The sequence below is a fragment of the Pseudomonas oryzicola genome (assembly GCF_014269185.2).
In the GTDB taxonomy this organism is placed as follows: domain Bacteria; phylum Pseudomonadota; class Gammaproteobacteria; order Pseudomonadales; family Pseudomonadaceae; genus Aquipseudomonas; species Aquipseudomonas oryzicola.
Genome location: NZ_JABWRZ020000001.1, coordinates 1,218,169 through 1,274,601, shown reverse-complemented (window position 1 = coordinate 1,274,601; position 56,433 = coordinate 1,218,169). Strand labels below are relative to the sequence as shown.

General features: G+C 63.3%; 53 protein-coding genes and 1 pseudogene (2 of these 54 cut by a window edge). 24 read left to right on the top strand and 30 right to left on the bottom strand.

The features are described 5' to 3' along the window. Positions 1-64 carry the 3' end of a hypothetical protein gene (locus HU760_RS05795; RefSeq protein WP_186677529.1) on the top strand. It extends 263 nt beyond the left edge of the window, so 64 of the gene's 327 nt are visible here — the last part of the coding sequence; the start codon falls outside the window, past its left edge; it ends in the stop codon at positions 62-64. Between the two features lie 119 nt (positions 65-183). After that, positions 184-789, top strand: coding sequence for a flavin reductase family protein (locus HU760_RS05790; RefSeq protein WP_186677527.1), 606 nt, complete (start codon positions 184-186; stop codon positions 787-789). Here the strand turns inward: HU760_RS05790 and HU760_RS05785 are convergent, their stop codons facing one another. After that, entirely contained in the window at positions 790-1,023 is a 234-nt protein-coding gene (locus HU760_RS05785; RefSeq protein ID WP_186677525.1) for a hypothetical protein, read from the bottom strand. It lies immediately after the preceding gene. A gap of 101 nt (positions 1,024-1,124) precedes the next feature. Further along, positions 1,125-1,418 carry a putative quinol monooxygenase gene (locus tag HU760_RS05780; RefSeq protein ID WP_186677522.1) on the bottom strand — a complete coding sequence of 98 codons (294 nt, stop codon included), beginning with the start codon at positions 1,416-1,418 and terminating at the stop codon, positions 1,125-1,127. A 202-nt stretch (positions 1,419-1,620) separates the two neighbouring features. On the opposite strand from HU760_RS05780, the gene HU760_RS05775 reads away from it, so the two are divergent. Further along, positions 1,621-2,541, top strand: coding sequence for an AraC family transcriptional regulator (locus HU760_RS05775; protein WP_186677520.1), 921 nt, complete (start codon positions 1,621-1,623; stop codon positions 2,539-2,541). Between the two features lie 118 nt (positions 2,542-2,659). Here the strand turns inward: HU760_RS05775 and HU760_RS05770 are convergent, their stop codons facing one another. Next, positions 2,660-4,297, bottom strand: a complete 1,638-nt coding sequence (locus HU760_RS05770; protein WP_186677518.1) for a 5-guanidino-2-oxopentanoate decarboxylase — start codon at positions 4,295-4,297, stop codon at positions 2,660-2,662. Between the two features lie 114 nt (positions 4,298-4,411). On the opposite strand from HU760_RS05770, the gene HU760_RS05765 reads away from it, so the two are divergent. Continuing rightward, positions 4,412-5,287 (top strand): LysR substrate-binding domain-containing protein, encoded by an 876-nt coding sequence (locus tag HU760_RS05765; RefSeq protein ID WP_186677516.1) that lies wholly within the window; start codon positions 4,412-4,414, stop codon positions 5,285-5,287. Between the two features lie 97 nt (positions 5,288-5,384). On the opposite strand, the gene HU760_RS05760 is transcribed toward HU760_RS05765, so the two are convergent. Beyond that, positions 5,385-5,996: an NAD(P)-dependent oxidoreductase gene (locus HU760_RS05760; RefSeq protein WP_186677514.1), complete on the bottom strand. Its 612-nt coding sequence runs from the start codon at positions 5,994-5,996 to the stop codon at positions 5,385-5,387. Between the two features lie 25 nt (positions 5,997-6,021). Continuing rightward, complete coding sequence (locus HU760_RS05755; protein ID WP_186677513.1) at positions 6,022-6,897, bottom strand: MBL fold metallo-hydrolase; 876 nt, start codon at positions 6,895-6,897, stop codon at positions 6,022-6,024. Positions 6,898-6,999: 102 nt separating this feature from the next. On the opposite strand from HU760_RS05755, the gene HU760_RS05750 reads away from it, so the two are divergent. Then, positions 7,000-7,905: a LysR family transcriptional regulator gene (locus HU760_RS05750; protein WP_186677512.1), complete on the top strand. Its 906-nt coding sequence runs from the start codon at positions 7,000-7,002 to the stop codon at positions 7,903-7,905. A 23-nt stretch (positions 7,906-7,928) separates the two neighbouring features. Here HU760_RS05750 and HU760_RS05745 read toward each other — a convergent pair whose 3' ends face one another. After that, entirely contained in the window at positions 7,929-8,798 is an 870-nt protein-coding gene (locus tag HU760_RS05745; protein ID WP_186677511.1) for an isocitrate lyase/PEP mutase family protein, read from the bottom strand. 392 nt (positions 8,799-9,190) lie between these two features. On the opposite strand from HU760_RS05745, the gene HU760_RS05740 reads away from it, so the two are divergent. After that, entirely contained in the window at positions 9,191-10,642 is a 1,452-nt protein-coding gene (locus HU760_RS05740; protein ID WP_186677510.1) for an MDR family MFS transporter, read from the top strand. 68 nt (positions 10,643-10,710) lie between these two features. Here HU760_RS05740 and ttgR read toward each other — a convergent pair whose 3' ends face one another. Further along, positions 10,711-11,343: an efflux transport transcriptional regulator TtgR gene (ttgR, locus tag HU760_RS05735; RefSeq protein WP_186677509.1), complete on the bottom strand. Its 633-nt coding sequence runs from the start codon at positions 11,341-11,343 to the stop codon at positions 10,711-10,713. A gap of 258 nt (positions 11,344-11,601) precedes the next feature. Here ttgR and ttgA point away from each other — a divergent pair, with 258 nt between their 5' ends. The 5 genes from ttgA to HU760_RS05710 all read left to right on the top strand — a co-directional run bounded on the left by ttgA (position 11,602) and on the right by HU760_RS05710 (position 19,642). Then, positions 11,602-12,756, top strand: coding sequence for a toluene efflux RND transporter periplasmic adaptor subunit TtgA (ttgA, locus tag HU760_RS05730; protein ID WP_186677496.1), 1,155 nt, complete (start codon positions 11,602-11,604; stop codon positions 12,754-12,756). A gap of 3 nt (positions 12,757-12,759) precedes the next feature. Further along, positions 12,760-15,912, top strand: a complete 3,153-nt coding sequence (ttgB, locus tag HU760_RS05725; RefSeq protein WP_186677488.1) for a multidrug efflux RND transporter permease subunit TtgB — start codon at positions 12,760-12,762, stop codon at positions 15,910-15,912. Further along, the gene (locus HU760_RS05720) at positions 15,909-17,366 is read left to right on the top strand and encodes an AdeC/AdeK/OprM family multidrug efflux complex outer membrane factor (RefSeq protein WP_186677482.1); all 1,458 of its coding nucleotides are present in this window, start codon (positions 15,909-15,911) and stop codon (positions 17,364-17,366) included. Before ttgB ends, HU760_RS05720 begins: the two co-directional genes overlap by 4 nt. A gap of 360 nt (positions 17,367-17,726) precedes the next feature. Further along, a complete protein-coding gene (locus HU760_RS05715) occupies positions 17,727-18,980 on the top strand; it encodes an OprD family porin (RefSeq protein ID WP_186675071.1) in 1,254 nt (417 codons plus the stop codon). 149 nt (positions 18,981-19,129) lie between these two features. Further along, complete coding sequence (locus tag HU760_RS05710) at positions 19,130-19,642, top strand: Mpo1 family 2-hydroxy fatty acid dioxygenase (protein ID WP_186675072.1); 513 nt, start codon at positions 19,130-19,132, stop codon at positions 19,640-19,642. A 49-nt stretch (positions 19,643-19,691) separates the two neighbouring features. Here HU760_RS05710 and pcaC read toward each other — a convergent pair whose 3' ends face one another. The 9 genes from pcaC to pcaR form a co-directional block, all read right to left on the bottom strand. Beyond that, positions 19,692-20,084, bottom strand: a complete 393-nt coding sequence (gene pcaC / locus HU760_RS05705; protein WP_186675073.1) for a 4-carboxymuconolactone decarboxylase — start codon at positions 20,082-20,084, stop codon at positions 19,692-19,694. Positions 20,085-20,094: 10 nt separating this feature from the next. Continuing rightward, entirely contained in the window at positions 20,095-20,886 is a 792-nt protein-coding gene (gene pcaD / locus HU760_RS05700) for a 3-oxoadipate enol-lactonase (protein ID WP_186675074.1), read from the bottom strand. Positions 20,887-20,897: 11 nt separating this feature from the next. Continuing rightward, on the bottom strand, positions 20,898-22,250 hold the full coding sequence (locus tag HU760_RS05695; protein WP_186675075.1) for a 3-carboxy-cis,cis-muconate cycloisomerase: 1,353 nt from the start codon (positions 22,248-22,250) through the stop codon (positions 20,898-20,900). A gap of 9 nt (positions 22,251-22,259) precedes the next feature. Then, complete coding sequence (locus HU760_RS05690) at positions 22,260-23,549, bottom strand: MFS family transporter (protein ID WP_186675076.1); 1,290 nt, start codon at positions 23,547-23,549, stop codon at positions 22,260-22,262. A gap of 174 nt (positions 23,550-23,723) precedes the next feature. Further along, the gene (gene pcaF, locus HU760_RS05685; RefSeq protein WP_186675338.1) at positions 23,724-24,929 is read right to left on the bottom strand and encodes a 3-oxoadipyl-CoA thiolase; all 1,206 of its coding nucleotides are present in this window, start codon (positions 24,927-24,929) and stop codon (positions 23,724-23,726) included. Then, the gene (locus tag HU760_RS05680; protein ID WP_186675077.1) at positions 24,926-25,705 is read right to left on the bottom strand and encodes a CoA-transferase subunit beta; all 780 of its coding nucleotides are present in this window, start codon (positions 25,703-25,705) and stop codon (positions 24,926-24,928) included. Before HU760_RS05680 ends, pcaF begins: the two co-directional genes overlap by 4 nt. After that, entirely contained in the window at positions 25,702-26,562 is an 861-nt protein-coding gene (locus tag HU760_RS05675) for a CoA transferase subunit A (RefSeq protein WP_186675078.1), read from the bottom strand. Before HU760_RS05675 ends, HU760_RS05680 begins: the two co-directional genes overlap by 4 nt. 235 nt (positions 26,563-26,797) lie before the next feature. Next, positions 26,798-28,144 (bottom strand): 4-hydroxybenzoate transporter PcaK, encoded by a 1,347-nt coding sequence (gene pcaK, locus HU760_RS05670; RefSeq protein ID WP_186675079.1) that lies wholly within the window; start codon positions 28,142-28,144, stop codon positions 26,798-26,800. A gap of 327 nt (positions 28,145-28,471) precedes the next feature. Further along, on the bottom strand, positions 28,472-29,362 hold the full coding sequence (pcaR, locus tag HU760_RS05665; RefSeq protein ID WP_225931900.1) for a pca regulon transcriptional regulator PcaR: 891 nt from the start codon (positions 29,360-29,362) through the stop codon (positions 28,472-28,474). Positions 29,363-29,849: 487 nt separating this feature from the next. Between pcaR and HU760_RS05660 the strand changes: the two genes are divergently transcribed. Both HU760_RS05660 and HU760_RS05655 read left to right on the top strand, forming a co-directional pair. Further along, a complete protein-coding gene (locus tag HU760_RS05660; RefSeq protein ID WP_186675080.1) occupies positions 29,850-30,050 on the top strand; it encodes a hypothetical protein in 201 nt (66 codons plus the stop codon). Positions 30,051-30,363: 313 nt separating this feature from the next. Further along, complete coding sequence (locus HU760_RS05655; RefSeq protein ID WP_170032247.1) at positions 30,364-31,836, top strand: inorganic phosphate transporter; 1,473 nt, start codon at positions 30,364-30,366, stop codon at positions 31,834-31,836. A 70-nt stretch (positions 31,837-31,906) separates the two neighbouring features. Here the strand turns inward: HU760_RS05655 and HU760_RS05650 are convergent, their stop codons facing one another. Beyond that, positions 31,907-33,382: a helicase HerA-like domain-containing protein gene (locus tag HU760_RS05650; protein ID WP_186675081.1), complete on the bottom strand. Its 1,476-nt coding sequence runs from the start codon at positions 33,380-33,382 to the stop codon at positions 31,907-31,909. A 167-nt stretch (positions 33,383-33,549) separates the two neighbouring features. Between HU760_RS05650 and HU760_RS24665 the strand changes: the two are divergent. The 5 genes and pseudogenes from HU760_RS24665 to gpgF form a co-directional block, all read left to right on the top strand. Further along, a pseudogene (locus HU760_RS24665) lies at positions 33,550-34,566 on the top strand (HAMP domain-containing protein); the annotation flags it as partial. A gap of 93 nt (positions 34,567-34,659) precedes the next feature. Next, positions 34,660-35,424: a methyl-accepting chemotaxis protein gene (locus HU760_RS24660; RefSeq protein WP_372241584.1), complete on the top strand. Its 765-nt coding sequence runs from the start codon at positions 34,660-34,662 to the stop codon at positions 35,422-35,424. A gap of 177 nt (positions 35,425-35,601) precedes the next feature. Continuing rightward, the gene (gene gpgS, locus HU760_RS05640) at positions 35,602-36,723 is read left to right on the top strand and encodes an N-acetylglucosaminyl phosphatidylglycerol synthase (protein WP_186675083.1); all 1,122 of its coding nucleotides are present in this window, start codon (positions 35,602-35,604) and stop codon (positions 36,721-36,723) included. Continuing rightward, the gene (gene gpgD / locus HU760_RS05635) at positions 36,716-37,480 is read left to right on the top strand and encodes an N-acetylglucosaminyl phosphatidylglycerol deacetylase (RefSeq protein ID WP_186675084.1); all 765 of its coding nucleotides are present in this window, start codon (positions 36,716-36,718) and stop codon (positions 37,478-37,480) included. The genes gpgS and gpgD overlap by 8 nt, the downstream gene beginning before the upstream one ends. Next, positions 37,477-38,472, top strand: a complete 996-nt coding sequence (gene gpgF / locus HU760_RS05630; protein ID WP_186675085.1) for a glucosaminyl phosphatidylglycerol flippase — start codon at positions 37,477-37,479, stop codon at positions 38,470-38,472. Before gpgD ends, gpgF begins: the two co-directional genes overlap by 4 nt. A 208-nt stretch (positions 38,473-38,680) precedes the next feature. Here gpgF and purU read toward each other — a convergent pair whose 3' ends face one another. Continuing rightward, positions 38,681-39,532 carry a formyltetrahydrofolate deformylase gene (gene purU, locus HU760_RS05625; RefSeq protein ID WP_186675086.1) on the bottom strand — a complete coding sequence of 284 codons (852 nt, stop codon included), beginning with the start codon at positions 39,530-39,532 and terminating at the stop codon, positions 38,681-38,683. A 282-nt stretch (positions 39,533-39,814) separates the two neighbouring features. Here purU and mvaT point away from each other — a divergent pair, with 282 nt between their 5' ends. After that, positions 39,815-40,192: a histone-like nucleoid-structuring protein MvaT gene (mvaT, locus tag HU760_RS05620; protein ID WP_186675087.1), complete on the top strand. Its 378-nt coding sequence runs from the start codon at positions 39,815-39,817 to the stop codon at positions 40,190-40,192. Between the two features lie 83 nt (positions 40,193-40,275). On the opposite strand, the gene sbcB is transcribed toward mvaT, so the two are convergent. The 3 genes from sbcB to HU760_RS05605 all read right to left on the bottom strand — a co-directional run bounded on the left by sbcB (position 40,276) and on the right by HU760_RS05605 (position 42,617). Next, positions 40,276-41,709, bottom strand: a complete 1,434-nt coding sequence (gene sbcB / locus HU760_RS05615) for an exodeoxyribonuclease I (protein WP_186675088.1) — start codon at positions 41,707-41,709, stop codon at positions 40,276-40,278. 41 nt (positions 41,710-41,750) lie between these two features. Continuing rightward, on the bottom strand, positions 41,751-42,110 hold the full coding sequence (locus HU760_RS05610; protein WP_186675089.1) for a PilZ domain-containing protein: 360 nt from the start codon (positions 42,108-42,110) through the stop codon (positions 41,751-41,753). A 123-nt stretch (positions 42,111-42,233) separates the two neighbouring features. Then, positions 42,234-42,617, bottom strand: a complete 384-nt coding sequence (locus tag HU760_RS05605) for a tol-pal system YbgF family protein (protein ID WP_186675090.1) — start codon at positions 42,615-42,617, stop codon at positions 42,234-42,236. Between the two features lie 215 nt (positions 42,618-42,832). Between HU760_RS05605 and pyk the strand changes: the two genes are divergently transcribed. Then, positions 42,833-44,287, top strand: a complete 1,455-nt coding sequence (gene pyk / locus HU760_RS05600) for a pyruvate kinase (RefSeq protein WP_186675091.1) — start codon at positions 42,833-42,835, stop codon at positions 44,285-44,287. Between the two features lie 138 nt (positions 44,288-44,425). Here pyk and HU760_RS05595 read toward each other — a convergent pair whose 3' ends face one another. After that, positions 44,426-45,346 carry an iron-sulfur-binding ferredoxin reductase gene (locus HU760_RS05595; RefSeq protein ID WP_186675092.1) on the bottom strand — a complete coding sequence of 307 codons (921 nt, stop codon included), beginning with the start codon at positions 45,344-45,346 and terminating at the stop codon, positions 44,426-44,428. Positions 45,347-45,537: 191 nt separating this feature from the next. On the opposite strand from HU760_RS05595, the gene HU760_RS05590 reads away from it, so the two are divergent. Further along, positions 45,538-46,803 (top strand): hypothetical protein, encoded by a 1,266-nt coding sequence (locus HU760_RS05590; RefSeq protein ID WP_186675093.1) that lies wholly within the window; start codon positions 45,538-45,540, stop codon positions 46,801-46,803. A 310-nt stretch (positions 46,804-47,113) separates the two neighbouring features. Continuing rightward, on the top strand, positions 47,114-48,637 hold the full coding sequence (locus HU760_RS05585; protein ID WP_186675094.1) for a fumarate hydratase: 1,524 nt from the start codon (positions 47,114-47,116) through the stop codon (positions 48,635-48,637). Positions 48,638-48,697: 60 nt separating this feature from the next. Here HU760_RS05585 and HU760_RS05580 read toward each other — a convergent pair whose 3' ends face one another. Next, positions 48,698-49,570, bottom strand: coding sequence for a carbon-nitrogen hydrolase family protein (locus HU760_RS05580; RefSeq protein ID WP_186675095.1), 873 nt, complete (start codon positions 49,568-49,570; stop codon positions 48,698-48,700). Then, positions 49,567-50,157, bottom strand: a complete 591-nt coding sequence (locus tag HU760_RS05575; protein ID WP_186675096.1) for a GNAT family N-acetyltransferase — start codon at positions 50,155-50,157, stop codon at positions 49,567-49,569. The genes HU760_RS05580 and HU760_RS05575 overlap by 4 nt, the downstream gene beginning before the upstream one ends. Positions 50,158-50,272: 115 nt before the next feature. On the opposite strand from HU760_RS05575, the gene HU760_RS05570 reads away from it, so the two are divergent. After that, positions 50,273-50,671, top strand: a complete 399-nt coding sequence (locus HU760_RS05570) for a nuclear transport factor 2 family protein (protein WP_186675097.1) — start codon at positions 50,273-50,275, stop codon at positions 50,669-50,671. 118 nt (positions 50,672-50,789) lie between these two features. Here the strand turns inward: HU760_RS05570 and HU760_RS05565 are convergent, their stop codons facing one another. From HU760_RS05565 to HU760_RS05540, 6 genes are all read right to left on the bottom strand, one after another. Continuing rightward, on the bottom strand, positions 50,790-51,368 hold the full coding sequence (locus HU760_RS05565; RefSeq protein ID WP_186675098.1) for a DJ-1/PfpI family protein: 579 nt from the start codon (positions 51,366-51,368) through the stop codon (positions 50,790-50,792). 51 nt (positions 51,369-51,419) lie between these two features. Beyond that, entirely contained in the window at positions 51,420-52,577 is a 1,158-nt protein-coding gene (locus tag HU760_RS05560) for a phospholipase D-like domain-containing protein (protein WP_186675099.1), read from the bottom strand. Between the two features lies 1 nt (position 52,578). Beyond that, on the bottom strand, positions 52,579-53,160 hold the full coding sequence (locus tag HU760_RS05555) for a YceI family protein (RefSeq protein ID WP_186675100.1): 582 nt from the start codon (positions 53,158-53,160) through the stop codon (positions 52,579-52,581). A 44-nt stretch (positions 53,161-53,204) separates the two neighbouring features. Continuing rightward, positions 53,205-53,501 (bottom strand): amidase, encoded by a 297-nt coding sequence (locus HU760_RS05550; RefSeq protein WP_186675101.1) that lies wholly within the window; start codon positions 53,499-53,501, stop codon positions 53,205-53,207. Then, positions 53,498-54,577 (bottom strand): serine hydrolase domain-containing protein, encoded by a 1,080-nt coding sequence (locus HU760_RS05545; RefSeq protein WP_186675102.1) that lies wholly within the window; start codon positions 54,575-54,577, stop codon positions 53,498-53,500. The genes HU760_RS05550 and HU760_RS05545 overlap by 4 nt, the downstream gene beginning before the upstream one ends. Before the next feature lie 70 nt (positions 54,578-54,647). Continuing rightward, positions 54,648-55,535, bottom strand: coding sequence for an acyl-CoA dehydrogenase middle domain-containing protein (locus tag HU760_RS05540; RefSeq protein ID WP_186675103.1), 888 nt, complete (start codon positions 55,533-55,535; stop codon positions 54,648-54,650). Between the two features lie 156 nt (positions 55,536-55,691). Between HU760_RS05540 and olsB the strand changes: the two genes are divergently transcribed. Then, positions 55,692-56,433, top strand: partial view of an L-ornithine N(alpha)-acyltransferase gene (olsB, locus tag HU760_RS05535; protein WP_186675104.1) — the 5' portion only. It continues 14 nt past the right edge of the window; only the first 742 of its 756 coding nucleotides appear in the window; it begins with the start codon at positions 55,692-55,694; the stop codon falls past the right edge of the window.

Genomic DNA, 56,433 nt, shown 5'->3' with positions numbered 1-56,433 from the left:
TACTGGCGGCCAGCGCTTCGCCGAAGATGGTTTCGACCGCACCGACGCCCACCGCATCAGCTGATCCACTGATGCGCGCTACCAGCCCGGCTTCGGCCGGGCTTGATCATTTGCAGGCGGACACAGGCTTGGCACACTAGGCGTCTTGTCCACCAGGAGGTAGGGCCAGCAAGCCCAGCACAGATGTACTACTACGAACCCGCCAAAGGCCACGGCCTGCCCCACGACCCGTTCAACGCCATCGTCGGCCCCCGCCCTATCGGCTGGATTTCCTCACAGGACCGCGAAGGCCGCCTGAACCTGGCGCCCTACAGCTTTTTCAACGCCTTCAACTACATTCCACCGATCATCGGCTTCTGCAGCGTCGGGCGCAAAGACAGCCTGAACAACATCGAGCAGACTGGCGAATTCGTCTGGAACCTGGCCACCCGCCCATTGGCCGTGCAGATGAACCAGAGCTGTGCGCCGGTTGCCGCCGAGGTCAACGAATTCGAATTGAGCGGCCTCACCGCCACGCCGTCGCGCATCGTCAGCGTGCCACGGGTCGGCGAAACGCCGGTGGCCTTCGAGTGCAAGGTCAGCCAGATCGTCCAGCTCAAGCGGGCCGACCAGGAACTGGTGCCCAGCTGGTTGATCCTCGGTGAAGTGGTGGCGGTGCACATTGCCGAGCACCTGTTGAACAACGGCATCTACGATACCGCTGCCGCCGAACCGATCCTGCGTGGCGGTGGCCCGGCGGACTATTTCGAACTGGGCAACCTGTTCAAGATGGCCCGGCCACCGGCCTGATCACCAGATCAGTTCGCCTTCATCGCTGACGCCCTGCAGGCGTTGCAGCTCGGCCGTGGCCGCTTCGTCGGCGGCCACGGCGCCCTTGAACACCTGGCCGTCGAGCACCTTGTGAAAGCGCGGCGCGCCGCCCATGCCCAGGGCCTTGACCGCAATGGCAGCGTTGTAACCGCCGCCTTCCACCGGGACCATCGCCGAAACCGCTTCGAAATGCGGGAATTCTCTACGTGCCATGTTGCTATCCGACTGGTTTATCGAGGGCCGGCATTCTACCTTATTCGCTTGTACGGCCCCATCGCCGGCAAGCCGGCAATAGGGCCAGTACAAGCGACACCTCAATCAAAGGTATGCAGGTCAAGGCTGCTGACTACCTGAGCCTGTACCAGCTCACCAAACACCTCCAGCGTCGGCGAAGCAAAGTACCCGCTCATTGCCTGCTGGTCCTGCCAGCTCCCACTGAGCAGCCACAGGTCGGTATCGGCCTGCGACCGCTGTACGGTGAAACTCAGGCAACCCGGTGCCCGCAGCGAGGGTTCGAGCAGGTCACGCAGGCGTGCGCCCAGTTCTGCCGAGCGCCCGCTGCTGGCACGGATGAAAGCAAGGTGGGTGACCGGTCGTGTCGGGGTCATTGCACAATCTCCTTGAAGCAGGCGGACGGAAAAGCCAGGCTGCCAAGGTTAGGGGCTGCCCCACGCGACGCGTTAGGCCAATACTGCCTGGCGATTGCCTGATCCTGCAGCGCGGCAGGATCAGGCAATCGGCGTGCAGCTTTCGACTAGCGCCCGCCATTGCCCAAACCTATGCTGCGTCGGTCAGCAGAGGAAAGCCATCATGACCATCGCCACGTCCATCGATCCCACCCTGGAACTGCAACGCCAGGAGCTGGCCGAGCTGATCCGCCGCCACGCCGGCGAGCCCTACGGCCCGGCCTCGGCCATCGATGACCTGTACCTGGTGCGCTATACCGAGAATGTCCGCTCGGTGCCAACCCTGGCGCAACCCGCCCTGTGCATCCTTGCCCAAGGTAGCAAGAGCTTGTTCCTCGGGGATGAACAGTACGCCTACGACCCGCTGCACTACATGGTGGTTTCAGTGACCTTGCCGCTGAGCGGCGTGCGCCTCGATGCCAGCCCCGAGCACCCCAGCCTGGGCTTGCGCCTGGACCTGGACCCGGCCGAGATCAGCCAGCTGATTGCCGAAAGCGGACCGATGCTGGTGCCCAACCGGCCCTCGGGGCGTGGCTTGTACGTGGAAAGAACCGACGCCGCCTTGCTTGACGCCCTGCTGCGGCTGATTCGCCTGCTGGACACTCCGCGCGACATCGCCATGCTCGCGCCGCTGTTTCGCCGGGAGATTCTCTACCGCCTGTTGCGAGGCCCGCAGGGCTACCGGTTGTATGAAATCGCCCTGGCCAACAGCCAGACCCACCGGGTTTGCCAGGCCATTACCTGGCTCAACCAGAACTACCAGTTGCCGTTGCGCATCGAAGACCTGGCGCGGGTGGTCAACCTCAGCACCTCGACCTTGCACCACCGGTTCAAGGCCGTGACCTCAATGAGCCCGTTGCAATACCAGAAGCAACTGCGCTTGCAGGAGGCACGGCGGTTGATGCTGAACGACGGGCTCGAGGCGGCGGTGGCGGCCTATCGGGTGGGCTACGAAAGCCCGTCGCAATTCAGCCGGGAATACAGCCGGCTGTATGGCGCGCCACCGATTCGGGACGTGGCGCGGTTGCGAGCCACGGCCGGCTGAGTGCGGTGTTACCTCTACCAGCCTGCCCCACAGGCACCGCACAACCTTCAGCCTTTGTGCAAAAACCTGTGGCAGCGGGTTCACCCAGGAACAGGCCGGTACAGGCGACAGCGCTGCTTTACCCCAGCACAGCCGCCTGCCACTGGTTCTGATCGACCTGGATCAGAGTCGGCACCTTGCGCTCCACCGCCAGCATCAGCGCCGCCTGCAGCTGTGCCACATCGGCCACATGTTCCGCCGCGGCCCCCAGTGCCCGGGCCACGCCAAGGAAATCCGGGGTATGGATATCCACCCCGACCGGCTCGATGGCACGGTTGACCATGTACTTCTTGATTTCTTCGTACCCCTGGTTATTCCACAGCAGCACGATCAGCGGCACCTGCGCCTCCACTGCACTGGCCAGCTCCGGCAAGGTGAACTGCAAACCACCATCCCCGATCAGGCACACCGCAGGCGCACGCTCGCCAAGCTGCTCGGCGCTGCCCAACCAGGCGCCCATGGCCGCCGGCAGGGCATACCCCAAGGTGCCGTAGCCGGTCGAGGCATTGAACCAGCGGCGTGGCTGCTCCATGTCCAGGGTCAGGTTGCCGGTGTACACCGGCTGGGTCGAATCGCCCACCAGAACGGCATTCGGCAAACATTCGAGGATCGCTTGCAACAGGCGCGTCTGGCTCAAGGTAGGCTGGTCCCAACCGGCCGCCAGCGCCTGGCGCAGATTGGCCACGCGGGCAGCCCCCCAGGTGCTTTCGCACACGGGCTGCGGTTGCGCCTGCAAGGCGCCGAGCAACGCCTCGGCCGCCAGTTCGGCATCAGCCACCAGCGCCAGCTCGGGCAGGTAGTTACGCACGGTCTGGTCCGGGTCGATGTCGACGCGCAGCAGGCTGCCCGGGATCGCGAAGCCACCCTTGAAGGTCACGTCATAGTCGGTTTCGGCCAGCTCGGTGCCGATTGCCAACACCACGTCGGCCTCGGCTACCAGTGCCCGCGTGGCTGGCAGTGACTGGGTCGAGCCGATTTGCAGCGGGTGGCGGGACGGCAGCAAGCCCTTGGCATTGATGGTCAGTGCCACCGGGGCCTGCAAGTGTTCAGCCAGGCGTGCCAGCGCAGCACCCGCAGCCAGTGCCCCGCCCCCGGCCAGGATCAGTGGCCGCCGTGCATTGGCCAGGCGCTCGGCCATCTGCACCACCGCCTGCGGCGCTGCCCCTGCCCGGCTGCCACGCACCGGACGCCCGGGCAGCAAGTGCTCGGCCGGTTCGACCAGCACATCGAGCGGGATCTCGATATGCACCGGCCGCGGCCGGGCCCCTTCGAACACGGCGAAGGCCCGCGCCAGCACCTGGGGCAGGTCGTCGGCGCTCATCAAGGTATGGGAAAACGCCGCTACCCCCGCCACCAGCGCCGCCTGGTCCGGCAACTCGTGCAGCTTGCCGCGGCCACCGCCCAGTTGATTGCGGGACTGCACGCTGGAAATGACCAGCATCGGGATCGAGTCGGCATAGGCCTGGCCCATGGCGGTGGTGATGTTGGTCATGCCCGGGCCAGTGATGATGAAGCACACCCCGGGCTTGCCACGGGTGCGTGCATAGCCATCAGCCATGAACCCAGCACCCTGCTCATGGCGCGGAGTGATATGGCGGATGGACGACCCCGCGAGGCCGCGGTACAGCTCCACGGTATGTACGCCGGGGATGCCGAAGACATGGTCCACGCCATAGCCTTCAAGGAGTTTGACCAATACTTCGCCGCAGGTTGCCATTGGGGTCCACCGTCAATCTTGTTGGGTTATGGCCTTATTGGACCCAAGCCACGGCTACTCCCACAATGCAAAAAAACGCATACTAGCCATGTCCTGGGATCATGGCCAAGCACAATGAAACGCCTTCCGCCGCTGCCCGCGCTGCACACCTTTCTGGTCACCGCCCAGCACTGCAATTTCACCCGCGCCGGGCAGCAGTTGCACATTACCCAAGGTGCTGTCAGCCGGCAGATCGCAGCCCTCGAGCAACACCTGGGTTATGCCCTGTTCCAGCGCCAGGCCCGCGGCCTGAGCCTGACGCGCGAGGGCCAGGACTGGTTGCCACGGGTGCAGCAGGTATTCTCTCTGATCGAACAAGGGGTGCGCGAGGTGGGGGGGCGCAGCGCCACCTTGCAGCTCAAGGCGCCCACCTGCGTGATGCGCTGGCTGCTACCGCGCCTGATGGAATGGCAGGCGCTACGCCCAGATGTGCCGGTAGAACTGACCACTACGGTACAGCATGGGGTGGACTTGCGCCGCGAGGGCTTCGATGCGGCGGTGGTCTATGGCGATGCACCGAACCATGGGCTGCGTGTGCGCAAGCTGTTCGACGAGCAGCTGACACCGGTCTGTGCACCTTCGCTGCGCCAGGGGCCGCTGCCGCTGCAGCAGGTTGAAGACCTGGCCCGGCACATGCTGCTGCACCCGTCGCGGGATGAGCATGACTGGCGCCTGTGGTTGCAGGCGGCCGGGGTGACGCTGGCCAGTCAGGGGCCAAAACAGCATTTCGAGACCCTGGACATGGCGATGGCCATGGCCGCGCAGGGGACCGGTGTGGCCATCGGCGACTGGTCGCTGATCGGCGATGACTTGCGCGGGGGGCGGCTGTGCATGCCTTTTGCGCTCAAGGTGATGACCGGCAAGGGGTATTACCTGGTGAGCCAGGCCAAGGGCTTGCCACCGGGGTTGGTGGAGTTGCTGGATTGGCTGGAGGGCCAGGCCGGCCTGTGATGGCCCATGCGCGGGCAAACCCGCTCCTGCAAGGGTTGCGCAGGTTTAAAGACCTGTGTGTACCTGTGGGAGCGGGTTTACCCGCGAAAGGGACCACTCAATGGCCGACTGTGAAGCGCTGCCGCGAATGCTGCGGCTTTTCCAGCTCGTCGAGCATGGCAATTGCGTAATCGGCAAAGCTGATCCAGCTCCTGCCGTCCGCACCGATCAGCAGATGGTCCTTGCCCAGCGTGTAATGCCCGCTGCGCTCACCCTCGACGAATTCCGCCGAAGGCGACAGGAAGGTCCAGTCCAGGTTCGGCTCCCGTTGCAACACCTGCAGAAAATGCGCCCCGGCCGAGGCCTCGGCCTTGTACGCCTCCGGGAAGTCCGCGCTGTCGATCACCCGGTGCCCCGAGGGCAGCAACAGGCTACCGGCCCCGCCCACCACCAGCAGGCGCCTGACCCCGGCCCGCTTGACTGGCTCGATGATGGCGTGCGGCTCGATGGTCGCAAAGTGCGCCGCGCTCAATACTGCATCCACACCAGCTACCGCCACTTGCAAGGCTGCGCTGTCCTTGACGTCAAGCGCCTTGACGGTCACCCGGTCACGCCCCTGCAAGCGCGAGGGGTCACGGGCGATGGCCAGCACGCTGTGGCCACGGCGCAAAGCTTCTTCCAGCAACTGGCTGCCAGCGCGGCCAGTGGCACCAATAATCGCGATCTTCATGGGATACTCTCCATCCGCTACGGAATTACCACTTCATCTCACCCTTGGCGACCTTGGCCCCCAACACCAGCGAGCTCTCATCGGCCAGGCCTGGGTAACGTTGCTTCATCGCCTCGATCAACGCACCGGCATCTTTCGCCTTGGCGGTCTCGGCATCGAAATCACCAATGTAGTTCGCCGTGAAACGCACGGCCTCCAGCGACCGGCTGCTGTCCCCAAGGTAGTGCCCAGGGATGACCGTGCGCGGCGCCAGCGCTTCGATATGCGCCAGGGTGGCGAGCCAGTCAGCGTGCGACTTGGCCGATGCGGTATCGGCCATCCACACATGGATGTGCTCGGACACCACCACGCCACCGACCACCGCCTTGATCGACGGGATCCATACAAAACTGCGGTCAGGCTGCGGACCGTCCAGGCCAACCACCTCGAGGGCCTGCCCCTCCAGCATCAGGCGGTCGCCTTCGAGCACCTGCGGCAGCACCAGCCGCGCCGGCTTGTCCGCGCCCATCTGCGGCCCCCAGTAGGCCAGTTTGGCCGCCATGGTCTGGCGGATATGGGCAACTGTGGCAGCCGAGGCCAGCACCTTGGCGTCGGGGAAGGCCCGAGTCAGGGTATCCAGGCCAAAGTAGTAGTCCGGGTCACCATGGCTGATGTAGATGGTGGTCAGGTGCTTGCCGCCAGCTCGCAAACGTTGCACCAACTGCTCGGCCTGGGCCTTGCCGAACTGGGCATCGACCAGCACGGCGTCGTGTTCGCCACTGACGATTACCGAGCTGACCGGGAAAATCGCGGCATGGCCGGGGTTGTATACCTCCAGTTGCAGGGGCTCGGCAGCCAGCACCGGGCCGGCCAGGGTAACGCAGGCCAGTAGCAGGCCACGCAAGGCAGTGAAAAGAGGCATCGAAAACGCTCGTCGGATGAACAATGCCAACAGCTTAGTTGCCCGATCCATGCCAAAAAATGCGATCCTCGCACATAGTTTGTTTCTGAAATCGGGCAGATCATGGACCGCCTCAACGCCATGCGTGTTTTCGTCACCGTCGTCGACCTTGGCAGCCAGTCGGCGGCGGCGGATCATCTGCAGCTTTCCCGGCCAGTGGTGTCGCGCTACCTGGCAGAGCTGGAAGACTGGGTTGGCGCGCGGCTGATGCAGCGCACCACACGCAGGCTCAGCCTCACCGCCGCCGGCCAGGAAACCCTGCCCCGCTGCCGGCAACTGCTGGAGCTGGCTGGCGACCTGCAGGCCGCAGTGCAGCAGCCGGACGACGCACCGAAAGGCGCGCTGCGCATCAGCGTGAGCACCTCATTCGGCCAGGCCCAGCTGGTGGATGCGGTCGCTGCCTACGTTCGACGCTACCCGGGAGTGAAGGTAGAACTGCAGATGCTCGATCGCACGGTCAACCTAGTGGACGAACGCATCGACCTGGCGATCCGCACCAGCAACGACCTGGACCCCAACCTGATCGCCCGGCGCCTGAGCGTGTGCCGCTCGGCAGTGTGCGCCGCACCGGCCTACCTGCGCGAGCACGGCACGCCGCAACGGGTCGAGGAACTGAGCCAACATAATTGCCTGACTCATGCCTATTTCGGCCACAGCCTGTGGCATTTCGAGGTGGGCGGCCAGCAGGTTGCCGTGCCGGTGGCGGGGAACATCAGCGCCAACGAGGCAATGACCCTGCAAAAGGCGGCACTGGCCGGCGCTGGCATCGCCATGCTGCCGACCTATCAGGCCGCCGAGGCCCTGCGCCGGGGCGAGCTGGTGCGCCTGCTGCCCGAGGCAAAGCCGCGCGAGCTGAACCTGAATGCGGTGTACACCTCGCGCAAGCATATGCCGGCGACCTTGCGCAGCATGCTGGACTTTCTGGTCCAGCGGTTCAGCGACGAGCCGGAATGGGACAGGGACCTGTAACGCTCCCTACAGGGTGAGCGCGGTCACTCCTCGACGCTCATGTATTCCTTGGCCCAGCGGATGTAGTCCTCAGGCTGGGTGTAGGTGTGCGACAGTTCGGTGGCGCTGAGGTTTTCCGACTTGTTCTGCTGGCCACGCTGCAGGCGCAGGCAATCGTAGGTGGCCTTGATCGCGGCAAAGTAGGCGGCGTGGCCATCGACCACGATGCGTACCCCAAGGCGCGCCAGGCGCTCGTCGTCGCGCAGGTTCGGGTTGCCATAGCTGACCAGCATCAACGGTACCGTCAGGTGCTCGGCAATCTGCTCAAGCTGCTCGAAGTCCTTGACACCTACCATGCAGATACCGTCGGCACCGGCCTTCTGGTAGCTCTGGGTACGCACGATGATCTCTTCGGTGGAAAGCACGCCAGCATTGGTCCGGGCAATGATCGACAGCGAGGAGTCGACCCGCGCCTCCAGTGCCGCGCGGATCTTGCCGACGCCCTCTTCGACCGGGATCAGGTCGGTGGACTTGCGCCCGAATTGCGCTGGCAGCAGGGTGTCCTCGATGGTCAGTGCGGCCACGCCGGCACGTTCCAGTTCAATGACCGTGCGCATGACATTCAGCGCGTTACCGTAGCCGTGGTCAGCGTCAGCCAGCACCGGCAGTTGCGCCACCCGGCCAATACGGGTGGCCTGTTCGACGAATTCGCTGAGGGTGATCAGGGCGAAGTCCGGCGCAGCCAGTACCTGCAGCGAAGCGACGGAACCACCGAGGATGCCGACCTCGAAGCCCAGGTCTGCGGCAATGCGTGCCGACATCGGGTCGAACACCGATGCAGTGTGGTAACAGGCACCTGAAGCGAGCAGCTCGCGGAAGGCAAAACGCAGATCTTGATGGGAAGCCTTGGGCATGATCACTCCGCAAAATAAGGTGAAATTCGAACGGTAACTACCGACCCCTGTATCGGGTCTACCTGACCTGTTCCAACCGTCGCCATCTGGGCGGTCATGCTCGACATGCAGGCAGAGGAATAAAAGGTGTGGGAGACAAAGGCACGAAACAGCTGCGGCAAAATGTTGCACCAAGCTGGTGCAGGCCGCGGTTTTCAGCCTTTGTGGCATACCAACGATATCACGCAGCCATGCCGCACTGGATGAATGCGCCAATGCCGATCTTGCATAGGGGATGCAGATAGTACATAGGAAGCTACCTAACTCAGGTTACAATCCGTGGGCGTTTTCGCAGGAAGACCCGCTCCCACAGATACGGCGCAAAGTCCGCCACACACAGACAAGGTATTTCCGTGACCGCCGCCCTGCCCCCCACCACCCTGCGCAATGTGCTCACCGCCCTGATGCTGGCGATCTTCCTCGGCGCGCTGGACCAGAGCATTGTCGCCGTCTCGCTGCCTGCGATCTCGGCGCAGTTCAACGATGTCGGCCTGCTCGCCTGGATCATCTCCGGTTACATGGTGGCGATGACCGTGGCCGTGCCGATCTACGGCAAACTGGGTGACCTGTATGGGCGGCGACGGATGATCCTTACCGGCATCAGCCTGTTCACCCTGGCCTCCATCGCCTGCGCCCTGGCCCAGGACATGCCGCAACTGGTGCTGGCCCGAGTACTGCAAGGCATTGGCGCGGGTGGCATGGTTTCGGTGAGCCAGGCGATCATCGGTGACTTCGTACCACCGCGCGAGCGCGGCCGTTACCAGGGCTATTTCAGCAGCATGTACGCCGTGGCGAGCGTCGCCGGGCCGGTGCTCGGTGGCTGGCTGACTGCGTATTTGTCGTGGCGCTGGGTGTTCTGGATCAACCTGCCACTGGGGCTGGTCGCGCTATGGGCAATTCGCCGCGCCCTTGGCGGCATGCCGGCGCAACGCCGCGAGGCGCAGGTGGACTACCTCGGCGCCGTACTATTGATTCTCGGCCTGGGCAGTCTGTTGCTGGGCATCACCCTGGTCGGCCAAGGCCATGCCTGGGCCGACCCGGCCGTACTGGCCCTGTTTGCCTGCGCCGGGCTGGGCCTGCTGCTGTTCATCGCCCATGAGCGCCGCTGCCCGGAGCCGCTGCTCCCGCTCAGCCTGTTCGGCAACCGCGTGGCAGTGCTGTGCTGGGGCGTCATTTTCTTCGCCAGCTTCCAGTCGATCTCGCTGACCATGCTGATGCCGTTGCGCTTCCAGGGCATCACCGGCGCTGGTGCCGACAGCGCTGCCCTGCATCTGCTACCGCTGGTGATGGGCTTGCCCGTGGGTGCCTTTTCTGGCGGCCGCCTGACCAGCCGGACCGGGCGCTACAAGCCACAGATCCTGGCCGGTGCGCTGCTGATGCCAGTGGTCATTTTCGCCATGGCGCTGACCCCGCCACAATCGGGCGGGCTCAGCGCGCTGTTCATGCTGCTGACCGGTATAGCCTGCGGGCTGCAATTCCCGACCTCGCTGGTGGGCACGCAAAGCGCGGTGGCCAGCGAAGACATCGGTGTCGCCACCAGTACCACCAACCTGTTCCGCTCGCTGGGCGGGGCCATGGGCGTGGCATGCATGTCCAGCCTGCTGCTGGCCCTGCTGCAGCAAGGCGGGTTCGAGTCGCCGGGCAATCCCTTGCTGGGCAGTTTGAAGGCCGGTGAGGTGGACCTGGTGACGCAGGGGCGCTTGCTGGAAACGTTCCGGCAGCTGTTGATGGGGAGTGCCGGGGTGGCTGTGCTGGGACTGTTTGCAGCATTGGCATTGCCAGACCGGCAGCTGCGAGGCCGCTGAAGGGGCCGCAGCATTAATCTCCTCTTAATACAAAGAGGAAACACTCCCTAACAATCCTTAACAAAGTGTCATTTGCGCAGCGCCGGGCTCAAGCGCAGCATATCCAGCCCGGTGTCGACCCATTTCTCGACATCTTTCAACAGGTCGAAACTGTCAGGCAGCAACAGCCAGCGCCCGATCAGGCCATCGGCATAGGCAAACATGGCCACCGCCGCGCGCTCGACATCCAGCTCGCCTGGCAACTGCCCGCGGCGCACGGCATTGGCCAACGCCAGGGTGATGCCCTTGTGGCAATCCAGCACCGCAGCCTGGCGCTGCTGGCGAATTTCACACATGTCATCGGTGAACTCGCACTTGTGATGCAGGATTTCATTGATACGCCGGGTTCGGGCATCCAGCACCAACTCGTTGAACACTTGCAGCAACAGCTTGCGCATGCAGCCAAGCGGGTCCACTTCGTCCTCGCTTTCGCTCGCTCGCGCCAGGTGATCATGGGTTTCGTGCACGCTGTCGAGCAACGCCTGCACCAGCTCGGCCTTGTTATTGAAGTGCCAGTAAATGGCCCCGCGCGTCACACCCGCCTGTTCGGCGATATCGGCCAGGGTGGTTCGCGCAACCCCGCGCTTGTAGAAGGCCCTTTCCGCCGCCTCGATGATCTGGGCGCGGGTTTCCTGGGCTTCCTCTTTGGTTCGACGGACCATGGCAGTACCAACCTCGTCTGGCCCGAACGCTTGGCGCGCACGGGTAAATGTTCCGGAGCACCTCTGCAGGGTGCACCTCGGATGAGCTAATCAAGGGCTGTGGCAGTACCCGAGTACAACCCAGCGGTATTTACAAACAACCATGAATGTAAGTATATTCCTTAGCAAGCTATTTATCCACCGGATAGCAATTTTTCCAGATCAATACACTTCCACTACTCTTGAGCGTCTCCCAGCTCCAGCGCCCCGAGGATCCTCATGCAATTCAAGCCAGCCGTTACCGCTCTGGTTTCCGCCGTCGCCCTGGCCTCCCTGCTCAGTGGCTGCAAGAAAGAAGAAGCAGCGCCTGTGGCGCAGGCTCCTCTGGTCGGCGTCGTGACCATCCAGCCGCAAGCCTTCACCCTGACCTCGGAACTGCCTGGGCGCACCAGTGCCTACCGCGTCGCCGAAGTGCGCCCGCAGGTCAATGGCATCATTCTCAAGCGCCTGTTCAAGGAAGGCAGCGAAGTCAAGGAAGGCCAGCAGCTGTACCAGATCGACCCTGCCGTGTACGAAGCCAACCTGGCCAATGCCCAGGCCAACCTGCAGGCCACCCGCTCGCTGGCCGAACGCTACAAGCAGCTGATCGACGAGCAGGCTGTGTCCAAACAGGAATACGACGACGCCAATGCCAAACGATTGCAGGCCGAGGCTTCGCTGAAGAGCGCGCAGATCGACCTGCGCTACACCAAGGTGCTGGCACCGATCAGCGGCCGTATCGGCCGTTCGGCGTTCACCGAGGGTGCGCTGGTGAGCAATGGCCAGGCCAACGCCATGGCGACCATCCAGCAGCTCGACCCGATCTACGTCGACGTCACCCAGTCCACGGCCGAGCTGCTCAAGCTGCGCCGTGACCTGGAAAGCGGCCAGTTGCAGAAGGCCGGTGACAACGCCGCCTCGGTGCAACTGGTGCTGGAAGACGGCAGCCTGTTCAAGCAGGAAGGCCGCCTGGAGTTCTCCGAAGTGGCGGTCGATGAAACCACCGGCTCGGTCACCCTGCGCGCGCTGTTCCCCAACCCCGACCACACCCTGCTGCCTGGCATGTTCGTGCACGCGCGGCTCAAGGCCGGGGTCAACGCCAACGCCATCCTGGCACCGCAACAGGGCGTCACCCGCGACCTGAAGGGCGCGCCGACCGCGCTGGTGGTCAACCAGCAGAACAAGGTCGAACTGCGCCAGCTCAAGGCCAACCGTACCCTGGGCAGCGACTGGCTGATCGAGGAAGGCCTGAACCCAGGTGACCGCCTGATCACCGAAGGGCTGCAGTACGTGCGCCCGGGGGTTGAAGTCAAGGTCGCCGAAGCCACCAACGTCAAGAAGCCCGCCGGCCCTGCTCAGGCCAACGCGGCGAAAGCAGACGCCAAAGCGGAGTAAACCATGTCGAAGTTCTTTATCGATCGCCCGATCTTCGCCTGGGTGATCGCCTTGGTGATCATGCTGGTCGGCGCCTTGTCGATCCTGAAGCTGCCGATCAACCAGTACCCCAGCATCGCGCCGCCGGCCATCGCCATCGCCGTGACCTACCCGGGCGCCTCGGCGCAAACCGTGCAGGACACCGTGGTGCAGGTGATCGAGCAACAGCTCAACGGTATCGACCACCTGCGTTATGTGTCGTCGGAAAGCAACTCCGACGGCAGCATGACCATCACCGCCACCTTCGAGCAGGGCACCAACCCCGACACCGCACAGGTGCAGGTACAGAACAAGCTGAACCTGGCCACCCCGCTGCTGCCGCAGGAAGTGCAGCAGCAAGGTATCCGCGTCACCAAGGCAGTGAAGAACTTCCTGCTGGTGATCGGCCTGGTGTCCGAAGACGGCAGCATGTCCAAGGACGACCTGGCCAACTACATCGTCTCCAACATGCAGGACCCGATCTCGCGTACCGCTGGTGTGGGTGACTTCCAGGTGTTCGGTGCACAGTACGCCATGCGTATCTGGCTCGATCCGGCCAAGTTGAACAAGTTCCAGCTGACCCCGGTCGACGTCAAGACCGCGGTGGCCGCGCAGAACGTGCAGGTATCCTCCGGCCAGCTCGGCGGCCTGCCTGCAACGCCAGGTACCCAGCTGAACGCCACCATCATCGGCAAGACCCGCCTGCAGACTGCCGAGCAGTTCGAGAAGATCCTGCTCAAGGTCAACAGCGACGGCTCGCAGGTGCGCCTGGGTGACGTCGCCCAGGTTGGCCTGGGGGGTGAAAACTATGCAGTCAGCGCCCAGTTCAACGGCAAGCCGGCCTCCGGCCTTGCGGTAAAGCTGGCCACCGGCGCCAACGCCCTGGACACCGCCAAGGCCCTGCGCAAGACCATCGCCGACCTGGAACCGTTCTTCCCGCCTGGAGTGAAAGCGGTATTCCCGTATGACACCACCCCGGTGGTCACCGAGTCGATCAGCGGCGTGATCCACACCCTGATCGAAGCTGTGGTCCTGGTGTTCCTGGTGATGTACCTGTTCCTGCAGAACTTCCGCGCCACCATCATCACCACCATGACCGTTCCGGTGGTATTGCTGGGCACCTTCGGCATCCTGGCCGCAGCGGGTTTCAGCATCAACACCCTGACCATGTTCGCCATGGTCCTGGCCATCGGCCTGCTGGTGGACGACGCCATCGTCGTGGTGGAAAACGTCGAGCGGGTGATGTCCGAGGAAGGCTTGCCGCCCAAGGAAGCGACCAAACGCTCGATGGAGCAGATCCAGGGCGCCCTGGTGGGTATCGCCCTTGTGCTGTCGGCAGTACTGCTGCCCATGGCATTCTTCGGCGGTTCCACCGGTGTGATCTACCGGCAGTTCTCCATCACCATCGTCTCGGCCATGGGCCTGTCGGTGCTGGTGGCGCTGATTTTCACCCCGGCCCTGTGCGCCACCATGCTCAAGCCGCTGAAGAAGGGCGAGCACCATGTGGCCAAGCGCGGCTTCTTTGGCTGGTTCAACCGCAACTTCGACCGCAGCGTTACCGGCTACGAGCGTAGCGTGGGTGCCATCCTGCGCAACAAGGCGCCGTTCCTGCTGGCCTATGCACTGATCGTGGTCGGCATGATCTGGCTGTTCGCCCGCATCCCGACCGCGTTCCTGCCGGAAGAAGACCAGGGCGTACTGTTCGCCCAGGTGCAGACCCCGGCTGGCTCCAGTGCCGAGCGCACCCAGGTGGTGGTCGACCAGATGCGTGAATACCTGCTGACGAAGGAAGCCGACACCGTAGCGTCGGTGTTCACCGTCAACGGTTTCAACTTCGCAGGCCGTGGCCAGAGTTCGGGCATGGCATTCATCATGCTCAAGCCGTGGGACGAGCGCTCCAAGGAAAACAGCGTGTTCGCCCTGGCCCAGCGTGCCCAGCAGCATTTCTTCACCTTCCGCGATGCGATGGTGTTCGCCTTCGCCCCGCCTGCGGTGCTGGAGCTGGGTAACGCCACCGGCTTCGACGTATTCCTGCAGGACCGTGGCGGTGTCGGCCATGCCAAGCTGATGGAAGCACGCAACCAGTTCCTGGCCAAGGCCGCGCAGAGCAAGGTCCTCAGCGCCGTGCGCCCGAACGGCCTGAACGACGAGCCGCAGTACCAGCTGACCATCGATGACGAACGTGCCAGCGCCCTGGGCGTGACCATCGCCGACATCAACAACACCTTGTCGATCGCCTTGGGTGCCAGCTACGTCAATGACTTCATCGACCGTGGCCGAGTCAAGAAGGTGTACATCCAGGGTGAACCGAACGCCCGGATGAGCCCGGAAGACCTGCAGAAGTGGTACGTGCGCAATGGCGCAGGCGAGATGGTGCCGTTCTCCTCCTTCGCCAAGGGTGAATGGACCTACGGCTCGCCCAAGCTGTCGCGTTACAACGGCGTCGAAGCGATGGAAATCCTGGGTGCACCGGCACCTGGCTACAGTACCGGTGAAGCCATGGCCGAAGTCGAGCGCATCGCCGGCGAACTGCCTGGCGGTATCGGCTACTCCTGGACCGGCATGTCCTACGAGGAAAAACTCTCCGGTTCGCAGATGCCGGCACTGTTCGCCCTCTCGGTACTGTTCGTGTTCCTGTGCCTGGCAGCCCTGTACGAAAGCTGGTCGATCCCGATCGCCGTGGTGCTGGTAGTACCGTTGGGTATCATCGGTGCCCTGATCGCCACCAGCCTGCGCGGGTTGTCGAATGACGTGTACTTCCTGGTCGGCCTGTTGACCACCATCGGCCTGGCGGCGAAAAACGCCATTCTGATCGTCGAGTTCGCCAAGGAATTGCACGAGCAGGGCCGCAGCCTGTACGACGCCGCGATCGAGGCATGCCGCATGCGTCTGCGCCCGATCATCATGACCTCGCTGGCGTTCATCCTCGGCGTGGTACCGTTGACCATCGCCAGTGGCGCCGGCGCCGGCAGCCAGCACGCCATCGGCACCGGCGTGATCGGCGGCATGATCAGCGCAACCGTACTGGCTATCTTCTGGGTACCGCTGTTCTTCGTCGCAGTGTCGTCGCTGTTCGGCAGCAAACAGCCGGAACAGGACGCCTCCCCTGAAACTCCACGTTATGAGGCTGGGCAATGACCAAGTCTTTGTTGTCCCTGGCGGTAACCGCTTTCATTCTCGGCGGCTGCTCGCTGATCCCTGACTACCAGACCCCGGAATCGCCGGTGGCCGCGCAGTGGCCGCAAGGCCCTGCCTACTCGCCGACCCAGTCGGCGGACGTTGCCGCCGCGGAACAGGGCTGGCGCCAGTTCTTCCACGACCCGGCGCTGCAACAGCTGATCCAGACCGCGCTGGTGAATAACCGCGACCTGCGCGTGGCGGCGCTGAACATCGATGCCTATCGCGCACAGTACCGCATCCAGCGGGCCGACCTGTTCCCGGCGGTTTCCGCCAACGGCAGCGGCAGCCGCCAACGGGTGCCAGCGAACATGTCGCAGACCGGTGAAGCCGGCATCAGCAGCCAGTACTCGGCCACCCTGGGCGTGAGTGCCTATGAGCTGGACCTGTTCGGCCGCGTACGCAGCCTGACCGAGCAGGCCCTGGAAACCTACCTGTCCAGTGAACAGGCACGTCGCTCCACGCAGATCAGCCTGGTGGCCAGCGTGGCCAACGCCTACTACACCTGGCAAGCCGACCAGGCGCTGTTCAAGCTGACCGAAGAAACGCTGAAGACCTACGAGGAAAGCTACAACCTCACCCGTCGCAGCAATGAAGTCGGCGTGGCCTCGGCACTCGACGTCAGCCAGGCGCGCACCGCCGTGGAAGGCGCCCGGGTCAAGTATTCGCAATACCAGCGCCTGGTCGCCCAGGACGTCAACAGCCTGACCGTGCTGCTGGGCACCGGCATTCCCGCCGACCTGCCCAAGCCGCTGGAGCTCAATGCCGACCAGCTGGCCGAAGTACCGGCCGGGCTGCCGTCGGACATCCTCCAGCGTCGCCCGGACATCCAGGAAGCCGAGCACCTGCTCAAGGCCGCCAACGCCAACATCGGCGCGGCCCGTGCGGCGTTCTTCCCGAGCATCAGCCTGACCGCCAATGCCGGCAGCCTGAGCCCCGACATGGGTCACCTGTTCTCCGGCGGCCAGGGTACCTGGCTGTTCCAGCCGCAGATCAACCTGCCGATCTTCAACGCCGGCAGCCTGAAGGCCAGCCTGGACTACTCGAAGATCCAGAAGGACATCAACGTCGCCAAGTACGAGAAAACCATCCAGACGGCCTTCCAGGAAGTCTCCGATGGCCTGGCGGCGCGCAAGACCTTCGAAGAGCAGCTGCAGGCGCAACGCGACCTGGTGCAGGCGAACCAGGATTACTACCGCCTGGCCGAACGCCGCTACCGTATCGGTATCGACAGCAACCTGACCTTCCTCGACGCCCAGCGCAACCTGTTCAGCGCCCAGCAGGCACTGATCGGCGACCGCCTTTCGCAGCTGACCAGCGAGGTCAACCTGTACAAGGCGCTTGGCGGTGGCTGGTACGAGCAGACCGGGCAGGCCAACAACCAGCAGGCAGCGGTGGAAGCACCGAAGAGCTGATTGAAGCTGTCAAAGCATCAAGCCCACCCTCGCGGTGGGCTTTTTGTTTTGTGTTGCCTGAACCGGCCTCTTCGCGGGCTCGCCCGCTCCCACGGGGCCACCACAGTTTCCGAGGTTGTGATGATCCTGTGGGAGCGGGCGAGCCCGCGAAGAGGCCAGCACAGGAAAAATAATTAACCAGCCGGAACATTCCGTTCGATTATCGCCCGCTTCCGCTTGTGGCGAATTGCCTCGCCCCCGCCCCACCCCGCACCATCCTCCCCACGCAACGTTGCCCCGGTTCATCCCCCAAGACCCGCACCTGCAGGCCGCACTCTGCAGCACACCGGCTCGCCCATAAAAACAAGAGATCGACGACAGATGAGCACTTTGCAACCCGCACGCCAGCTGCTGCCCGGCCTGTTGGCCATGTCCTGCGCCTTCCCGCTGCTCGCCGCCGAGGGTGGCTTCATGGAGGACGCCAAGGCCACCCTCAACCTGCGCAACTTCTACATCAACCGCAACTTCGTCGACCCGGCCCACCCGCAGGCCAAGGCCGAGGAATGGACGCAAAGCTTCATCCTTGACGCCCGCTCCGGCTTCACCCAGGGCACCATCGGTTTCGGCATGGACGTACTGGGCCTGTACTCGGTCAAGCTCGACGGCGGCAAAGGCACCACCAACACCCAGCTGCTGCCGGTGCACGACGATGGCCGCCCCGCCGATGACTTCGGCCGCCTGGGCGTGGCGCTGAAAGCCAAGCTGTCCGAAACCGAGCTGAAAGTCGGCGAATGGATGCCGGTACTGCCGATCCTGCGCTCGGACGACGGCCGCTCGCTGCCACAGACCTTCCGCGGTGGCCAGCTGACTTCGAAGGAAATCACCGGCCTGACCCTGTACGCCGGCCAGTTCCGCGGCAACAGCCCGCGCAACGACGCCAGCATGGAAGACATGTCGCTGAACGGCAAGGCGGCGTTCACCTCTGACCGCTTCAACTTTGCCGGCGGTGAGTACACCTTCAACGACAAGCGCACCATGATCGGCTTGTGGGATGCGCAGCTCAAGGATATCTACCGCCAGCAGTACCTCAACCTGGTGCACAGCCAGCCGCTGGGCGACTGGACCCTGGGCGCCAACCTGGGCTACTTCACTGGCAAGGAAGACGGCGCCGAACGCGCTGGCGAACTGGATAACCGCACCGCCTCGGCCCTGCTTTCGGCACGCTATCAGGGCCACACCTTCTATGTCGGCCTGCAGAAGGTCAGCGGCGACAACGCCTGGATGCGGGTCAACGGCACCAGCGGCGGCACCTTGGCCAACGACAGCTACAACTCCAGCTTCGACAATGCCAAGGAGCGCTCCTGGCAGGTGCGCTACGACTTCAACTTCGCCACCGTCGGCGTACCCGGCCTGACCCTGATGAACCGCTACATCAAGGGTGACAATGTCAGCGCTGGTGGGGTGGACGACGGCAAGGAGTGGGCGCGGGAAACCGAGCTGGCCTACGTGGTGCAGTCAGGCAGCTTCAAGGACCTGTCGCTGAAGTGGCGCAACTCCACCATGCGTCGCGATTTCAGCACCAACACGTTCGATGAGAACCGGTTGATCGTGAGTTACCCGCTGAACCTGCTTTGAACAGGCCGGATATGGCAGCGCGGGCCGCTGCCATTCGCCTGGCTGATGATGGTGGTGACGGCGGTCTATCCTGAGCTATATCGGTTGCAGCACCGGCCTCTTGCGGGTGCTGGCAACACAACCGATCCGGCAAACCAGGGAGGCACAACATGAAGAACCTCGTCGACCACCTGAGCCAATATGCCAGCTACCATCGCGACCCACGCAACATCGCCAGCCACTTCGTCGGTATCCCATTGATCGTGCTGGCGGTGACCATCCTGCTGTCACGCCCGGGCTGGGATGTGGCAGGCATGTGGCTATCGCCGGCAATGTTGGCAGCGGCGGCCTCGGTATGGTTCTACTTGCGTCTGGACCTACGCTTCGGGCTGGTGATGGGCTTGTTGCTGGGGCTCTGCCTGTGGGTCGGCCAGGTGCTGGCGATGCAGTCCACCGCGCTGTGGCTCGGCAGCGGCCTGGTGGCGTTCGTGCTGGGCTGGATCATCCAGTTCGTCGGCCACTACTACGAAGGCCGCAAGCCGGCGTTTGTCGACGACATCAGCGGCTTGATCATCGGGCCGCTGTTCGTGGTGGCGGAAGCAGCGTTCATGCTAGGCCTGTGCCCGGCCCTGAAGCAGGCCGTGGAGCGCAACGCAGGCCCGGTTGCAGGGCGCTCGTTGTAGGAACGGCCTTGTGTCGCGATGGGCCGCTCCTATAGAAACCGCGCAGCGATCAGCTCCGGGATTCGACACCCAGTTCATCCCACACCGACTCCGCCAGGTGGAAGGTGGCGTTGGCCGCCGGAATGCCGCAATAGATCGCGCTCTGCATCAGCACTTCCTTGATTTCGTCGCGGGTCACGCCGTTGTTGACTGCCGCACGCAGGTGCAGCTTCAGCTCGTCGTTGCGGTTCATGCCGATCAGCATGGCGATGGTGATCAGGCTGCGCGTGTGGCGCGGCAGGCCCGGGCGGGTCCAGATGTCACCCCAGGCGTGGCGGGTGATCATTTCCTGGAACTCGCCATTGAAGTCGTTGAGCTTGTCCAGGCTGCGGTCCACATGGGCATCGCCAAGCACTGCGCGGCGTACCTGCATGCCAGCGTCGTAACGTTGTTTCTCGTCCATGCCGATATCCTCAGTGAGCCAGCAGGAAGTCGAGCACGCGGCGGCTGAACGCCTCGCCGACCTCGACGTTGGACAGGTGTGCCGCCGGAAAGTCGATGTACTCGGCAGCTTCGATCGCGGCCTGCATGAAGCGGCCATGTTCAGGGGTGGTCACCACGTCTTCGGTACCGGCCACGATCAGCGTCGGCACCTGGATACGGCCCAGTTGCTCGCGGTAGTCGGCATCGCGCACCGCCGCGCAGTTGCTGGCATACCCTTGCGGGCTGGTCTGCGCGAGCATCTGGCAGATGCGCTGGGCCTGGGCTGGCTGGGCCTGGGCGAACCCCGGGGTGAACCAGCGGGCGATGGAGGCGTCGCGCAGGTCGACCATGGCCTGCTGGCCGCCCTTGAGCACGGTGTCGATCCGGCTGTTCCACACCTCGTCATTGGCAATCCTGGCGGCGGTGTTGCACAACGTCAGGCTGTGCAGGCGCTGGCCGGCATTGATGCCCAGCCACTGGCCGATCAGGCCGCCCATCGACAGGCCGACGAAGTGCGCCTTGGCGATGTCGAGGCCGTCGAGCAAAGCCAGTACGTCACGACCCAGCTGTTCGATGGTGTATGGGCCTTCAGTGACCAGCGATGCGCCGTGGCCACGGGTGTCGTAGCGCAGCACCCGCAGGTGCTGGCTCCACAGCGGGATCTGCGTGTCCCACATGCCCAGGTCGGTGCCCAACGAGTTGGACAGGACCAGCACCGGGGCGTTTGCCGGGCCATCGATCTGGTAGTTCAAAACGCCATCGGCCAATTGCAAGTGCGCCACAGCGGTCTCCTTCAGGCAATAAAACGTTGATGTTCAGATACGGCGCGTGCCACCCAGACACGGGCCTGGCCCAGGTAATGGGCAGGGTCGAGCAGGCGATCGAGTTCTTCGCCAGACAGTTCGGCACTGACCTGCGGTTCGTCGCCCAGCACCGCGCGCAAGTGACGCCGCTCGGCCACGGCGCGCTGGCAGCACTGCTCCAGCAGGTGATGGGCGCGGTCGCGGCCCACCCGCTGGGCGAGGACGATGCTCACCGCCTCGGCCAATACCAGCCCCTGGGTCAGGTCGAGGTTGGCGCGCATGCGCGCGGCATCCACTTCCATGCCCTCGGCAATCACCTGGGCCTGGCGCAAGGCACCGGATACCAGGCAGCAGATATCCGGCAGGGTTTCCCATTCGGCATGCCACAGGCCAAGGCTGCGCTCGTGCTCCTGGGGCATGGCGGCAAACAGCGTCGAGACCAGGCCCGGGACACGCGTCGCCGCGCCGATCAGTACAGCCGCACCCACCGGGTTGCGCTTGTGCGGCATGGTCGAGGAGCCGCCCTTGCCTGGCGCGGAAGGCTCGAACAGCTCCCCCGCCTCGGTTTGCATCAGCAAGCTGACATCGCGGCCAAACTTGCCTAGGCTGCCGGCGACCAGGCCCAGCACCGAGGCGAACTCCACCAGGCGGTCGCGCTGGGTGTGCCAGGGTTGCTCGGGCAAGCTCAGCTTGAGCTGAGCGGCCAAGGCTTCGGCCACCGGCATTGCCTTGCTGCCGAGGGCTGCCAGGCTACCCGAGGCCCCACCGAACTGCAGCACCAGCAGGCGTGGGCGCAGTTCCTGCAGGCGTTGCCGGTGGCGGGTCAAGGCGCCCAGCACACCCGCCAGTTTCATGCCCAGGGTCACCGGGGTGGCGTGCTGCAGCCAGGTGCGCCCCACCAGCGGCGTATCGGCATGCTGCAAGGCCTGGCGGGACAGGGTATCGGCCAGCCTGGCAAGGTCGGCCTCGATCAGGTCGAGGGCTGCCCGCAGTTGCAGGACCAGGCCGGTATCCATGGCATCCTGGCTGGTGGCACCGAGGTGCACGTAGCGCTCGGCCTCGGGCACGCCACTGGCAATCACCTTGCCCAACGCCTTCACCAGCGGGATTGCCGAGTTGCCCGCAGTGGCAATCGCGTCGGCCAGCGCACGGACGTCGTAGCGCTCGGCGCGACAGGCCGCCTCGATAGCCGCGACGGCGCTGTGCGGGACCAGCCCGGCTGCAGCTTCGGCACGGGCCAGCGCCGCTTCGAAATCGAGCATGCCTTGCAGCCGGCCGCGGTCGGAAAATATCTCGCGCATGGCCGGCGCGGTGAAGTAGGCGTCGAACAGTTGGTTGGTCATGCCACGTCCTTAAATCTCGTGGTGCAGGTATGCCGCCTGCTTCGGCAGGCGCAGGCTGAACAGGAAGGCTATCGCCATCATCGCCGTCACGTACCAGTAGAAAGTGTTTTCCATGCCCAGGGTCTTCAAGCCCAGGGCCACGTATTCGGCCGAACCGCCGAACGCCGCGTTGGCCACCGCATAGGCCAGGCCCACACCCAACGCGCGCACCTGCGGTGGAAACATCTCGGCCTTCACCAGGCCGCTGATCGAGGTGTAGAAACTGACAATGCACAGCGCCAGGGTAATCAGCACGAAGGCCATGAACGGGCTGGTCACGGTTTTCAACGCCATCAGCAACGGCACCGTGAACAGTGTCCCCAGGGCGCCGAACAGCAGCATCGAATTGCGTCGGCCGATGCGGTCGGAGAGCATGCCGAAGAACGGCTGCAGCACCATGAACAGGAACAACGCACCGGTCATCACGTAGCTGGCGTTTTTCGCCGTCATACCGGCGGTGTTGACCAGGTATTTCTGCATGTAGGTGGTGAAGGTGTAAAAGATCAGCGAACCACCGGCGGTATAGCCGAGCACGGTGACAAAGGCCGCCGCATGGTTGCGGAACAGGCCCTTGATGGTGCCGGCCTCCTCGCTCTGGCGGATTTCGGCACTGCTGGTCTCGTGCAGCGAGCGGCGCAACATCAGCGAGATCAGCGCGGCGATGGCGCCGACCACGAACGGTATGCGCCAGCCCCAGGCCCGCAGCTCATCTTCAGTGAGCAGTTGCTGCAGGATCACCACCACCAGCACCGCCAGCAACTGGCCGCCGATCAGGGTGACGTACTGGAACGAAGCGAAGAAGCCGCGCTGGCCGCGCAGGGCCACTTCGCTCATGTAGGTGGCGGTAGTGCCGTACTCACCGCCTACCGACAGGCCCTGGATCAGGCGGGCCAGCAACAGCAATGCCGGGGCCCAGGTGCCGATGCTGGCATAGGTTGGCAGGCAGGCGATCATCAGCGAGCCGAAGCACATCATCAGCACCGAGATCATCAGGGAATTCTTGCGACCATGACGGTCAGCGAGGCGGCCGAATATCCAGCCACCAATGGGGCGCATCAGAAAGCCTGCGGCAAACACACCCGCCGTGTTCAGCAACTGCACCGTGGGGTCGTCGGAAGGAAAGAAAGCCGGGGCGAAGTAGATGGCGCAGAAGGCATAGACATAGAAGTCGAACCATTCCACCAGGTTGCCTGAGGAGGCACCAACGATAGCGAAAATGCGTTTACTGCGTTCTTCGCCGGTGTAATAGGCTGAAGTCATGGTGAGTTTACTCCTGGAGGGTCGCAGGTAATTCTAGACATACCTGGTAACACGCTCGTTCCGCCTTGGCCTTGTGTCTGAGGTATCGGCCACTTCGCTGACACGCCCGCCCCACAACAGGAGGCGTGGTTCCCTCTGTGGAAACGGGCGTGCCGGCGAAGTGACCGGTACAGGTCAAACCCGCTCGATGGCCAACGCCAAACCCTGCCCGACGCCCACGCACATGGTCGCCAGGCCTTTACGCCCACCGCTCTTCTCCAAATGGTGCAGCGCCGTCAGCACCAGGCGCGCACCGCTCATGCCCAGCGGGTGGCCCAAGGCGATCGCGCCGCCGTTGGGGTTCACCTGCGGCGCATCGTCGGCCACGCCCAGTTCACGCAGCACTGCCAGGCCTTGGCTGGCAAAGGCTTCGTTAAGCTCGATCACATCGAAATCCTGCACTGCCACACCCAGGCGCTCGGTCAGCTTGCGCACCGCCGGCACCGGGCCGATGCCCATTACCCGCGGCGCTACCCCGGCGCTGGCCATGCCCAGTACCCGGGCACGAGGGGTCAGACCGTGCTGGCGGACCGCCTCGGCCGATGCCAGGATCAGCGCCGCAGCGCCATCATTCACACCCGAAGCGTTGCCAGCAGTGACGGTCTTGTCCGGGCCGTTGACCGGCTTGAGCCTGGTCAGGGCTTCCAGAGTCGTCTCCGGGCGCAGGTGTTCATCGTGCTCGACAACAGTTTCGCCCTTCTTGTGGGCGATACGCACCGGCACGATCTCTTCGGCAAAGAAACCGGCGGCCTGGGCAGCGGCAGCCTTCTGCTGGCTGCGCAGGGCGAAGGCGTCCTGGTCGGCGCGCGAGACCTGGTAATCGTCAGCCACGTTGTCGGCGGTTTCCGGCATGGAATCCACGCCGTACTGGTGCTTCATCAGCGGGTTGATGAAACGCCAGCCAATGGTGGTGTCTTCGAGCTTCATGTTACGCGAGTAGCCGCTCTCGGCCTTGCCCATGACGAACGGGGCACGCGACATCGACTCGACGCCCCCGGCGATTGCAAGCTCCATTTCACCGCTGGCGATTGCGCGGAAGGCGGTGCCAATGGCATCCATGCCCGAGGCGCACAGGCGGTTCAGGGTGACGCCGGGGATGCTCTGTGGCAGGCCGGCCAGCAACAGTGCCATGCGCGCCACGTTGCGGTTGTCTTCACCGGCCTGGTTGGCGCAACCGAAAAACACCTCGTCCAGTTGCTCCCATTGCACGCTCGGGTTGCGCTCGATCAGCGCCTTCAGCGGCACGGCCGCCAGGTCATCGGCACGCACGCCAGCCAGTGCGCCGCCAAAGCGACCGATCGGGGTGCGGATGGCATCACAGATGAATACGTCGCGCATCAGGCTTCTCCTGCCGCCTGGCCATGGGCCGCGGCGGTACGGGCTTCGAGGTCGCGCAGTGCGGACAGCTCGACTTCGGTGGGTTCGGCAGTGGTTTGCACATCGTCGGCAAAACGGATCGCCCAACCAGTGGCAGCGATGATCTGCTCACGGGTCACGCCTGGGTGGATGGCGGTGACGACGAATTCGTTGGTGCCGGCTTCCGGCTGCATGATGCACAGGTCGGTGATGATGCCGACCGGGCCGTCGCCTGGCAGGCCAAGGCGCTTGCGCGAGTCGCCGCCTTCACCGTGGCCGACCGAGGTGATGAAATCCAGCTTGTCGACGAAGGCACGCGGCGACTGCTTGAGGATGATCAGCACCTGCTTGGCCGAACCGGCGATCTCCGGTGCGCCGCCGGCACCCGGCAGGCGGGTTTTCGGGGCGTGGTAGTCACCGACTACGGTGGTATTGATGTTGCCGAAGCGGTCGACCTGCGCGGCACCAAGGAAACCGACATCGATGCGGCCACCTTGCAGCCAGTAGCGGAAGATCTCGCCGGTCGGTACCACGGTATCGGCGGTCTCGGCCAGCTCGCCATCGCCGATCGACAGCGGCAGCACGCTTGGCTTGGCGCCGATCGGGCCGGATTCGTAGATCAATACCACGTCAGGCGACGAGGTCAGGCGCGCCAGGTTGGCGGCCTTGGACGGCAAGCCGATGCCGACGAAGCACACAGCACCATTGCGCAGGCGCCGGGCTGCGGCGACGGTCATCATTTCGGAAGTGGAGTAGCTCATTGTGCGGCCTCCGCAGTGCTGGCCAGCCTGGCCTTGAATTCGTTGAAGTCGGCAGTGCCGCGGATGCAGGTGTCGATCCAGGCGGTGAACGATTCGCGGCTACGGGCAATCGGGTCCCACGCCTGGTAGAAACGGTTGTCACGTTCGTAGTAGCCGTGAGCGTAGGACGGGTGCGCACCACCCGGCACCAGGCACACTGCGCTCAGGGCCCAGGTCGGTAGCACGCAGGCATTCATCGGTGACTGCAGGTCGTCGACGATTTCCTCGACAGTGACAATGCAACGCTTGGCGGCCAGGGCAGCCTCCTTCTGCACACCGAGAATCCCCCACAGCAGCACGTTGCCCTTGCGGTCAGCTTTCTGCGCGTGGATCACGGTCACGTCCGGGCGCACCGACGGTACCGCAGCCAGCACTTCACCGGTGAACGGGCAGGTAACACTCTTGATCAGCGGGTTGACCTTCGGCAGATCGGAACCGGCGTAGGCACGCAGCACCGCGAAGGGCAGGCCGGAGGCACCAGCAACGTAGGCGTTGGCCAGGTCGGCGTGGCTGTGTTCTTCAATCTCGATAGCGTGAGGCCATTGCTTTTCGACGGCATCACGCAGGCGGTGCAGCGAACCGACCCCCGGGTTGCCGCCCCAGGAGAAAATCAGCTTGCTGGCGCAACCAGCGCCGATCAGCTGGTCATAGATCAGGTCGGGGGTCATGCGCACCAGGGTCAGGTCGCGCTTGCCCTGGCGGATGATTTCGTGGCCAGCGGCGGTCGGGATCAGGTGGGTGAAACCTTCCAGGGCGACGGTATCGCCATCCTGGATGAACTGCTTCACGGCGTCGTGAAGCGAGAGAATTGCGGCCATTTGGAGACTCCTGGTCAGGATGCTTCGGTAAGCTCAGATTAAGGAGGCTCGCGGGGGGCTGACAATCCGATAATCGACTATTTGTGCGATTATCGAACCAATTATTGCGTCCCTACCTATCCCCTTTCGCGCCTGGACCGGCCCTGTCCGGCGAGCCCATCTCCACAGGTCGGCATCGGCCTCACGTCATATGCACGCCTGTGGGAGTGGGCTTGCCGGCGATGAGGCCGACACATCAGGTCGCGTCAGCGTGGCTCACCAGCCCTTTCACGATCACACCCACAGCCGCCAGCCCTGCCGGTACCAGCAGCGCCGTAAGCACCTGTTCGAAACTCCAGCCCAGGCCCAGCAGCGTCGCACCACTCCAGGCCCCGAGAATCGCCCCGAAACGGCCGATACCCAGCATCCACGATACCCCCGTGGCCCTGCCCTGCGTCGGGTAAAAGCGCGCCGCCAGCGACGGCATGGCCGACTGCGCCCCGTTCACGCACATACCGGCAACCAGCACCAGGGTGGCCAATAGCGTGATATTGCCCAGGCTCTGCCCCACAGCGTAGGCAAACACCCCAGCCAGCAGGTAGAAAATGCCGATCACCTTATGCGGGTTGAAGCGGTCCATGGCCCAGCCCACACCGACCGCGCTCAACACGCCACCAAACTGGAACAGTGCGCCGATGAAGGCTGCCTGCTCCATGCTCGCGCCGCTGTCGCGCATCAGCGTCGGCAACCAGCTGGTCAGCAGATACACGATGACCAGGCCCATGAAGTAGGTCAGCCACAACAGCACGGTGCCCAGGCCATAAGTGCCGGAGAAGATCACCGCAAACACATTGCGTGCGGCCACGGCCTTTTGTTCCGGTACGCTGAAACTGCCTGCCTCGGCCACCACCTGCGGGGCGATGGGCGACAAGGTCTTGCGCACCTTGTCGGTGCCGCGATTGCGCACCACCAGGAACCGCGCCGACTCCGGCAGCCAGGCCATGAGCACCAGCGCCAGCAACAACGGCAGTACGCCACCGACCACCAGCAGGCTGTGCCAACCGTAGGCTGGGATCATCTTGGCGGAAATGAAGCCACCACCAGCCATGCCGAGGTTGAAGCCGCAGAACATGCTGGTCACCAGTAGCGACTTGAGGCGCTCGGGCGTGTATTCGGAAAGCAGCGTGGTGGCGTTGGGCATGCCCGCACCAAGGCCCAGGCCGGTCAGGAAACGCAGTACCAGCAACTGGTCGACGTCAGTGGCGTAGGCCGAAGCCAGGCTGAAGCCGCCAAACACCAGCACCGCCCCGACCAGCACCCCCTTGCGACCAAACCGATCGGCCAGCGGGCCGGAGCCCAGGGCACCGAACACCATGCCGATCAATGCGGCACTCATGACCGGGCCCAGGCTGGCACGGTCGATCCCCCATTCCTGCGACAAGGCCGGAGCGATGAAGCCCATGGCCGCAGTGTCCAGGCCATCGAGGAAGACGATCAGGAAACACAGCAGCACCACCCGCCATTGATAGCGGGACAGCGGCTGCTGGTTGATGAACGACTGGACGTCGAGGCTTTTGCCGACGTTGGGTTGCGCTTGGTTCATTATTGTTATCCAGAATGAGGGCATAGCCATACCACTGCGCGCGGTCAACCGGCACAGAAGGCAATCATTGCGAGAAAGCGGCTTGCGTCAGCCTGGATACAACGGGACTGCGCGCGGGTGCGGCCGCGCCAGCGAAGGGACAGTATTCATGCTAAATGCCTCTTGTATTTTTCTTGTTCGGTCAGCACAGCCGACCGCTGCGAGAGACATTAATCAGCGGGCGGGGGTGAAGCAATTCGCCGCGAACGACACTGTGCGTTTATCGCACAGGAAAGGCTTTTGCCTGTTCTAAATTTGAAGGGGACCGCTTTGCGTCCCCCGGCGGGCTCAACCAAACAGCTGATGGCAAAGGTCCCGGCTGGCAGCCAGCAGAATCGGCAGGAAGCGCTGCTCCAGCTCGCTGCGCGTCACCCGCCCCACATGCGTGCTCACGTTCAACGCCGCCAGCACCTGCCCCGAAGCGTCATACACCGGTACCGCTATCGAGCGCAGTCCCTGCTCCAACTCCTGATCGACCACGCACCAGCCCTGGGCGCGTACTTGCTGGATACACGCGAACAGCGACTCGGGGTCGTGCAAGGTACGGCTGGTGCGGGCCTTCAGGTCTGCGCGCTCGAGGTACTCGCGCAGGCTGGTGTCGTCCATCGCTGCCAGCAGGATGCGCCCCATCGACGTGCAATAGGCCGGCAGGCGCCCACCCACCGACAGATCGACCGAAATCAGCCGCTCCACCGTGGCTGAGCGGGCTATATAGAGAATATCGTCGCCTTCGAGGGTGGCCATGTTGGCCGCCTCGTGCAACTGATCGCTGATGCGGTCCAGGTAAGGCTGGGCGGAAATCGCCAGCGGCGTCGATGACAGGTACGCATGCCCCAACGTCAACACTTTGGGCAACAGCGAATAGGTACGCCCGTCGGTGGTGGCATAACCCAGCTTGATCAGCGTATGCAGGCAACGGCGCACAGCGGCCCGGGGAATTTCGGTGCGGTGGCTGATCTGCGCGATGGTCAGGTGGCGCTTGCGCTCCTGGAAGGCCTGGATCACCGCCAGGCCACGTGCCAGGGAGGTCATGAAGTCCGGGTCGCCGGTGAAGGCCTGGATGCGTTTGGCCGGGGAAGCCACGATCGGCGGAGCCAGGGCTGTCGAGACAGATCGCGCCTGCTCTGGAGTGGCCGACTCTGGATTGACGGAATCGTTGGCCAGGGTTTCGTCGCTCATTGAATACCTCAAAAAAATCGCCCACTCGTGCGATTATCGAACAAACGGCCGATAATCGCAATTGACCGCTGACACTTTTGCTTATACCTTTCTCAACGCCACTTGTGGCTTCTTTGGAGAGACTGGTCAGGTACCCACCGTAGAAGTCCCAGGCAACGGCCTCGCCTTTCAGGCGAGGCCGTTTTTCATTCCACAACCCGCCATCAGCACGTTACTGCCCAGTGACGAACTTTCATCCACCCTGCCTTTCAAACTTGTACGAACGGCGCAGGCAGTTGACGGATGCGTTCCTTACTTATTGTCAGATATGTCATGGTTGGGTAAATAACGATGTCCGGCGAAATGTCGGTTGCTATAATCGATTGCGCAGGCCGCGGTGCTGCCGTGGTTGTGAACCTTCTGCTGTATCACGCTGGCGTGGTCAGCACGCATACGCACACTGCACTGCGCATGACAAACAGCCATAAACTTAATTCAGGTACTGCATGTGACGAAAGATGAACTGCGCGCAGAACTCGAGCGCCAGGCTGAACGTTACAAGGAAGTCTACGGTGGTGAAGTCACTACTTACGCCGCACAACCGGACCCGGAACGCAAACCCTGGCGCAAGCGTGCCAGCGTGCGTGACCAGGCCTTCAGCCAGGAGCTGGAACGTATGGAAAAGGAACTGCGTAGCGACAACCCCTGAGCCAGGCACAACTACAGCACATCGTCGCCCGGCCGGCGCGAGCATGCTCGATCTTTACCGCCAGGCCGATTAGTGAAATGGAATTACACAAATTTCATACGAGCGTTTGAATGAGCGCGAAACGGCTTTTTCTTTGGTTTTTTGCCAGCATTCGCCATGTTTTACGTGTTTTTGCCGACTTTTCCCTGGCCTCCTGGCCCGCTGCGCACATTCGGTTCACCGCCGGAAGATTGCCGTCGGTCTGTAGCAGATGCATCGATTGCCGAGGTTTTCTGGCATAATCCCGCCCCCCTATGACCGCCAGACAACCTTCATGATCGAATTATTCAGCGGACTGGATGCCTGGGTACTGGTGAGCCTGCTGCTCGCCCTGACCTTCGTACTCGCCTTCGAGTTCATCAATGGCTTTCATGACACCGCCAACGCGGTAGCTACCGTCATCTATACCAAAGCCATGCCGCCGCACCTCGCCGTGTTCTTCTCCGGCGTGTTCAACTTCCTTGGCGTTCTGCTCGGTGGTGTCGGGGTGGCCTATGCCATCGTGCACCTGCTGCCGGTAGAGCTGCTGATCAACGTGAACACCGGACACGGCCTGGCCATGGTTTTCTCGCTGCTGGCTGCGGCCATCACCTGGAACCTGGGCACCTGGTACTTCGGCATCCCGGCCTCCAGCTCGCACACACTGATCGGCTCCATTCTTGGCGTCGGTCTGGCCAACGCCCTGATCAACGACATCCCGCTAGGCGACGGCGTCAACTGGCAAAAGGCGATCGACATCGCCATGTCGCTGGTGGTCTCGCCGATGGCCGGCTTCGCCGTCGCAGCCCTGGTGCTGATCGGCCTGAAATGGTGGCGCCCGCTGTCGAAGATGCACAAGACCCCCGAGCAGCGCCGCAAGCTCGACGACAAGAAGCACCCGCCGTTCTGGAACCGCCTGGTACTGGTGGTTTCGGCCATGGGCGTGAGCTTCGTGCACGGTTCCAACGATGGCCAGAAAGGCATCGGCCTGATCATGCTGGTATTGATCGGCATCGTCCCGGCCAAGTTCGTCCTCGACCTGAACAGCACTACCTACCAGATCGAGCGTACCCGCGACGCCACCCTGCACATGAGCCAGTTCTACCAGCGCAATGCCGCTACCCTGGGCGAATTCCTGGCGCTGGGCAAGGCCAATGCCAGCGACCTGCCGGAGCAGTTCAGCTGCAACCCGCAGCAGACCGAGCCGACCATCGCCGCACTGCAGTCCTCGCTGCAGGGCGTGACCGACTACCACAGCCTGGATGCCGAAAAACGCGTTGAAGTGCGCCGCTACCTGCTGTGCCTGGACGACACGGCGAAAAAGGTCGGCAAGCTGCCGGGCCTGGAAGCCCGTGAAAAGGCCGACCTGGAAAAGCTGCGCAAGGACCTGACCGCCACTACCGAATACGCGCCATTCTGGGTGATCGTGGCAGTCGCCCTGGCACTGGGCCTGGGCACCATGGTTGGCTGGAAGCGCGTGGTGCTGACCGTTGGCGAGAAGATCGGCAAACAGGGCATGACCTATGCCCAGGGCATGTCGGCGCAGATTACCGCGGCCTGCGCCATCGGCATGGCCAACGTGTTCGCGCTGCCGGTATCGACCACCCACGTGCTGTCGTCCGGTGTGGCCGGCACCATGGTTGCCAACAAGAGCGGCCTGCAAGGCGGCACCGTGAAGACCATCCTGCTGGCCTGGGTACTGACCCTGCCGGCGTCGATGGGCCTGGCGGCTGGCCTGTTCTGGCTGGCGTCCAAAGCCATCGGCTGAATGATAGCGCAATAGAAGAAGGCGCCCTTGGGGGCGCCTTTTTCATGGGCCGGTTTCCTGCGCTGGCCAGCTACCTTTTCTTGCCACCCAGCAACGATCCCATCAGTCCCCGCACCAGCTGCCGCCCCAACTGGTTGGCCGCCTGGCGCACCGCCGACTTGATCGCCTGCCCCGCCGCACTCTGCAGGAACTCACCGGCCTTGTCGGCAAAACTTTCCTCATCCACCTGGGGCTGTGGCGCCGGCTCGACCGGTTCACCCTTGCGCCGGCTGAGCATTTCATAGGCCGATTCACGGTCCACCGGTTTGTCATAACGGCCTGCCAGCGGGGAAGCCGCAATCAGGGCGCTACGCTCGGCGGCACTCAGCGGCCCGATACGCGACTGCGGCGGCGCAATCAACACACGCTGCACCATCGCTGGTGTGCCCTTTTCTTCCAGCGTCCCTACCAACGCCTCGCCGATACCCAGCTCGGTCAGCACCGCCAAGGTGTCGAACGCCGGATTGGGGCGGAAGCCATCTGCCACCGCTCGCAGCGATTTCTGCTCCTTGGCGGTGAACGCCCGCAAGCCATGCTGGATGCGCAAGCCCAACTGAGCCAGCACCGCATCCGGCAAGTCCCCTGGCGACTGAGTGACAAAGTACACCCCGACCCCCTTGGAGCGGATCAGCCGCACCACCTGCTCCAGGCGATCCTGCAATGCCTTGGGCGTATCGTTGAACAGCAGGTGCGCTTCATCGAAGAACAGCGCCAATACAGGCTTGTCGGCATCGCCGCGCTCGGGCAACTGCTCGAACAGTTCCGCCAGCAACCACAACAGGAAGGTCGCATACACCTTGGGCGCCTCATGCACCAACTGGCTGGCATCCAGCAGGTGGATGCGCCCACGACCATCGGGGTCTGCTCGTAGCAGGTCTTCAAGCTGCAATGCCGGCTCACCGAACAGCGCCTCGGCCCCCTGCTGTTCCAGGGTAGCCAGCCTGCGCAACAAGGCCTGGGTGGAAGCCGCGGTCATCAGTGCACTGTCTTCACCCAGCAGTTGCGGGTTGTCCTTCAGGTGCGCCAGCAGCGCCTTGAGGTCCTTGAGGTCCAGCAGCAACAGGCCTTCACGGTCGGCCACCTTGAATGCGGCATACAGCGCCGCCTGCTGGCTGTCGGTCAGCTCCAGCAAGTTGCCCAGCAGCAGCGGCCCCATTTCACTGAGGGTGGTGCGGAGCGGGTGCCCAGATTGCCCAGCGATATCCCACAGGGTTACCGGGTAGGCCTGCGCTCGGTGCCCCAGCCAGGGCATACCGGCGATGCGCTCGGCCACTTTGCCCTGCGGCGCGCCGGCAACGCCCAGGCCGCACAGGTCACCTTTGACATCGGCGGCAAACACGGCCACCCCCGCGTCACTGAACGCCTCCGCCAGGTGCTGGAGAGTGACAGTCTTGCCTGTACCTGTAGCGCCTGCTACCAGGCCATGGCGGTTGGCCAGCCTCATCGCCTGCCCAACTGGTTGGCCATCTGGGCCAGCGCCTACAACGACAGTCGAAATTTCCGACATCTCTTTAATCCTCTTCTCAAGCTTTGCCTTAGTTCGGCCGATACCTGTGGGTGATATTCGCCTTAATAGAGAGGGACAACCGAAAAGGGACTTTTCGGGATCTTGCACGGCTGCGACGCCACGCGTGCAAACGCCTGATACAAAACCTTAGCGGAACCGATTACGCCATGAACAAAAGCCTTCGTTTCAGCCACAAGATCCTTTTGGCCGCATCATTGATCGTGATACTCGCCTTCAGCCTTTTCACGCTTTACAACGATTACCTCCAGCGTAATGCGATCCGCGCAGACCTGGAAAACTATCTGGCTGAAATGGGCGATTCCACTTCGACCAATATCCGCAACCTGTTCGACGGCCGTATCAAGCTGGTCGAAAACCTGGCACAGAACATAGCCCAGGAACCGGCCAGCTCCGACACCCTGCTGGGCCAGAATGCACTCATTTCCAGCTTCCTCACGGTCTATGCGGGCAAGGTCGATGGCGGCTTCAGCGTGCGCCCCGATACGAAGATGCCGGACGGGTACGACCCGCGCACCCGCCCCTGGTACAAGGATGGCCTGAATGCCACTGGCACCATCCTGACCGAGCCGTATATCGACATGGCCACCAACAAGATGGTCATCGGCATCATCAGCAAGATCGCCGGCAATGTCGGGGTGGTCGGTGGCGACCTGGCACTCGACGGCCTGGTACAGATCATCAACTCGCTGAACTTCGGCGGCATGGGCTACGCCTTCCTGGTCAACGACCAGGGCAAGATCCTGGTGCACCCGGACAAAGACCTGGTAATGAAGTCGCTGTCGGACCTGTTCCCGCAGCACACGCCGAAACTGACCGGTGAGCTGACCGAAGTGCAGAGCGATGGCCAGACCCGCCTGCTGACCTTCACCCCGATCACCGGCCTGCCGTCGGCCAACTGGTACATCGGCCTGTCGGTGGACAAGGACAAGGCCTTCTCGATGCTCAGCACCTTCCGTACCTCGGCGGTGATCGCCACGCTGGTGGCGGTGGTGATCATCATCGGCCTGCTCGGCCTGCTGATCCGCGTGCTGATGCAGCCGTTGCACACCATGACCCGCGCCATGGAGGACATCGCCGAAGGTGAAGGCGACCTGACCAAGCGCCTGCGTATCCACAATCACGATGAATTCGGCATCCTGGGCAGCGCCTTCAACCGTTTCGTCGAACGCATCCACAGCTCGATCCGCGAAGTGTCCTCGGCCACCGAGCAGGTCAACGAAGTGGCCCTGCGCGTGATCAGCGCCTCCAACTCGTCCATGACCAACTCCGACGAGCAGGCCAACCGCACCAACAGCGTGGCCGCGGCCATCAACGAACTGGGTGCCGCTGCCCAGGAAATTGCCGGCAACGCCGCCCAGGCTTCGCAGCACGCCAGCTCGGCGCGCCTGCTGGCCGAAGAAGGGCAGCAGGTGGTAGAGCGCAACATTGCGGCGATGAATCGCCTGTCCGACCTGATCGTCACCTCCAGCGCGCACATCGAGACGCTGAACAGCAAGACCGTCAACATCGGCCAGATCCTCGAAGTGATCACCAGCATTTCCCAGCAGACCAACCTGCTGGCCCTGAACGCGGCGATCGAAGCGGCCCGTGCCGGTGAGGCCGGACGAGGGTTTGCCGTGGTCGCCGATGAGGTGCGCAACCTGGCACACCGCACCCAGGAATCGGCGCAACAGGTGCAGACCATGATCGAAGAGCTGCAGGTCGGCGCCCGCGAGTCGGTCGAGACCATGGACCAGAGCCAACGCCACAGCCAGGACAGCATGCAGATCGCCAACCAGGCCGGCGAACGCCTGGACAGCGTTACCGTGCGCATCGGCGAAATCGACGGGATGAACCAGTCGGTGGCCACCGCCACCGAAGAGCAGACCGCCGTGGTCGAAGCGATCAACATGGATATCAACGAGATCAACATGCTCAACCAGGAGGGCGTGGAGAACCTGCAGGCCACCCTGCGCGCCTGTTCCGACCTGGAGCAGCAGGCCAGCCGCCTCAAGCATCTGGTGGGCAGCTTCCGTATCTGATCCAGGACGGTGTCGGTTTCTTCGCGCTACGCCCGCGAAGAAGCCGACAACGCTCTCCCGCCTTAACCCCCGCCCAACCCCGATCGAACAAACTATCCTTCTAAAAGGTCAACTTTAAGGCGCGTCATCGCCGGCCCTCTACCGCCGGATGACAGACCCGAAGACGATCCCGGAGGGATGCTGATCGTGCACATCGCCGACATCACCATGTTCTACGCCCCTGCCAGCGGCGGCGTACGTACCTATCTTGATGCCAAACACCACCGCCTCGACGCCATCCACGGCGTGCGCCACAGCCTGCTGATACCCGGCGCCAGCGCGCAACATGCCGATGGCATCTTCCAGGTGCCCGCACCGCCGCTGCCTTTCGGTAACGGCTACCGCTTCCCGGTACGCCTGGCCCCTTGGTGCAACGTATTGCGCAAGCTCAAGCCTGACCTGATCGAAGTCGGCGACCCCTACCTGACCGCCTGGGCTGCACTGGAAGCAAGGCGCCAGTTGAATGTGCCGGTGATCGGCTTCTACCATTCCGACCTGCCGCTGCTGGTCAGCAACCGCATGGGCAACTGGTTCACGCCCAATGTCGAAGCTTACGTCAGCAAGTTGTATGGCAATTTCGACCGCGTCCTGGCACCCAGCCAGGTCATGGCCGACAAACTGCGCCGCCTGGGAGTGCGGGACGTGCACGTGCAGCGCCTGGGCGTCGACCTGGACACCTTCCACCCCAGCCGGCGGGACCTGCAACTGCGTGCCGAACTGGGCATTGCCGACACCAGCCGCCTGCTGATCTATGCCGGCCGTGGCTCGCGGGAGAAGAACCTGCCGGTACTGCTCGACTGCATGCAGCACCTTGGCCGTCCCTACCACCTGTTGCTGGTGGGTTCGAACATGCCGGCCAATGTGCCGCAGAATGTCAGCGTCATCGACCACTTCTGCCCTGCCCCGGAAGTCGCCAGGCTGATGGCCAGCGCTGATCTACTGGTGCATGCCGGCGACCAGGAAACCTTCGGCCTGGTCATACTCGAAGCCATGGCCAGCGCCACGCCGGTGGTAGCCGTGCGCGCCGGTGCATTCGGCGAGATCGTCAACGAACACTGCGGGCGCCTGTGCCGGCCCAACGACGGCCAGGCGATGGCGAGCGCCGTGCGCGAGGTGTTCGAGGCCGGCGTGCGCAAACTGGGGGCCCAGGCCCGCCGCCATGTCGAACAGCATTATTCCTGGGACAACGTGGTTGCCGGCCTGCTGCAGCATTACCAGGCCGTGCTCGGCCACCAGCCGCAGGCACGCGCCCATGGTTGAGCCATTGCCGAGTGCGCGCAGCCTGATGCTGGTGTTGCACGATGTGGCCCCCGAGACCTGGCCGGACTACCAGCCCTTCGTCCAGGCGATCGACGGCATGGGCGGCGTCCCCATGACCTGGCTGGTGGTACCGGACTTTCACCAGCGCAACCCGCTGCTGGGCTCACCCGCCTTCTGCCGCCTGCTCGAACGGCGCCTGGCACAGGGCGATGAGTTGGCCTTGCACGGCTATTACCATGCCGATGACGGCCCGCCCCCGCGAACCCCCGGCGAGTACTTCATGCGGCGCATCTATACCCATGAAGGCGAGTTCTACGCCCTTGACCAGCAACAGGCCCTGCAGCGCCTGCAGCAGGGCCTGGCCTTGTTCGGCCAGCAGGGCTGGCCAGTGGCCGGGTTCGTCGCACCCGCCTGGCTGATGAGCGAAGGTACACGCCAGGCCTTGCGTCACCTGCCACTGCGCTACACCAGCACGCCGCAGCACCTGTATCGCTTGCCGGAGTTCACTGCGGTCGAGGCGCCAGGCCTGGTCTGGAGTGCCCGCAGCGCCTGGCGCCGCGGCCTGTCACGGTTGGTGTGCGACTGGCAATGTCGGCGTTGGCGCGAGGCCGAAACCCTGCGCCTGGGCCTGCACCCGGTGGACATGCGCCATCGCAGTTCCCGCGACTACTGGTTGAACACCTTGCGCAACCTCCTGGCACAGGGCCGCGAACCGCTGACCAAGTCGGCCTGGCTGGACCGCAAGGTCGGCGCATGAACCGCCTGGCATGGCTGGGCCTGGCCCTGCTCGGCGCGCTGCTGGTGCCGGCCTTGCTCGGTGGCAGCGGGCTGCTGCCGAGGTTGCAACGCTTCGACCCCAGCCTGCTGCTGACCCTGTTTGGCATGATCCTGCTGTGCTGGGTGATCAATACCCTTCGCTTGCGCCTGCTGCTCGGCCAACAAGGTGCAAGGCTCGGGCGCCTGCGCAGCCTGGGTGTGGTGATGGCTACCGAGTTCGCCATCTGCACCACTCCAGGCGGTAGCGGCGGCCCCTTGGCCCTGATGGCCCTGCTGGCCCGCGACCGCATCGGCCCGGCGCGCAGCGGCGCGGTGTTCGCCATGGACCAGTTGAACGACCTGGTGTTCTTTTTCTGCGCCATGCTGGCGATTGCCGGCTACGCCTTGTTCCACAGCCTGGGACGCAGCCAGCAAGGCATGCTGCTGGGCAGCGCGTTGCTCCTGTGCACGGCGCTGACCGCGGTACTCGGGCTGCTGCGCTACCGACGCACGGTAATGCGCCTGAATGGCCGCCTGTTGCGCCACCTGGGCATGAGCCCGCGGCGCAAACGCCGCTGGGCGCGCAAACTGCTGCACTTCATCGATGCACTGGCGCAAACCTGGCGCCTGCCGAAACGCACGCTGATCCTGGTTTTCACCCTGACCTGCGTGCACTGGGGGCTGCGCTACAGCGTGTTGTACCTGGTATTGCAGGGGTTGGGGGTGAACCTGGCGTGGATACCCAGCTTTCTGGTGCAGATGCTATCGCTAAGTGCCGGCCAGTTCAGCCTGCTGCCGGGCGGTGCCGGTGCCGCCGAGCTGACTTCGGCGAGCCTGCTGACACCATTGGTGGGCAGTTCGACCGCAGCAGCAGCGATCGTGATATGGCGGGCGGTTACCTACTATTTCTACCTGTTGGCGGGCGGCCCGGTATTCTTATGCCTGCTGGCGCGTCCGTTGCTGGAGCGCTGGCGACGGCGTCAGGCGGGTTGAGCAGCTGCCAGAGTTCGGCGGCACCGGGGAAATCGGTGCCGTCGGTATCGGCCAGGGCTTCGGGGTCGTAGCGGGCCAGGCAGCCTTCGCCGAGGGTGGGTGGGGATGCGGCGGTGGGTTGGTTGCGCTGCCTGGTCATGGGTCTTCCCCCTCAAGATTGCCGGGGGGCTGCAAAGCAGCCCCAGGACCTCACGGCAACCCAACTGTATCAGTCGAACACCACCGTCTTGTTGCCATGCACCAGCACGCGGTCTTCCAGGTGATAGCGCAGGCCACGGGCCAGCACCATCTTCTCCACATCACGGCCAAAGCGAACCATGTCATCGATGCTGTCGGCATGGCTGACGCGCACCACGTCCTGTTCGATGATCGGGCCGGCATCGAGCTCCTCGGTGACGTAGTGGCAGGTCGCGCCGATCAGCTTCACGCCGCGCAATGCGGCCTGGTGGTAAGGCTTGGCGCCGACGAACGACGGCAGGAAGCTGTGGTGGATGTTGATGACTTTCTCGGCATAGTCCTGGCACAGTTGCGGCGGCAGGATCTGCATGTAGCGAGCCAGCACGACCACATCGGCAGCGTGCTCCTGCACCAGACGCGACACTTCGGCGAATGCCGGTGCCTTGTCCCTGGGGTCGACCGGTACATGGAAGAACGGAATGCCATGCCACTCGACCATGCTGCGCAGGTCGTTGTGGTTGGAGATCACACAGGGGATCTCGCAGTCCAGCTCATCGGTGTGCCAGCGGTGCAGCAAGTCGGCCAGGCAGTGCGATTCGCGGCTGGCCATCAGCACCACGCGCTTTTTCTGCGCCGAGTCGGTGATGCGCCAGGTCATGGAGAATTCTTCGGCGATCGGCGCAAACGCCTCGCGGAAGGCTTCGATACCGAACGGCAGCGATTCGGCGCGAATTTCATGACGCATGAAGAACCAGCCACTCTGCTCATCGGAGTGATGGCTGGCTTCGTTGATCCAGCCATTGTACAAGGCCAGGAAATTACTGACTTTCGCCACGATGCCAACACGGTCGGGGCAGGCGATCACCAGACGATAGGTGCGCATGAATGAGACTCCAGAACTTCGCAAAGGCGTTCATTCTAGCGGCCCGCCAGAAAAAACGCAGTAATGATCGCAGCCGCCCGGGCTTGTGAGCCTGCCCCTGCGTGCCCGCGCAGCATCTGACAAACAGGACAAATGCAGGGGCTAATTGTAAATTTTTGTTCACCTGGAGAAATGTTGTCACAGCTTAATTAACAGTTAACGGCTCAATAATATATTTACTTGAGCGTATCGCCTGTCTATTATTGAGCCACACATTTCTGAACACGCATTAAGGAACACTCCATGTCCCTGATCAACGAGTACCGCGCCACCGAAGAGGCCATCAAGGAACTTCAAGCTCGCCTGGCCAATCTGTCGCAGGATGACAAGCTGAAGAAAGAACTGGAGTTCGAAGGCAAACTGCGCAACCTGATGGGCGAATACTCCAAGTCGCTGCGCGACGTGATTGCCCTGCTCGACCCCGACTCGAAACTGAGCAAGGCGCCTCGCGGCGCAGTCAAGACTACCGGCACCAAGCGTGCGCGCAAGGTCAAGCAATACAAAAACCCGCACAACAATGAAGTGATTGAAACCAAAGGCGGCAACCACAAGACGCTGAAAGAGTGGAAAGCCAAATGGGGTGGCGATGTGGTTGAAAGCTGGGCGACCCTGCTGGACTGATTGTCCGTATACGCCTGTTGCTTATCGCATCAAGAACGCCGGCACCTGCCGGCGTTTTTGTTTTCCTGCGTTTTCCCTGGCACTCAGCCAATTGCAAACCGGGCCTGCAACTGCCGGGCATGCTCACGCCAGGCCTCCAGCACACGCCGCCCGGCCTCGTCAGCGCTCACCCAGGCCTGCTGTCGCGCCTGTTCGAAGTCGCCCAAGGTATTCGGCGCGCCCCATTTCGGGTCGCTCAGGCGCTGCTGGCAAAAGCCGAACCAGCGTTGCCGCTCTTCACTGCTCAATGTGTCGGGGAAGTTGCGCGCGCGGTAGCGGAATAACAGTTCCGGCAAGCGCGGGTCGTCGAACATCCAGTGCCCACGGCCCAACTGCGCAGGCTCCAGCGCACGAACTTGCTCGCATAAGCGGCGGTCACGGTCGCCGAGAAATCCTTCATACAACCGTTGTTCCGGGTCATCGTTCGGGGCCAAGTCTTCCTGGCCGTAGATGTGTTCCAGTTTGTCTTGCCATTGCAACTGTTGCCTGGCCAGTTCTTCGCCGCGCAATTGCAACGAGGCCAAGTCCAGGCCCAACCGTTGTTGATCGGCCGGGCGCAGTACCGACAATGGCGCCAGTACCGGGCAGCGGTTGATCTGCACCAGCTTCAACGGCACGGGTAGTTCGCCCTCGGCCAGTTGTTCATGACGGGTATACAAGCGCTGGCGTAAAACTTCAGCACTTTCCCGTATTAAAGGTAGGGTTTCCTGATGCAAGTCGCAGACAACCAGTGCATTGCGATTACGCGGGTGCCATGCCAGTGGCAATACGACACCCAGGTAGTTGCGTGCCGCCGAAAAGCGCCCGGATATATGTACCAGTGGCTGCAGCAAACGGACCTGTTCCATGACTTTATGCTTGCTGCGCAACTGGAACAGCCAGTCATACAACTTCGGCTGTTTCTGCCGTATCAGCCGGGCCAGGGCGATGGTTGCCCGCACGTCGGAAAGCGCTTCATGGGCATGACCATGGTCGATGCCATTGGCCTTGCTCAGCAGTTCCAGGCGCAGGCTGACGCGCCCGTCCTGCTGCGGCCATTCGATACCATCAGGGCGCAGGGCGTACGCCGTGCGCACGATGTCGATAAGGTCCCAGCGGCTGTTGCCGCCCTGCCACTCACGGGCATAGGGGTCGAAGAAGTTGCGGTACAGGCTGTAGCGGGTCACTTCGTCGTCGAAGCGCAGGGTATTGTAGCCAGCGCCACAGGTGCCTGGTCGGGCCAGCTGCTCATGCACCCGGGTCATGAATTCGGCTTCGCACAGCCCTTGTTCAGCCAGTTGCTGCGGCGTGATGCCGGTCACCAGACAGGCGGCCGGGTGCGGCAGGATGTCGTCGGAGGGCCGGCAATAAAGGCTGATCGGCTCGTCGATTTCATTGAGGTCGAAGTCGGTGCGCACACCGGCCACCTGCAACGGCCGGTCGCAGCGGGGGTTGATGCCGGTAGTTTCGTAGTCGTGCCAGAAAATGCTGGAGGTCACGGGGTCGTCCTGTATCGAGGTCGACCGATTCTAGCGCAGCCTCAGACCGAAGCGTTGGCGGGAAGAAAACTGAAATAGTCGCGCAACGACCTGACGAACTCATCGTACTCGCGGGGCGTTTGCAGCAGCATGAAACCCGAATCGTAGTGCCCGGGCGTCTGGTCTTCGCGGCACCACAGGCAACTGGCAGTCAGGTTGACGAACTGAAGCCCGCCGCCGACCAACGGCAAGCGCAATTGCAATTCGTAGTCGGGCCCTACCAGCACAGGTAGTTGGCTGATCAGCATCAGCCCGTCTTCGGAGGCGTTACCCAGCTGGCCGATGACCTGGCCGGTAAAACGGTTGAACACCTTGAGAACACATGGCAGCTGATGACGTTCTATGTAGCGCTTGGTGAACATGATCGCAGTGCAGTCCGTACCCAGGGGCCAGGAATACGATGAACTGGCGGTTGTTGTAACAGCTGATTTACAGATTAGCGCAGTGCACGCAGCAAATCTCGTGAAATAAATCACACCTTGGTGTTAACGCCAAGGTGCGGTTTTCACCGGGCTGGCCACAGCCGCTTCACCGCGCAGATGGCCCAGTTTTTCCAGGGTCTGCAGGCGCGCCTGGGCGCGATAGGCATACTCGTTGCCCGGATACTGCTGGATCAGGTACTGGTAGGTCTGCGCAGCATCCACGTACAGCGCCTGGCGCTCCAGGCACTGGCCACGCAGCAGCGACACTTCGGGGTGGATGAACGGCCGCGCACGGCTGGTGCGGTCGACTTGCGACAACTCGAGCATGACCCGCTGGCAGTCGCCACGGTCGTAGGCGCGGTAGGCGTTGTTCAGGTGATGGTCCATCGACCAGCGGGTACAGCCGACGACGCTGGCAGCCAGGGCAAAAACGATCAGGGCGCGCATGGGGATCTCCTTTGATGGCCAGTATATCGGCCGCGGCCGGTTTTTCTTCAGCACCAGGAAAATCAGCGCCCGTTGCGCCCGCGCCTCAATCTGTAGCCTGCCGCTGCTAGCTTGCAGCTGCCCTACCCAGGAAGTCGCAGGTAGTGCAACGGAACAATGACTACAGCGAGATTCAGGAGTAGCCTTTCGCTGCGCTTCACTATAGGAGTCTGTGCATGACCATCCGCCGTACCAAAATCGTCGCCACCCTTGGCCCCGCCAGCAATTCGCCGGAAGTGATCGAACAGCTGATCCTCGCCGGCCTGGACGTGGCACGCCTGAACTTCTCCCACGGCACCCCGGACGAGCACAAGGCCCGCGCCCGCCTGATCCGTGACATCGCCGCCAAGAATGGCCGCCATGTCGCGCTGCTGGGTGACCTGCAGGGTCCGAAGATCCGCATTGCCAAGTTCGCCAACAAGCGCATCGAATTGAAGATCGGTGACAAGTTCACCTTCTCCACCGCCCACCCGCTGACCGAAGGCAACCAGGACATCGTCGGTATCGACTACCCCGACCTGGTCAAGGACTGCGGCGTCGGCGACGAACTGCTGCTCGACGATGGCCGCGTGGTCATGCGCGTCGAAACCGCCACCGCAGACGCCCTGCACTGCGTGGTGATCATCGGCGGCCCGCTGTCGGACCACAAGGGTATCAACCGTAAAGGTGGCGGCCTGACCGCACCGGCTCTGACCGAAAAAGACAAGGCCGACATCAAGCTGGCCGCGGAAATGGACCTGGACTACCTGGCCGTGTCCTTCCCGCGTGACGCCAGCGACATGGAATATGCACGCAAGCTGCGTGACGAGGCCGGCGGCAGCGCCTGGCTGGTGGCCAAGATCGAACGCGCAGAAGCCGTTGCCGACGACGAGACCCTCGACAAGCTGATCGCCGCCTCCGACGCCGTGATGGTCGCTCGTGGTGACCTGGGCGTGGAAATCGGCGACGCCGAGCTGATCGCCATCCAGAAAAAGATCATCCAGCACGCCCGCCGCAACAACAAGGCGGTGATCGTGGCGACCCAGATGATGGAGTCGATGATCCAGAACCCGATGCCGACCCGTGCCGAAGTGTCCGACGTGGCCAACGCCGTGCTGGACAACACCGACGCGGTGATGCTGTCGGCAGAAAGTGCTGCCGGTGCCTACCCGATCGAAGCCGTTCAGGCCATGGCCCGTATCTGCCTGGGTGCCGAAAAGCACCCGACCAGCCAGAAGTCCAGCCACCGCCTGCACACCACCTTCGAGCGCTGCGACGAAAGCATCGCCCTGGCGGCCATGTACACCGCCAACCACTTCCCCGGCGTGAAGGCGATCATCGCCCTGACCGAGAGTGGCTACACTCCGCTGATCATGTCGCGCCTGCGTTCGCACGTGCCGATCTTCGCCCTGTCGCCGCACCGCGCCACCCAGGCTCGCGCCTCGATGTTCCGTGGCGTGTACCCGATCGCCTTCGACCCGGCTTCGCTGCCGGCCGACAAGGTAAGCCAGGCGGCGGTCGACGAGCTGCTCAAGCGTGGCCTTGTCGAACAAGGTGACTGGGTGATCCTGACCAAGGGTGACAGCTACCACACCATCGGTGGCACCAATGGCATGAAGATCCTGCACGTGGGTGATCCGCTGGTCGGTTGATCCGCTCCACGGGGCCGCTTTGCGGCCCTTTCGCGGGCACGCCCGCTCCCACAGGATGCGCGCCAAGCTTGAGGCTAGCGCTGTACCTGTGGCAGCGGGCGTGCCCGCGAAAGGGGCGGCACAATCCACAAAAAAGCATCAGGCATGCTCGACGAACACATCGGCAAACACCTGCCCCCGCGGCACCCCGGCAATGAACAGCCGCCGGGCAAACCGCTCGACACTCGCCGGCGCCCCGCACAGCAGCGCCAGCGTCTGCCGCGATGACGGCCGCAAGCCGGCCAGAACCTCCTCCAGCTGCTCCGCCAGCACCAGTTCGACATCAACTCCAGGCAACTGCAACAACGGCTCCGCCAGGTAGTGCCCTGACTGATCCCGCGCCACATGCAACAGCCGAATCTCACCCCGATGCCCCTGCCGCAACGCTTCGCGCAGGATGCCCCACAACGGCGCCAGCCCGGTGCCAGCCGCCAGCAACCACAGTGGCCGGTCCTGCCAGTCCGGGTCGTAATGCAAGGCGCCGCCCCGGAATTCCCCCAGGCGCAACACATCACCCAGCTGCAAGCCGCGAGCCTTGTCACAAAAGGCGCCAGGGCGCTGGCAGTCGATATGGAACTCGAGGAAATCGTCCTCACCCGGCAGGCTGGCCAGCGAATAGGGCCGCGCGACCGCAGCAAGCCACAGCACCACATGCTGCCCGGCCTGGTAACGCACCGTCCGCTCGGGGCGCAAGCGCAAGCGCAGCACATCGCCGAACCAATCCAGCGCACAGACCTCGGCCGCCACGCCATCCTGCTGCGGGTCGAACAGCGCCACACGCAGGTCCTCGACCACCCGACACTGGCACGCCAGACGCCACCCCTGGGCATGCTTGTCCAGCGCCAGGGCCTCGGGCCGGGCATCCAACGGCTGACCATCCAGGCAATGTACCAGGCAGGCATGGCAGCTGCCGGCGCGGCAACTGTAAGGCACGTTCAACCCTGCCCCGTTCAGGGCATCGAGCAGGTTGCTGCCGGTCGGCACCGTCCAGCGGCGCTCGCCCACGTAAAGTTCGGGCATGATTGATTATTCTGTAAGTGTCGGGCTACAACTGTACGCCAAGTATTCGAATGCAGCAAAATACGTCAATTCCTTTTCCCCCCCGCACCTTAGGCTCAGCCCTTTCAAAGGTCACCTGTCATTTTTGCCAGTAGATACCAGCGAAATAATCCGTAAATTATGTTCAACCACCACTCTTTACGGAGAACATAATGATCAAGACAAACAAGCTCCTCGACCCTGAGTTTGCCGAGGGCGGTATTTTCACCCCGCCCTCCCCAATTACTTCAGTTCACGCGTCATTAAAGACAACGAAAGGGCGAATTTTTGCAGCCAGTACCTCTGGCGAATTTGCCCTGTTCAGGCTTGATCAAAATAATCTTCTGGACAAGCATTTCGGCAGCAACGGCACGGGTTTGGTAACGGGAACTTTCAAAGAAGAATATTTATCACGCAGCGAACACCTCCTGGCACTGGACAACGATAGACTCCTGCTCGTCGGGTCGACAACCGATAACACTTTCTATGGTTCCAGAGCAGCTTTGGCGTGTTTCACCAACGACGGAGTACTGGATGATCAATTTGGTAGCAATGGCTTTGTCGTGATAGAACCAACCGAGCTTGTTCCAGGCACCCCACCTGCCCCGCCACGCGTTCGCGCCCCTGATCTCTTCAACAGTCAGCAGTCCGTTGAGGCGCCAAAACACGCTGCAAAAGTAACCGCCCACGGAGCCGACGGCTCTTTTTATGTTCTAGCAAACGATTCAAGAGGAGGCCTGGCCATCATCCTGAAATACCTGAGAAATGGGAAGCTTGACCTATCTTTCAACAAGACAGGCTACAGGTATCTCATACGCAGTGCTCTCGATTTCAGCCATGCGACCACGCTGCATGTGGACGAAACATGCATTTTAGTAGGCGGTCACCTTCAGCAAGGGCTTGAAGGCAACGTTAATGCACTTGCCATTAAATTAACGCATGATGGCGAATATGATAAAACCTTCGGCGAAAAAGGGTTCGGATTCTTTACTGATCAGCTCACCAGCCTTGCCGACTTCGTAGTGCTGCCTGACAAATCTTTGGTTGCCTGCGGCAACGGCCCATCCCTTCAAAACTTGCTCGTCGCCTTGACTCCGTGCGGAGAAATTGATGAGAGTTTTGATTCATCCCCCCTCAACCCAGGCGGCTCCGTTAAATGGGAATGCATCACCTATAGTGACCAACCTTCACCCAACTTGGTCCCTATCGGTGTGCTATCCAAAGACAATAACTTCCCTATGCTCATCGCTCGTTACGATACGAAAGGGCGGATCGACCTAAGCTTTGCCGAGGACGGCTATGGCACAGTCACCGTGCAAAGATTCACCTTGCCGCTTGGCTGCGAACGCGATGACACTGGGGCAGTGCTGGCGTGTGGAATTGCCCAACTTGATAGCCCCACACAACCTTTCGTAGTACGCCTGCGCACCAACCAGTAAGGTTGCAATACGTTTTTTGACTTGAGCCCTTTGACGAAACTCTCAGGGCTCTTTCTTTTGATCGTGACAGAAAGCATCAAGCGCCAGGGCCACATCCACACCAGCCAACGTCAGCAAAAGCGATGCCTATCCACGGCCGACCATGGTCCAGACCACACGCAGGTGTTTCACACCGAGAGGCACGCTATACTGCCGCGCCTTTTTTGCGTCGGCCATGCCGCCGGCGCGCCTTTGCAAGGCGTTTCGACATGCTGGTCGGCACCGTCGAGCGTCTCTATGAATGTTCCCGTCTTTAAGAGGAGCGCGCTGCATGACCGTGATCAAGCAAGACGACCTGATTCAGAGCGTCGCCGACGCCCTGCAATTCATTTCGTACTACCACCCCGTCGATTTCATCCAGGCCATGCACGAGGCCTATCTGCGTGAAGAATCGCCCGCCGCGCGCGATTCCATCGCCCAGATCCTGATCAACTCGCGCATGTGCGCCACCGGCCACCGCCCGATCTGCCAGGACACCGGTATCGTCACCGTGTTCATCCGCGTGGGCATGGACGTGCGCTGGGACGGCGCCACCATGAGCGTCGACGACATGATCAACGAAGGTGTGCGTCGCGCCTACAACCTGCCTGAAAACGTGCTGCGCGCTTCGATCCTGGCCGACCCGGCCGGTGCCCGCAAGAACACCAAGGACAACACCCCGGCAGTGATCCACTACTCCATCGTCCCCGGCAACAAGGTCGAGGTCGATGTCGCAGCCAAGGGCGGCGGCTCGGAGAACAAGTCGAAGATGGCCATGCTCAACCCGTCCGACTCGATCGTCGACTGGGTCCTGAAGACCGTGCCGACCATGGGCGCTGGCTGGTGCCCACCTGGCATGCTCGGCATCGGCATCGGCGGTACCGCCGAGAAGGCCGCAGTCATGGCCAAGGAAGTGTTGATGGAATCCATCGACATTCACGAACTGAAAGCCCGTGGCCCGCAGAACCGCCTGGAAGAAATCCGTCTGGAGCTGTTCGAGAAGGTCAACCAGCTGGGCATCGGCGCCCAGGGCCTGGGTGGCCTGACCACCGTGCTCGACGTCAAGATCATGGATTACCCGACCCACGCCGCTTCGCTGCCGGTGTGCATGATCCCCAACTGCGCCGCCACCCGCCACGCCCACTTCGTGCTCGATGGTTCCGGCCCGGCCGAGCTGGAAGCGCCGTCGCTGGACGCCTACCCGGAAATCGTCTGGGAAGCCGGCCCGAGCGCCCGTCGCGTGAACCTCGACGCCATCACCCCGGAAGAAGTCGCCAGCTGGAAACCGGGCGAGACCATCCTGCTGAACGGCAAGATGCTGACCGGCCGCGATGCCGCGCACAAGCGCATGGTCGAGATGCTCAACCGTGGCGAAGAGCTGCCGGTAGACCTGAAAGGCCGCTTCATCTACTACGTCGGCCCGGTCGACCCGGTGGGTGACGAAGTGGTAGGCCCGGCCGGCCCGACCACCGCCACCCGCATGGACAAGTTCACTCGCCAGATCCTCGAACAGACTGGCCTGCTGGGCATGATCGGCAAGTCCGAGCGCGGCCCTGCCGCCATCGAAGCGATCAAGGACAACAAGGCCGTGTACCTGATGGCCGTCGGCGGCGCCGCCTACCTGGTGGCCCAGGCCATCCGCAAGTCGAAGGTCCTGGCCTTCGCCGAGCTGGGCATGGAAGCGATCTACGAGTTCGAGGTCAAGGACATGCCGGTGACCGTCGCCGTGGACAGCAACGGTGAGTCGGTACACATCACTGGCCCTGCCCTGTGGCAGAGCAAGATTGCCGAGAGCCTGGCAGTCGAAGTGAAGTAAGCCTGATGTAGACGTGTCGGCTTCCTCGCGGGCTCGCCCGCCAGGAGGCCGGCACTGTTTTCACTGGACTCTGGCAAACTGCTCGGGCCAGTCCCTGCGGGTAAACACCTGCCCTTCCCGTCTCACCCGCCGTACCTCTTCCAGGTCCACCTCGCACAGCAGCCACTGGCTGCAGGCCGGGCTCAGTTCCTCACTCAGCGCCACCACCCCGTCCCCCGGCATGCCATGATCCGGTGGCACGAACAACCCTGCCCGGCCGATATTCTCGTCCAGCGCCGGCGACCAGGGTGCCAGCCCGACCGTGGGGCTCTGCAATACCGCAATCTGGTTCTCCAGTGCCCGCGCCTGCGCACCAATGCGCACCCGGTGATAACCCGCCTCGGTGTCGGTACAGCTCGGCGCCAGGATCAGGTCGGCCCCTTCCTCGGCCAGGCGCCGGGCCAGCATCGGAAACTCATTGTCGTAGCAGATCAGGATTCCCAGGCGCCCCAGCTCGGTATCGAACACCTGCACCCCCTGGCCTGCGGCGATGTCCCACTGCTCGCGCTCGAAACGGGTCATCATCAGCTTGTCCTGGTAACCCAGCACGCCCTCGGGGCCGAACAGCCAGGCACGGTTGCGGTACTGCCCATCGGTATCATGCACCGGCAGGCTGCCGGGCTGCAGATAGATCTGCCAATGCCGGGCAATGCCCTCGCACAGCGCCAGCCACGGCTCGATCAGCGGCTGGATACCGGCAATCGAGGCCTTCAGGTCGCCCCGCTGCTCGGCCGGCAACTGCCCACTGAGCACCAGCCCGGCGTACTCCGGCAACAGCAGCAGGCGCGCCCCCGCCGCTGCGGCCTCGGCGCACAGGCCTCGCAGGTGCTCGGCGTAGGCGTCCCAGGTTTCATGCAGCTCGATCGCGTACTGGCAGGCCGCCAGGCGGATCATATCGGCAGTTCCTTGAGCCAGAACGACATCAGTTTGTCGGAGCTTTCTGCTTCGTCCAGGTCACGCCAGGCGTAGCGGGTGCGCAGCGACGGGTCGTGCAGGAAGCCGCGATTACGCCAGAAGCCATGCAGGGGTTTGTAGTCCGCAGGTCGCCGCGGGTGCACGCCGGGCCGCTCCACCGCGCAGAACGCGCAGTAATCGAACTCGGCCAGTTTGTGCGCGTAGGATTCGCGCTCGATGAAAAAGCGCACCCCAAGGCCTTGGCCACGGTACTCCGGCAGTACCACCGACTCACCGAAGTAGTACACGCTGGCCGGGTCGCGCCCCTGGGCCAGGAATGGCTGCTGGAATTCGGCGCCGACATCCACCAGCGGCAGGCCGGTGGAGGCGCCCACCACCTTGCCGTCGTCCAGCGCCAGCACCACCAGGCTGCGCCCGGACCGGGCATAGGTGGCCAGGTAGTCGGCCTCGTACTCCGGGGTGCCGTCATAAAGGTAGGGAAACTCGCGAAACACGGTCAGGCGCAGGCGAGCGAGGTCATCGATGTAAGGCGCGATAGCGGCGCCGTGCAACAGGCGTATTTCCATGCTTGGCGGTCGTTTTGTCGATGTGGATGACGCGCTCGGCTAAGCCGGGCTTGAGGGGAAACCCTATCATCCGGACCCACGACCCGCCTTTTCCCTCAACGACAGGTATTGTTCCATGACCGCTACCGAACTGGTAAATGCGTACTACGCGGCTTTCAACGCCGGCGATATGCCAGCCTTTCTCGCCCTGCTCAGCGAGGACGTGATCCACGACATCAACCAGGGTGAACGGCAGATGGGCAAGGCACGGTTTGCCGCGTTCATGGACAAGATGAACCGTTGCTACCGCGAACGCCTGGCCGACATCGTGGTGATGCAGAACGCCGACGGCAGCCGGGCGGCGGCGGAGTTCACCGTGCATGGCGAATACCTGGCCGATGACGAAGGCTTGCCGCCGGCCAACGGGCAGACCTACGTGCTGCCGGCGGGGGCGTTTTTCTATATCCACTGCGGCAAGATTGCCCGGGTGACCAACTACTACAACCTCAATGACTGGGTTGAGCAGGTGGCCTGATTAGGGTGTATTGCCTGTGCTGGCCTGTTCGCGGGCTCGCCCGCTCCCACCGTGATCCCACACAACTTGAGAGCAGTGAGGTACATGTGGGAGCGGGCATGCCCGCGAAGAGGCCCTGTCAGGCAATACGGGTACCAAGCACCTTGAGGAATGCCGCCAACCACGCCGGATGCGCCGGCCATGCCGGTGCCGTCACCAGGTTGCCGTCCACATGCGCCTGGTCCACCGCGATATCGATGAATGTCCCGCCCGCCAAGCGCACTTCCGGGGCACACGCCGGGTACGCACTGCATTCGCGCCCTTCCAGCACGCCGGCCGCCGCCAGCAACTGGGCACCATGGCATACCGCCGCGATCGGCTTGCCGGCCTGGTTGAATGCGCGTACCAGCTCCAGCACCTTTTCATCCAGGCGCAGGTACTCTGGCGCACGACCACCCGGGATCAGCAGCGCGTCGTAGCTCTCGGGCCGTACACGCACGAAGTCATAATTCAAGGCAAAGTTGTGCCCCGGCTTTTCGCTGTAGGTCTGTTCGCCCTCGAAATCATGAATCGCGGTACGCACCGTCTGCCCCGCGACCTTTTCCGGGCATACCGCATGCACCGTGTGCCCGACCATGCTCAGCGCCTGGAACGGCACCATGACTTCGTAATCTTCGACGTAGTCGCCGACCAACATGAGAATTTTCTTAGCCGTCATCGCACCCACTCCTTCGATTGCCTAGAGACAGTCACTGCACGATAGCCGGTCTCAGTCGCGACGGTCGAGCAAGTTCACCACCAAGCGGTCCAGCCAACCCCACACCCGTTGCTTCACCCGGCGCCATAGCGGCCGGGCATGCCAGTGACCAAGGTCGACCACCTCGCTCAAGGCGAAGTCGCGCTCGAAGCTGGCTTGCACGGCAGCCGTCAGCGGCGGGTCGAGAGCCTCGATATTGGCCTCGAGATTGAAGCGCAGGTTCCAGTGATCGAAGTTGCACGAACCGATACTGACCCAGTCGTCGATCAGCACCATTTTCAGGTGCAGGAAACACGGCTGGTATTCGTAGATGCGCACCCCGGCGCGCAACAGCCGAGGATAATAGCGGTGCCCTGCGTAACGCACCGAAGGGTGGTCGGTGCGTGGACCGGTCAGCAGCAAGCGCACATCGACCCCCTTGCCAGCGGCCCGGCGTAGCGAGCGGCGCACGCTCCAGGTTGGCAGGAAGTAAGGCGTAGCCAGCCACACCCGGCGCTTGCCGCTGTTGATCGCGCGTACCAGCGAATGGAGGATGTCCTGGTGCTGGCGGGCGTCGGCATAGGCCACCCGCCCCATGCCCTGCCCCTGCGCAGGTACCTTGGGCAGGCGCGGCAGGCCAAAGCCTTCGGCAGGGCGCCAGGCGGTGCGGCGGTTGTTGGCGTGCCACTGGCGGTCGAACAGCAACTGCCAGTCGTGCACCACCGGCCCCTGCATCTGCACCATCACTTCGTGCCATTCACTGGTCGCCTCGCCCGGCGTCCAGAATTCGTCGGTGACACCAGTGCCACCCACCACTGCCCAACATTGGTCTACCAGCAGCAGCTTGCGGTGATCGCGGTACAGGTTGCGCAGGCCGCGCTTCCAGCGCAGGCGGTTGTACCAGCGCAGATACACACCGGCATCCAGCAGGCGCTGGCGCAACTTGCTGTTGAAGGCCAACGAGCCATAGTCGTCGAACAGGCAGCGTACCCGCACACCGCGAAGCGCCGCCCGCTCAAGGGCTTCGACCACCGTATCTGCGCAGTCGCCGGCCTCGACCAGGTACAGTTCCAGGTCAATCTGGAACTCGGCGCGCATGATCGCCAGGAGCATGCGCGGAAAGAACTCGGGCCCGTCGATCAGCAGTTCGAAGTGGTTGCCATCCCGCCAGGGGAAGACTGGCCCGGCCATGTCAGCGGGCGGTGAAGATCAGCACCGCACTCACCGGTACCGACGGGTTGATGGACTTGAGCCCAGCGAACTTGCGCAGGCGTTGCAGCCCTGGCAGCAGGCCGAAATCCTCGGCGCGCAGCACCAGGGGCTCGAGGGTCACCACCTGGAAGCGTCGCTCGTCCAGGCGGGTGGCCAGCAGCAGGGCGTTGTAGCTGTGGGACTGGCCGTGCAAGGTCACGCTCAGCGGCAAGCGCAACTCGACCTGGGCGCCATTGGCCAGGTCGTTTATCGGCCGCAGGTCCAGTTGCGCCTGCACCTTGGCTTCGGCGAAACGCTCGACCTCGAACAGGTCCTCGCGCATGCGTTCGTCACGCTGGGGAATGCCGCTGCTCACCGAATCCATCTCGATGCTGAGCCCAGCCACGCCCTTGCGGTCGACGGTGCCATGCAGCACCAGAAAACGATGCACTTCGGCGCTGTCACCGTTCTTGCCAGTTATGAACGACAGACGCGACGACTCGCCATCGAGGTGCCAGTTGGCGTGGGCAGGTAGGCAAAAAGCCAGCAGCAAGGTGGGTAGCAGACGGGGCAGCTTGAACATGACGGATCTCGTGAAACCAGGCCGCCAACCTTACCCGCCCGCCTTCACGGCAGCAAGCGGCAGCCCTCGCGCGGGCCTTGCCAGGCGGCCTGGTGGCGCTGCCCCAGGCCTTCGGCGGTCACCAGCCGCTGCTGGCTGTCTTCCTCCAGCAGGCTCAGTGCCAGCCATTGTTTCACGTAGCCTTGGCAATACCCCGGCTCGAAACCCATGACGAAGCGACACGAGCAATACTCCTTGGCCGAGTAGGCCGCCAGGATGTCGGGGAAGTCTGCCAGGGCCTGGCGCTCGTGCCAGGCCCAGTACGACAGGCCCAGCACTACCAGCAGCACGACCCGCTTCATGCCCCCTCCCCGGCCAGCACCGCCAGCACCCGCTTGAGCAGTTCATCGTGCCGGTAACTGCCGTCGCGGTCATCGGCATAACGCACGATCACCAGCTTTTGCGTGGGTAGCACGTACAGCGCCTGGCCCCAGTGACCAAGGGCCGCATAGGTGTCTGCAGGCGCATGTGGCCAGGGCCTTGCCGCACCGGCCAACGGCTGGTTGAGCCACCAGTGGCCGCCGGGGTTGGCCTCGTCCGCCACGGCGTCGGCATGGGCAAACGGCGTGCGGTTGAAGGCCACCCAGGCTTCGGGCAGCAACTGCCGACCCTGCCAGCGCCCGTCGCGCTGCATCAGCAGGCCGATGCGTGCCAGGTCGCGCGCCGTAAGGTACAGGTAGGAAGAGCCTATATAGGTACCGGCCCGGTCACGCTCCCATACCGCGCTGGTGATGCCCAACGGAGTGAACAGCGCGTGCCAAGGGTAGTCAGGGTACTGATCGGCGCCGAGCATGCCGCGTAGCGCGGCGGCCAGCAGGTTGCTGTCGCCACTGGAATAGAGAAACCGCCGGCCTGGTTCGGCTGCCGTAGCTCGCGCCGCCGTATACGCCGCCATGTCCCCGCGGCCGCGGGTATAGAGCATGGCCACTACCGAGGATTTGAGCGGGGCGTATTCGTAGTCTTCCTGCCAGTCCAGGCCGCTGGCCCAGTGCAGCAGGTCGGCCATGCGCACGCCGGGGTGGGTGCGCATGAGTGGATAAAAACGGCTGACCGGGTCGTGCAACTGGAAGCGCCCCTGGCCCTGTGCCACGCCCAGCAGCGTGGCCAGCACGCTTTTGCTGACCGACCAGGTGAGGTGGGCAGTGGCTGCGGTGGTGGGTGCCGTGTAGCGTTCGTGAAGGATACGGCCGTCGCGGATGATCAGCAGGGCGTCGGTGCGAATGCCCGTGCGTTCCGGAGTAGTGCGGGTAGGGAAGGCGTAGGCGTCGACAGCCTGCCAGTCGAGATTGACGTTATCGGTCGGCCAGTCGGGTTGCGCCCAGTCCTCGGCCCAAGCACACCCCGTGACCACTGCCAGAATGACGAACAATGCCTTCATCGGGATGGCCTTTTTTCGGGGCTGCCTTGCCGCCCCAGGGTTCATCGGTTCACGCAAGCCTGACAGGCATTCATGACAATCCCGCGGCCGCCCACGCCTTGTTCAGCCGCTTCTCTCGCGCCGCTGCCGCCAGCGCCATCACGCCCTGGTCGCGCTGCCAGATCTCTGCCCAATGCGCCGGCCCAGCTGCCAACGCCGCATCGATTCCCCCCCGTAGCGCCTGGAACTGGGCAAACAACCCACCCAGCAACAAATGGCAACCGACCGTATCGGCGCACTGCCGGCTGCCCTCGGCACAACCGGCCAGCAGCCCGAGCAACTGCAGGCGCAAGGCCTGCGGCCAGGCACACGCCTGGCCCACGCCATACAGCCAGGCCGTCAGGGCCGTGAGCACATACAGGTCCTCCAGCGAGCGGAACGGTTTTACATAGGCATCCCAGCCATCCCCCGCCAGCAGCTCGCACGCCGCGTGCTGCAGCACCAATCGCCCATGGCCCACCTCCGGCATCAGTGGCAGGGTCGGCAGCGCTTCCAGCGTCACCCCTGGTTCGCCGGGGTAAACCACCGCCAGGTTCAACTGCGGTGCCGCGCCCGTCGCCTCGCTGCGCGCCGCCACCAACAGCCACTCCGCCTCCAGGCCGGCAGTGACGAAGTCTTTGCTGCCGGTCAGGCGCAGGCCGTCCAGGCGTGTACGCATGTCCGCCGGCCGCACGCTACGCCGCTCGCTGGCGCACAGGGCACCGAGGCTGGGCGGAGCACTAGGCCACAGCACGCGCAGGGCGGCCTGGTAGCCAACCAGAAACGCCAGCCCCGGCGTGGCCATCGCCCGCCCGCCAAGTACCGCCAGCTCGAACGGGGCAACCGGACCAAGGCGCTCGAGCAGCGCGGCATAGGTTTCGCCAAGGGTGCCCGTCAGCGCTTGGCGAAGCGGGTCATTGAGTCGTTGCAACCAGGCCATGGAGCGGCTCCTTGCTAGGGCTTTCGGGTAACGCACGGGATGTCACGCAAGCATCACCAAAGCTTCACAGGGGTGACACCGCGTCTACCTAGGCTGACTTTGCACAACAAAGCCGACCGGCCGCAACCTTTCATGGCTGGCTTATGGAGACTCGTAATGACTCGGATCGCTCACGCTGGCGACAACAGCACCGAACGCCGTCTGCAAGCCGAACGCCTGGTTGGCGCCGCGGCCCTGCAAGAGGCCCAGGCCCTGCGCTACAAGGTGTTCAGCGCCGAATTCAAAGCCAGGCTCAAAGGAGCCGAGCACGGCCTGGACATGGATGACTATGACGTGCATTGCCGGCACATTGGCGTACGCGACCTGAGTACCGGCGAACTGGTTGCCACCACGCGCCTGCTGGACCACCAGGCCGCCAGCAGCCTGGGCCGGTTCTACAGCGAAGAAGAATTCAGCCTGCATGGCCTGTTGCAGTTGCAGGGGCCGATCCTGGAACTGGGCCGCACCTGCGTGGCCCCTGATTACCGCAACGGTGGCACCATCGCCGTGCTCTGGAGCGAACTGGCGGAGATTCTCAATGAAGGCCGCTACAGCTACCTGATGGGCTGCGCCAGCATCCCCATGCAGGACGGCGGAGTACAGGCCCATGCAGTGATGCAGCGCCTGCGCGATCGCTACCTGTGCACCGAGCATCTGCGCGCCGAACCGAAAAACCCGCTGCCCAAGCTGGCCCTGCCGAGCAACGTCATTGCCGAAATGCCGCCCCTGCTCAAGGCTTACATGCGCCTGGGCGCGAAGATTTGCGGCGAGCCGTGCTGGGACGAAGACTTCCAGGTGGCCGACGTGTTCATCCTGCTGAAGCGCGACGAGCTATGCCCGCGCTATGCCCGCCACTTCA

What these genes read in the sequence shown, in the direction of transcription:
- HU760_RS05790 (WP_186677527.1), top strand. Translation starts at nt 184, where the DNA reads ATGTACTACTACGAACCCGCCAAAGGCCACGGCCTGCCCCACGACCCG.
- HU760_RS05785 (WP_186677525.1), bottom strand. Translation starts at nt 1,023, where the DNA reads ATGGCACGTAGAGAATTCCCGCATTTCGAAGCGGTTTCGGCGATGGTC.
- HU760_RS05780 (WP_186677522.1), bottom strand. Translation starts at nt 1,418, where the DNA reads ATGACCCCGACACGACCGGTCACCCACCTTGCTTTCATCCGTGCCAGC.
- HU760_RS05775 (WP_186677520.1), top strand. Translation starts at nt 1,621, where the DNA reads ATGACCATCGCCACGTCCATCGATCCCACCCTGGAACTGCAACGCCAG.
- HU760_RS05770 (WP_186677518.1), bottom strand. Translation starts at nt 4,297, where the DNA reads ATGGCAACCTGCGGCGAAGTATTGGTCAAACTCCTTGAAGGCTATGGC.
- HU760_RS05765 (WP_186677516.1), top strand. Translation starts at nt 4,412, where the DNA reads ATGAAACGCCTTCCGCCGCTGCCCGCGCTGCACACCTTTCTGGTCACC.
- HU760_RS05760 (WP_186677514.1), bottom strand. Translation starts at nt 5,996, where the DNA reads ATGAAGATCGCGATTATTGGTGCCACTGGCCGCGCTGGCAGCCAGTTG.
- HU760_RS05755 (WP_186677513.1), bottom strand. Translation starts at nt 6,897, where the DNA reads ATGCCTCTTTTCACTGCCTTGCGTGGCCTGCTACTGGCCTGCGTTACC.
- HU760_RS05750 (WP_186677512.1), top strand. Translation starts at nt 7,000, where the DNA reads ATGGACCGCCTCAACGCCATGCGTGTTTTCGTCACCGTCGTCGACCTT.
- HU760_RS05745 (WP_186677511.1), bottom strand. Translation starts at nt 8,798, where the DNA reads ATGCCCAAGGCTTCCCATCAAGATCTGCGTTTTGCCTTCCGCGAGCTG.
- ttgR (WP_186677509.1), bottom strand. Translation starts at nt 11,343, where the DNA reads ATGGTCCGTCGAACCAAAGAGGAAGCCCAGGAAACCCGCGCCCAGATC.
- ttgA (WP_186677496.1), top strand. Translation starts at nt 11,602, where the DNA reads ATGCAATTCAAGCCAGCCGTTACCGCTCTGGTTTCCGCCGTCGCCCTG.
- ttgB (WP_186677488.1), top strand. Translation starts at nt 12,760, where the DNA reads ATGTCGAAGTTCTTTATCGATCGCCCGATCTTCGCCTGGGTGATCGCC.
- HU760_RS05720 (WP_186677482.1), top strand. Translation starts at nt 15,909, where the DNA reads ATGACCAAGTCTTTGTTGTCCCTGGCGGTAACCGCTTTCATTCTCGGC.
- HU760_RS05715 (WP_186675071.1), top strand. Translation starts at nt 17,727, where the DNA reads ATGAGCACTTTGCAACCCGCACGCCAGCTGCTGCCCGGCCTGTTGGCC.
- HU760_RS05710 (WP_186675072.1), top strand. Translation starts at nt 19,130, where the DNA reads ATGAAGAACCTCGTCGACCACCTGAGCCAATATGCCAGCTACCATCGC.
- pcaC (WP_186675073.1), bottom strand. Translation starts at nt 20,084, where the DNA reads ATGGACGAGAAACAACGTTACGACGCTGGCATGCAGGTACGCCGCGCA.
- HU760_RS05695 (WP_186675075.1), bottom strand. Translation starts at nt 22,250, where the DNA reads ATGACCAACCAACTGTTCGACGCCTACTTCACCGCGCCGGCCATGCGC.
- HU760_RS05690 (WP_186675076.1), bottom strand. Translation starts at nt 23,549, where the DNA reads ATGACTTCAGCCTATTACACCGGCGAAGAACGCAGTAAACGCATTTTC.
- HU760_RS05680 (WP_186675077.1), bottom strand. Translation starts at nt 25,705, where the DNA reads ATGAGCTACTCCACTTCCGAAATGATGACCGTCGCCGCAGCCCGGCGC.
- HU760_RS05675 (WP_186675078.1), bottom strand. Translation starts at nt 26,562, where the DNA reads ATGGCCGCAATTCTCTCGCTTCACGACGCCGTGAAGCAGTTCATCCAG.
- pcaK (WP_186675079.1), bottom strand. Translation starts at nt 28,144, where the DNA reads ATGAACCAAGCGCAACCCAACGTCGGCAAAAGCCTCGACGTCCAGTCG.
- pcaR (WP_225931900.1), bottom strand. Translation starts at nt 29,362, where the DNA reads ATGAGCGACGAAACCCTGGCCAACGATTCCGTCAATCCAGAGTCGGCC.
- HU760_RS05655 (WP_170032247.1), top strand. Translation starts at nt 30,364, where the DNA reads ATGATCGAATTATTCAGCGGACTGGATGCCTGGGTACTGGTGAGCCTG.
- HU760_RS05650 (WP_186675081.1), bottom strand. Translation starts at nt 33,382, where the DNA reads ATGTCGGAAATTTCGACTGTCGTTGTAGGCGCTGGCCCAGATGGCCAA.
- HU760_RS24660 (WP_372241584.1), top strand. Translation starts at nt 34,660, where the DNA reads ATGACCAACTCCGACGAGCAGGCCAACCGCACCAACAGCGTGGCCGCG.
- gpgS (WP_186675083.1), top strand. Translation starts at nt 35,602, where the DNA reads ATGCTGATCGTGCACATCGCCGACATCACCATGTTCTACGCCCCTGCC.
- gpgD (WP_186675084.1), top strand. Translation starts at nt 36,716, where the DNA reads ATGGTTGAGCCATTGCCGAGTGCGCGCAGCCTGATGCTGGTGTTGCAC.
- gpgF (WP_186675085.1), top strand. Translation starts at nt 37,477, where the DNA reads ATGAACCGCCTGGCATGGCTGGGCCTGGCCCTGCTCGGCGCGCTGCTG.
- purU (WP_186675086.1), bottom strand. Translation starts at nt 39,532, where the DNA reads ATGCGCACCTATCGTCTGGTGATCGCCTGCCCCGACCGTGTTGGCATC.
- mvaT (WP_186675087.1), top strand. Translation starts at nt 39,815, where the DNA reads ATGTCCCTGATCAACGAGTACCGCGCCACCGAAGAGGCCATCAAGGAA.
- HU760_RS05610 (WP_186675089.1), bottom strand. Translation starts at nt 42,110, where the DNA reads ATGTTCACCAAGCGCTACATAGAACGTCATCAGCTGCCATGTGTTCTC.
- HU760_RS05605 (WP_186675090.1), bottom strand. Translation starts at nt 42,617, where the DNA reads ATGCGCGCCCTGATCGTTTTTGCCCTGGCTGCCAGCGTCGTCGGCTGT.
- pyk (WP_186675091.1), top strand. Translation starts at nt 42,833, where the DNA reads ATGACCATCCGCCGTACCAAAATCGTCGCCACCCTTGGCCCCGCCAGC.
- HU760_RS05595 (WP_186675092.1), bottom strand. Translation starts at nt 45,346, where the DNA reads ATGCCCGAACTTTACGTGGGCGAGCGCCGCTGGACGGTGCCGACCGGC.
- HU760_RS05590 (WP_186675093.1), top strand. Translation starts at nt 45,538, where the DNA reads ATGATCAAGACAAACAAGCTCCTCGACCCTGAGTTTGCCGAGGGCGGT.
- HU760_RS05585 (WP_186675094.1), top strand. Translation starts at nt 47,114, where the DNA reads ATGACCGTGATCAAGCAAGACGACCTGATTCAGAGCGTCGCCGACGCC.
- HU760_RS05580 (WP_186675095.1), bottom strand. Translation starts at nt 49,570, where the DNA reads ATGATCCGCCTGGCGGCCTGCCAGTACGCGATCGAGCTGCATGAAACC.
- HU760_RS05575 (WP_186675096.1), bottom strand. Translation starts at nt 50,157, where the DNA reads ATGGAAATACGCCTGTTGCACGGCGCCGCTATCGCGCCTTACATCGAT.
- HU760_RS05570 (WP_186675097.1), top strand. Translation starts at nt 50,273, where the DNA reads ATGACCGCTACCGAACTGGTAAATGCGTACTACGCGGCTTTCAACGCC.
- HU760_RS05565 (WP_186675098.1), bottom strand. Translation starts at nt 51,368, where the DNA reads ATGACGGCTAAGAAAATTCTCATGTTGGTCGGCGACTACGTCGAAGAT.
- HU760_RS05560 (WP_186675099.1), bottom strand. Translation starts at nt 52,577, where the DNA reads ATGGCCGGGCCAGTCTTCCCCTGGCGGGATGGCAACCACTTCGAACTG.
- HU760_RS05555 (WP_186675100.1), bottom strand. Translation starts at nt 53,160, where the DNA reads ATGTTCAAGCTGCCCCGTCTGCTACCCACCTTGCTGCTGGCTTTTTGC.
- HU760_RS05550 (WP_186675101.1), bottom strand. Translation starts at nt 53,501, where the DNA reads ATGAAGCGGGTCGTGCTGCTGGTAGTGCTGGGCCTGTCGTACTGGGCC.
- HU760_RS05545 (WP_186675102.1), bottom strand. Translation starts at nt 54,577, where the DNA reads ATGAAGGCATTGTTCGTCATTCTGGCAGTGGTCACGGGGTGTGCTTGG.
- HU760_RS05540 (WP_186675103.1), bottom strand. Translation starts at nt 55,535, where the DNA reads ATGGCCTGGTTGCAACGACTCAATGACCCGCTTCGCCAAGCGCTGACG.